Source organism: Brenneria goodwinii (genome assembly GCF_002291445.1).
GTDB classification, from domain to species: Bacteria; Pseudomonadota; Gammaproteobacteria; order Enterobacterales; family Enterobacteriaceae; genus Brenneria; species Brenneria goodwinii.
The window spans coordinates 2530431-2588101 of the sequence record NZ_CP014137.1; the positions used below are offsets into that span (position 1 = coordinate 2530431).

Here is a 57671-nt window from a genome sequence, read left to right on the forward strand (position 1 = left end):
GAAATCCTCACCGGCGGTAATCGGCGGATACACCGCATCAACCCCCTGCTCGCCCACCGTACATACGGCGGCGGCGGCGGCGAGTTCCGTTTGCGGCGCGGCGTTGACCAGGGCGGGATATCCCCGTTCATAGCAGACCTCCGCCGTACATTGGTGAGCGGCCGCCAGATTGAGCGCCAGATCGGAAAGCCGCTGTTCCAACGTATCCCTGACCGATGCCTCATAGGAGCGAGCGGTTCCACGCACCACAATTTCGCTGGGAATGACGTTGGCGGAGCGTGCATGCCCCGCCGAGATATAACCGGCGCTGAGAACCGCCGTCTCCCGGGCGGGCACGTTACGCCCAATAATGGTTTGCAGGCCCAGCAGGAAATGCGCAAGCGGCATGCTGGGATCGGTGGCGCGATGCGGAACCGCGCCATGCCCGCCGGTCCCCTTGAATTTGACGCTCCAGGTATCGACGCTGGCCAGCATCGGTCCGGGCCGGATGCCGAACCGGCCAACCGGCAACCCCGGCTCGTTGTGCAATCCGTAGACGGCATCGCAGGGGAAACGCTCAAACAGCCCATCTTCTATCATCACGCGCCCGCCGCCGCCCTCTTCCTCCGCCGGTTGGAAGATAAAATGCACCGTCCCCGCGAAGTCGGGATGTTCGGCAAGGTAGCGGGCCGCGCCCAGCAGCATCGCCGTATGGCCGTCATGGCCGCAGGCGTGCATTTTCCCCGGACAGACGGAGGAATAAGGCAAGCCGCTCGTTTCCTGCATATTAAGCGCATCCATATCCGCCCGGAGTCCGATACGGCGGCCCCCCGGCCGGTTGCCGACGATGGTGCCGACCAGGCCGGTGCCGGCGAACCCGCGCGTAACCTCAATGCCCCAACTTGCAAGCGTTCCGGCGACAAGCTCGGATGTGCGTTGCTCTTCGAATGCCGCTTCGGGGTGCTGGTGAATATCCTGACGAATGGCGATCAGCTCAGGAAGATAGCCGCTGATTTTTTTTAATATCGTGTCGTTCATTATTACCGTTTCCCTACTCTATTTAATCATTAAGCGCGACATGCCGCGTTTCACGCATCATCATCATGGCCACGACGGCGACGGCATTGGCGATGACCAGATACCAGGCCGGCGTCATCGGATTGCCGGTGACGCCGATCAGCCAGGTGACCACGAACTGCGCCGTTCCGCCGAAGAGGGTGACCGCCACGGCATAGGAAAAAGAGAGACCGATGCTGCGCACGTGGCTCGGGAAGGATTCAGGGATCATGCCCAGCATCACGCCGGCATTGATTGAATGCAGCGTCACCAGCAGCGCGACCATCAAAAGCAGCATAGTGCCGGTTTGATGCTGCGTGATCAGCAGGAAGGCGGGATACGCCGCCAGAACCAACAGCATGCGCGGAACAATCATCACCACCTTGCGGCCAAAGCGGTCAGACAGCCAACCGCCCACCAGGCTCATTACCGCCATGGTAGCGCCGGTGACGAACGTCGCCAGCATTGAAACGCCCATCGGCAGCTTGAGCGTCGTCAGCGCGTAGGTGGTCATATAGCTTGATATATACATGGTGACGGCGCCCCCGGCGATAGCGAGACCGGCGAGCGTCACGGTACGGCCATGACCGGCGAACAAATCGGCAAGAACGGCTTTTGTCGAGCGATGCGCCTGTTCGCGGTTCAGCGTTTCAGGCAGACGATTACGAATATAGATGCCGACGGGGGCAATCAGCACCCCCAGCAGGAACGGCAGCCGCCATCCCCATGATTCCAGGCTCTCTTTCGGCAAGATTTGCGTCATGATAAACCCCATCAGACCGGCGATCAGGAAAGCCAGCCCCTGGCTGGCCGACTGCCAGCTGGTGTAAAACCCGCGCTGGTTGGCGGGCGCGCGTTCCAGCAGGTAGGTGGTGGCCGGCCCCATTTCACCGCCGGCGGAAAAGCCCTGAATAAGACGGGCCAGCACCACCAGGCAAGGCGCAGCGATGCCGATGGCGGCATAAGGCGGAATAACGGCGAGCATCGCCGAACTCAGCGCCATTAGCGAAATGGTCAGGGTCATGGCCGCTTTCCGGCCTTTTCGATCGGCATAGGCGCCGATCAGGATCCCCCCGAGCGGACGCGTCAGAAACCCGACGCCAAAAACCGCAACCGAAAGCAGCAGACTGCCCAGCGGCGTTTCCGCCGGGAAAAACTGTCGGGCTATTACGGCGGCAAAAATGCTGTAAATAGTAAAATCATAAAACTCAAGCGCATTTCCAAGCGTTATCGCCCCGATACTCGCCGTTCTCCCCGGCGCGTTAGCCTGTGTTTCATTCTGCTCGCGGGCGGAAACAGCCGCCGAACTTCTTTCCATACCAGTCCCCCTGATCACATTGGTTTTTGTCTTCTTTGGGTCAGACTAGCGAAAATTCCTAATTTGAAAAAATGCATTAATATTGAGCAATAGGTACATAAAATGTATGCTTTAACCAAACTGTCACTATAAATATTCAGGCGAAAGCGTGTCCTATTCGATCAAACACCTGCGTTATGTTGTCGCGGTAAAGCAGACCGGTTCGCTCGCCAAAGCCTCCGAAGGCATGTCGGTTTCCGTGTCTTCGATCCGTGAAGCGATCCGCCTTATTGAAGCGAGGCTGCATATCAGCCTGTTCCTCAGCGAACCGGCCAAAGGAATGAGACTGACTCGGGACGGAGAACGATTCTGCGCGCTCGCCGAAGAATTTCTCAGCGCCTATCGGGGGTTTGAACAGGCGGCGGCGCATATTCCCCATGATTGGGAACGCGATATTTCCCTGGGCGTGCTTGCCAGCGCAGGCTCGCTGGTCATGCCGACGCTGGTCGCGCAATTTTCCCTGTCTGTTTTGAACGGACACATCCAGCTCTATGAACACAGCGCGAAAGAACTGTCGGAAGCGGTTCGCGCCGACAAACTGGCGGCGGCTTTCACCTTCAACGACGATCTGCACCCTTCACTGGCGTTCGTCGAGCTATTCAAGCCGCCTCTTCATATCGGCCTGCGCCCGGATCATCCGCTTGCCGGAAAAAATGAAATCCATTTATCAGAGCTGGAAGAAGAGACATACATTCTTCTCGATTTCGACGGCGCCCGGCGCTACTACGCCGGCCTTTTCGATCACCATGGCGTCAAGCCGCGGGTCGGCTACACCGTAAGTTCGCGCGAAATGGCATACAGTATGGTCGCCGCCGGTCTCGGTTATTCGGTCTTCAACCTTTGTCCGCTGCCGACCGAAAATAGCCCGATGTCCGAGGCGATCGTACGTATTCCGCTGATATCGGACTACTGGAGTCCGGCCTTCGGCATGATCCATCTGCGCGGCCGCAGCGGCGGCCTGATTGACGGACTGCATCAGGTCTGCCGTTCCATTGCGGGCAACATCGCCCAAGCCGGGAAGGATCAATCCCACACGACATCGACCCGATAAGATCACGCTACTGCGCACTCATCACCCGCGATCCTAAATCCGCATCCTGACGATCGCCATTAACCAGATGGGTTAACTCGCTGCACCGATAGATGCGCTGGTTCCTCAACGTAAAATGCGCAAACACCTGTATCGTACTGCGCACGCCATCCTGCTTTTCAACCTCGACCAGATGATGCGTCAGCACATCGTTCCCCTGCGACGCCGTGGCAAGGATCGTCAGCGACATACGCCGCGTGACCTGCTTCAACAGCGCCATATGATGCAGAAAATCGTTATAGCCGAGCGTCTTGCCGTCCACCCATTGCTCATAGTCCGGGTCGAAGAATTCAGCGATCGACGCCGGGCTATGAACTGGCGAGGCGATCACCTGATGTAAAGCGTTGATAACCTGTTGTTGCGCGGAAAATACCATTTTCGTCTCCCTGATTGAGTGCATGCACAGAGAATAACCCGGCCAATGCGTGTCATAATAACCATACTCTGACATTTAATAATGATTTTCCGCCATAATGAACATCATCCGCAGCGAAAAACTGGAACACGCGAAAAAGTCCCTTACGCCTTGGCACCAACATACCGCCGGTCAGCTTTACTGGTTAAACCGCGGCATGATTGCGCTTGAAACTCAGGATAAACAGTGGGCGCTGACGGCGGGCTGTATTGGCTGGTTTCCGCCGCATGTCGCCCACCGGGCATGCGCTTTCGGCCATATGACGGGATGTAGTCTCTATCTGGCGGCGGAATATTGCCGGGAACTACCCGGCGCGCCGCAGATTTTCAGCGCGAATGCGCTGTTGCAAGCGTTGGTGGAACGCATCGCCAACCTGAACGCCTCCTCATTAACGGAGAAACATCTGCGCCTGATTCAGGTGCTCATCGACGAGCTATCATCAGCCCCGACAATCCCCTCACACCTGCCGCTGCCGCAGGATAGCCGGGCGCTGAAAATCGCGCGCGAAATACTGGAAAATCCGGCCGATCCGCGGACTCAGGCGGAATGGTCGAAATGGAGCGGCCTGAGCGCACGCACGCTGAGCCGGCTTTTCCTCGCCCAGACCGGGATCAATTTTTCTCACTGGCGCCAGCAAGCCCGCCTGCTGCGCTCGATGGAATTCCTGGCGAAAGGCGACGCCGTCGGCAACGTTGCCGCGGCCTGCGGTTATGAGAATGTCAGCGCGTACATTGCCGTTTTTCGTCAACGCTTCGGGGTAACGCCCGGCGGTTATTTTTCTCTCAACCGGAATGACAAGTGACCGCAGCGGCCTCGCGGTAAAGGTTGTATTCGGCCGCCGCCGGATATCGCATTACTGATAATTCAGCGTAAAGGTGGCGTCGCCGTTGGCGGAACCGGCGGTCACGCTATCCTGCGTCGCCACGTACTGGCCGTAAAACACCAACTGCGCGTCGCTGACGCCGGCGGTCAGCGGGTATTGTTCGCTGGCATTGCCAAGCGGAATACGATTGCGATCCTTGTCCAGAATGGCGATAGCGACATGCGTAGCGATGCTGTCGGCATTTAACGCCAGCAGCGTCGCGTCATTGGCATCCGCGGCGCCGGAAAACGTGGCGGAGACCGAAGAGACCGCCGAACCGCAGTTTTCAAGATTGATGGCAAATCGGACCGGGGGCGCCCCCGCTTTCCCCGCGGAAAACGCCTTTGTCGCCAGGGTTCCCATATTGACGGTCTGTTCCTGCGAGGCCACGCTGACCGAGCAACTGTTCGACACCAGCGTCGCGGTAAGCTGCATGTTCGTGGCCCCCAGATCCGCCTGGGCGGGCGGCAGGCTACACCACAGCCAGACCACCAGCGACAGATGTGCGGCCGGCGCGCGAAGGCGCAAAGCATCTGGCAATCTCATGACTATTTTCCCCTTAGTCAAAATCGACACGCAGGTAAGCCAGCGCGGTCACGACGCCTGCCTGTGGCCTATTGCCGGTCACGCTGACCGGATAAGCCGTGATCGTCACGTTGGCGCTGTCGTTATCATCCAGCGTAAAGGGCAGCACGCTGGCAAGATCGTTCGGCGTCAGCGGACTGCTACTGCCGTCGGTAACCACAAAGCCGACATCGCTGTTATCAGAGACAATCGCATTGCCGGATGTCGTATCCGCCTGAACGCGCAGCGAGAGATTGGTCTGAGCGGCAATGCCGTTACAGGCAATGCCGATGGTGCGGGTGGCGGTTTTCACGCCATCGGGCTTGCTGCCCGCCGTGGTAAACGCGCCGGTGGAAATATTGCCGAAGTCGATGGAAACCACCTGTCCGGCGTTCAGCGTACAGCTTTGCGGTACCGTCACCGTGCCGCTCAGGTATCCCACCACCAAAGGCGATCCCGTACCCAGTCCCGTACTGCCCTGATTGCCATAGACGGAAAAAATGGGAATGGAGGGCAACGTCGTCACGCCGACAAATTTCCGTTTAATACGAAAACTGACCTGCACCCGGCTGCCGGTCGTCGCCGTGCCGCCGCATCTCCCATTACAGTTATTGGATAAATCAACAAAAGGCACATTATGATAGGTGCTGCCGCCTGAGGCGTTATACACGTAGATCTGCGAGGCGACCTGCAAATAATCATTGCCGGTGATATCGAACCAGTTAGCAGAGCCGTCGTTGAAAGAGTAGCTAAGGCCGGCTCCCGCCTGAGCGGTGTAGTAGACGGTATCTTTATTATTGCATCCGCCGCTTATCGTGTATGAACCGCTGTCGGTTTTTTGGTTCCAGCCGGTGGTATAGCCGACATAGTTTTGCTGTGAAGCAAACTGGAAATTAAAATCATAGCTCACGGGCGAGCCTGTCGCGGTATTACACTGAATGGCAAAGGCGTGCTGCGGCAAAAGGAACCAGAATGCGGCCAGGGTTAGCCACCCTATTTTTCCCCCGATAAATTTAATCAACTCTATAATTTTTATTTCCATAAATATTCCGCCTTAGCATGGGTTGTCCGCTGGTTTACTCTCTCGCCGATTACTGATAGCTCAGCGTAAATGTGGCATCGGCATTGGCGGACCCCGGCGTTACCGCGGCGCCGGTTCGCACATACCTCCCATAGAACATCAGCGATGCGCTACTGGCGTTGGCGGTCAACGCATAAACTTCGCTCGCCTGACCAAGTGGAATTTGATTGCGATCTTTATCCAAAATTTCCACCGCGAGGTTAGTCGCGGTGCTATCGCTACTCAGCGCCAGCATGGTGCTATCGGTCGCGTCCTGGGTGCCGGAAAAGGTGACCTGTACGCCGGTCGCCGCCGCGGCGCAGTCTTCCAAATTAATCTGGAAAGGCGTCGCCTCCGGACTTTTCTGCGTGCCGATAAACTGTTTGCTGGCCCAACTGCCCAGATCCACGGTTTTGTTGACGCTATCCTGGCTGACGACGCAACTGTTGGCGATCACCGTAACAGTCAATTGCATATTGCTCAGCCCCAAATCCGCCTGTACGGATGGCGCCAGCGCGGCCAGCAACAGCGCGCCGCCAAGTTGCAAACCACGGTGGCCGAAGGCGCGGGCATTAATGCGGGTAGATAAAGGAGCGTTCACCTGATGTTCTCCTGTTAGTAGAAGTCGACGCGCAAATAACCTTTGCCGGTCGCCAGACCGACTTTCGGCGTCTGCCCGGTAACGCTGACCGGATAAGCGCCGATCCTGACATTCGCGCTGGCGGCGTCGTCAAGCACGAACGGGATCACGCTCGATAGGGCGTTGGGCGTCAGCGGGTTGTTGTCGCTGTCGGTGATGATGAATCCGATGTCGGCATTGTCGGACACGATCATATTGTCTTTTACCGTGTCAGCCTGTACGCGCAGCGACAGGCTGGTCTGCGCTTCAATGCCCTTGCACTGAATACCAATGTTGCGGCTGACAGGCGTTACGCCCTCCGCTATCTGACCGGCGGTTTTAAAAGCGCCGGTCGAAACGCTGCCGAAATCGATGGCGATGATTTGCCCGGCGTTCAGTTCACAGCTTTGCGGCACCGTGACCGTACCGCTCAAATAGCCCACCGCGATCGGGGTGCCGGTGCCCTGACCGGCTCCGCCCTGATTGGCGTACAGATAGAAGATCGGAATAGATGAAATAGTGGTGATGCCGACGAACGGACGTTTAATGCGGAAATTGACCCGTACGCGGCTGCCGCTGGCCAGCGTCGAGCCGCAGCGCCCGTTGCAGTAATTATTGACGTCGGTGAAAGGAACATACTGGTACTGAAGTTGTCCCAGGTTGACGTTATTGATACCGATCTGCGAGGCGACTTGCAGGTAATCATTACCGCCGATGTCGTACCATTTGGTATCGCCTTCGGCAACGGCGAAGATCAGCGACGGCCCGACCGTTGAGGTAAAATAGGTATCGGGTCCGCCTGTGCATGCGCCGCCGATCGCCGACGATCCGGATGCGGTTTCATCCCGCCACCCGGTCTCATAACCGGTATAGTTCTGAGTGGAGGCGATGGTATAGGCGAAGTTGTAGGTGGTCGGAGAGCCGCTGACCGTGCTGCACTGCGCTGCCCACCCTACCTGCGGCAGTCCCAGCGCGCCTGCCGCCAGCGTTAACCAAAGCCCATTGCCGCGCACGGCGTTGAGCGTTTTTTTCATAAGCTGTTTCATTTTCATTGGCATCCCGCTTTGGAGTAGGTTATTGGCTGATTTTCACTACCGTTCGGCAACGCATAATCGACCAGACATTGCTGCTGCGCGCCGCCGCCCCATTCAACTTTCAGCGAGCCTTTGTTCGGCAGCCCCGACAGGAATACCTGACCGTTGTCGCCGACGATGCCGGTGTAATCGCTATCGGTGCGCGTAACCTGCGCGCCAAACGGCACCGGTTTTCCATCCCGTTGCAACAGGGTAATCAGGGCGCGGCCCCCCACACGGGCACGGAAGTCCGCCCGCACCAATGCGCCGCGCGTCGGCACCACATTCACCACGGCGTTGTCGATCTCGGTATTGGTTTTCAGCGAATCGATATCCAGGGCAATGCGGTTGGCGCGATACACGCTGGCATAAGGAATTACCGCATAACCACGCCAGTCGGTATGAATACCGGTGGTATTGAGCAGCTTCACATCTTCGGCTCCGGGCGCCTTGATTAACACATTGGTGTCGCCCAGCGGTTGGCTGAGGGTGATGCCGTTGGCATGGGCGACAATGCCGCCGTTCAAACCGTAGTTCACCTGATGGTAATCGCGGTAGTAGTTGTACCCGACGTTGCTATTGCCGTAAGCGCCTTGATAATTAAGGTCAACACCGCCGCTGTAGCCGATGTTTTTATTCCCATAGCCCTGCCGCACGCTGTAATTGAGATTATTATCTTCCAGCAGCGTTCCGCTGACGCCGGCCTGATGAACGGTGCGGTGGCGGTTGTCGGTGGTGGCGTTATACGTCGCGTACATACTGTTGCTGGAATTGCTGAATATGCCTTTGTTTTGTACGGGGCTGAGCCATTGACCAAGCGGCAGCGAGAGGTTGAACGACACCATCCGATCGCTATCGTCAAGCCCCTGGCTTTTGTTGTAGCTGTACGTCAGGTTATAACTAATGTTGTTATAGTTACCGCTGTAGCCCACTTGCCACAGCTCATTGCTGCGGTCGCTTTGCCAATAGGTCTGACGGTTGGCGGAGAAGAATATCGACCCCATCCCCTCGGCCAACTGCTGAGAAATATTGATTTGCATTTGGCTTTTCTTGGCATGACGCAGGTCATAGTAGTCGCGGTAGACGATACGATCGGTCACCGAATCATCTATGGTGTAACCCTGCATATTCTTGTAGCTGGCTTCATCCAGCGTAAAGAAGCCTTTGGTGGAATAGCGGTAGCCGAGAAGCTGGAAGTTGGTGCCGAGGTCATTAAGCGATTTGGCGTACAGGAAACGCGCCGACTGGCCGTCATGCTCGCTGCCGTCCGCCAGTTTGGTATGGGCCTGCGTGACGTCCAAAGAGAGCGCGCCCCAATAACCCAAATTCTGCCCGGCGCCGAATGCCGCGGATTGATAGTCTTCCGACAACTGGCTGCCGCCGTACAGCGTCGTGCCGTGCGGCAACCCCCAGACCAATGTGCCCTGTGCGAATTTCGGTTTATCCTGCTGACTCAGGTTGCTGCGGTATTCCGCCAGCGTAACGGCGTATTTGACGTGGCCTTCTCGTTGCAGCAGCGGCACGGCCGAATAAGGCAGGGTAAAGCTATTGACGCTGTTGTCGCTTTCGGTAACGGTCACTTGCAAGTCACCGCTGGATGACGTGGGGTAAAGATCGTTGATAACGAACGCGCCGGGCGCGACGTACGCCTGATAAATGACGTAGCCGTTTTGCCGGATGGTGACGCGGGCGTTGCTCTTGGCGATTCCGCGAATCGTGGGAGCGAAACCGCGCAGGCTGTCCGGCAGCATGGTGTCGTCAGACGCCAATTGCACACCGCGAAAGCCAAGGCTGTCGAACACTTCGCCAGGCGTGGTGCTGTCGCCGATCGTCACCTGACTGCGCCAGGGCGTGACCGCATGTTGTAAATAAGTGCTGACGTGCTGCCATTCGCTGTTGCTGACGTTGTGCTGCTGGTTATAGTTCCAGGTAGAGAAGTCACGCAGGCGCCAGCCTTTCCAGTTAATTCCGCTGTCTAAATTGAGAAAATAGTTATTGCTGTTAGTGCTGCCGCCGGAGGTGTTGCTACCGGTGAAATGGTAATTGAGCAATGCGGTGGTGATACCGTCATCCCACTGTTCCGGTGGAATATAGCCGCGCCCGCTGTGCGTCAACGCGACTTGCGGCACGCTGAGATAAAGACGTTGCAGCTCGAAATTGAAGATACTGCTGGCATCGGGAATCGCCGCCGCCAGCGGTATGCATTTATCGCTGGGCGCCTGCGCGATGTCGGGAATAGAGCCTACATTGATATTAAGTTGCGACAGCATCGGCCGTGTCAGACAGGCTTCCAGCCCGGTGTCATCTGCTGCCGGCGCGGCGGCGTTTTTCGCGGCGGCAGGTCTGGCGTGAAAAGAGACATCGCGGGAAGTGGCAAACTCGTCGTTGATATAAATATCCACGCGATAAAGACCGGGAGGCTGTCCTTCGCCACGTTCGAAACGCGATAGATCGGCAACGGCTGACGGGTCGTTCGATAGAAACGACGGATTAAAATACTCTTCGGCCGATGCGCCGCCGAATGGCAGCGCGATGCTCAATATAATCGCCTGATATAGCGGATTCAGGCGACAATGTATAGGGATTAGCGACTGCATTCGAAAATCCTCGCTGTTATAACGAAAACGCGCCCGCAAGCGAAAATGGGGTCATTGCGCTTTTATTTACTTTATTTTTGCTGCCAGTGGCGATGCGCTGAAATCACTTCAGTACGCCGATCGCTTTGGGCGTATTGCCACCGTAATCGTTGATGGTCTGATAGGTCAGATCGCCGCTGGTCCCGGCAGGGAGCGCTATCGAAACATTCCCCATGGGCGGCACCATGGTATTGGGCAGCTTTTTCCCGCTTCTATTGATGTTGACTAACGTAATGTAATAAGGCGTGGGGTTATCGATGCGGGCCGTTTCGTTCACTCGGCTGAAATGCAGTTTGTCTGGCGCGTCAATAGATGAAATAGCCAGATTGGCCGGACGCACGAACAACTTGATACGCGACAATACCGCCAGTTGCAGCACATTTTTATTCTGCAGGTCGTTTTTATCCACCGAGGGAATCGCCTTGACGTTCATCCAGAAAATAGACTCTCGGTCAGTCGGCAGCGGTTTGCCGGCATACATGATGCGCAGCGTATTTTCGCCTTTAGGATTGGCGACAAACAGCGGCGGCGTGACGACGAAATCGCCGGTTTTATTGCCGCTGCTGTCTTCCACCCAGGATTGAATCAGAAAACGCGATTTTTCATCGCTGTTGTTGACGGCCAATGATGTCTGGGTCGCGCCGATGGGATAGATAACACGCGTAGCGCCAAGGCCGATCCCCCCCGCCAGTGCGGCGTGAGAAACCGTCAATAAAGAAAAAAACACCATGCCGACGCGAGCTAACTCGCGTAATGACGTCACATATAATGATGGGGAATTAAACACGTTAGACCTCGTTGACGCATAATTGATGTATAAATAGACGCAAAACAGTCGGTTCCCTAACGGCCGCAGGACTGCATCTGTCGGACGACAGGCGAAAATGGGAGCAACAGAACGCCATCGCGCGGTGGCGGTGAATGGGTGTCCTTGCAATGACCTTTTCCAACTGAATCAGCCATCCCTGGCTTCTGTTCACATCCTTATACGTGTTACGACTTATTCATACTGCATGGTGAAGGTGGCATCCGCGTCAGCCTGACCAGGGGTAACGGCTTCCAGAGTTGATTTATAACGTGCGGTAAAATTCAACGTGTTACCGTTACCGTTAACCAGAGTTTGCGCAGCGGAGAAAGTAGAACCGTTTGGCGGCAATACGGTGCCTTTGCTGTCGGAAATTTCAATACCTACGCCGCTTGCCGCGCCGGCGCCACCATTAGTGATGTTGCTGGTGGACAGCACAGTGTTATCGGTAGAATCAGCTGAACCATTGAAAGCAACAGCGGCGGTAGTAGAGACGGTGGTATCACAATCTTCAAGTTTGATAGTGAATGGAACCTTGCTGGTATATGCCCCCACCGCGGTGAAGTTAGCCGTACGGTACTGGCCCAGGTTTACGGTCTGGTCGGCAGAGTTGGTGCTTACCGCACAGGCAGCGTTAACAATTTCGCCTTTAAAATGAACGGTACCGCCAGAAACGGTTGTTGCGGCGGCAGCCAAACCAGATGACAGCACAGATGCACCGATCAGGGCACTGAGTAGTAATTTACGCATAAGTGACGATTCCTTATTACCAATAAAAGGCTATATGAATGACCAATAAAATGAATGTGGCGTAGCGGCCACACGGATATTTCTCGCCTGCCTACTCCATCCTGACGCTGATATAAAGGCACACTGAAATGAATGTCTGTATATAGCGTCATAAGTAGTCATGTTGAGAAAAACACTGCATACACAGCATCCTTTCCGCCCTCTTATTATTTTTAAAAAACATAGAATTGTGGGCAAAGAGGCCAAAAACCGGCGAATACAGACAAAAAGACTCACATAATCGATCTTGGGCCGGCAATCACAGAACAATAACCTAACGATGACTCATCATTTAAAACAACGCCCCATTTTTTTTGGGGTGAAGGTCAACAATAAAAAATTGCAAAAAAAATAAAAAACAGGCATATGAACAAATATGTTTTTTAATTGTTAAATATTATAAAAATACGGCAACCTTATAAATCCCACCCCTATCTTATTATTAATAGGATATTTATATACGGATAAAATATATCGACATAATTCAATATCCATAGATGATTATCAAAATACGCCGGCATGGGGAAAATAACAGGTAGGACTTCTGCGGCAATAAGTAAAGATCGAGGGAAGTATTGCTGAACTGAAAGTAAGGAAAGGCGGAAATCGTACGATTAACCGGATACGTAGGCGACTACGTATCCAGTCTGCAACGTGTTAGAACACTAATTAGACTTTTCATTAAAAAAGATTTGTTTTAACCGGCCATTCTCCAGCTCGATGATATGTTCCTCCTGAAGTTTCTTCAAAATCCTGAATATCGTACTTTTCGACAACGATGTTCTCTCGGCAATAAAGGTTAACGCGCTAAAACGCTGCCTGACCTCAGGTGGAAGATTATTCAGGGAAACCAGCATTTTCTCTACGATAGAGATCGAATCGCCGTCGTTATCGACACAAAAGTTGACCAGATAATGAAACCAGAAATTAGCAATTTTCAGAACGTCATCAAATCGCTGATAGGCGGTAACTACCCTGAAAGCCAGATCAAAGGGTACGCATCTTATTTTTCCGTAATCAATTCTTTCAAGATAAATATCGTCGCAATCTAATAGCGCCTGAGACCAGCCCACAATAGACGGAGATAAAATGACCGAGATAACTTTATTATCTCTGGTGCGCTTCATTAAAAATTCACCCTCATCAAGAAAATAGATAAACTTCTCGCCTCCGGTATGAAGATGATAGCGTCGCTTCCCTTTAACAACTTCGCTGGGTGTAGCTGAATGTGTATGCGGATAAAGCGTTTTTGTCAGACGAGATATGGATTGCTCCAGATCAACCATGCCAATTAACCTTATAAAGAATAGAAACACCAGAACGTTATTAATCAGGAACAGGCCATCCTAAAAACTTTCGATCCGGTCAATTAATGTTATTTTTTGTATTTTTTACATATTTATGGAATATAAAACATCCCTAACACGCTAACAATTATCGCTGTTACGCAGTTAGTTTTACATAGGTTACTATGTATCCATAGATACTTTATCCTACAATAAACTGCTGACGCATTTATTATCTCTTTCTCTATGTCCATATATCAGTAACTATTGAATATATATTTAAAAAAATCATTTAAAAAGAGAAGCAAATACCTCCCTGTGCTTATTTATTGAACATGATGTCAAAATTAATTCTGTTTATAGTGTAGACAAAATTCTTATATTTTCTCGCGTTCGAAATAATATAAAAAAAGAATAAACATCTAAATAATCAATAATATTTCACTAAATATAGAATATTCACCCATAAAATAAGTAACAATTGAAATATAGTTTGGTTGATTGCCAGCCAATCGCCATTCGAAAATTAAATAAAAAAACGTATTTTTCATGGTCAAATGACCATGCATGTTAATTAAATGTCTCGAAATGTATACCCGTTTGATCATACTCCCGGCAGGCTTGTCCATAATGACCAGCCGACCGAAGTTATGATAACGGCCGGTAGGTCTACTTTTTCCGCGTGAATGCGGGTTAACTCAGCTTAAATCAACATGCTTACTGCCGAAGAACCAGGTAAAAATGAAACCCGCGATGTAAGACACCAGCAGCCCGGCGATATACACCAGAATACCGGCATAGATGCCCTGCCCGGAGGTCATCAGCGGAATAGACACCACGCCGGAAGGACCAAAAACGGTATTCAGGCCGATAGGCAATCCCAGATAGGCCACCAGACCGATGAAGAACCCCCCGGCTGCGCCGCCCAGACAGGCGGTGATAAAGGGTTTCAATCTGGGCAACGTGACCCCGTAAATCAGCGGTTCGCCAATACCGAGAATGCCCGGAATAATCGCCCCCTTGATCTGGGTACGCAGCACGGAGCCGGTTTTGGCTCTGACAAACAGCGCTAGCGATGCGCCGACCTGTCCCCCGCCGGCCATGGCCAGAATCGGAAACAGCGAGTTAAATCCCTGAGCATCCATCAGGGCGAAATAGACCGGCACAAACCCCTGATGAATGCCGAACATCACCGCAATGAGGAAGAGCCCGGCCAGAACCGCGCTGCCAAGCGGATTGCCGTTCAGGTGCAGGAACAACCATGACATTCCCTTGAACAGCTCGCCCCCGATCGGCATGATCACCACGAACGTTACCGCGCCCATAATCAGCAGGGTAACCAGCGAAGTCAGGATCATATCCAGATTATCGGGCATAAATTTCCGTACCCTGCGCTCGACCCAGGCGCCCATAATCGTGGCGATCAGCACGCCAATGATACTGCCTCTGGGATCGATAGGCAGACCAAAGAAATTATCGATTCCCGCGTAGTAACCGACTTTGGCGTCCGGCACATAACCCAGCACAAAAAGCGAGGCGATAATGGCGCCGTTCACGCCGGTACCGCCGAAGGCCTTTTGCGCATTATGGCCGATCAGAATACTCAGAAAGGCGAAGAGCCCCTTACTGAAGACCTTCATATAACCAATGGCGCTAATCAGCCAAGGGTTAGGAGACTCAACACCCAGCACCAGACTTTGTTCCAGCAGGGTGGCGATCCCCAGCAGCAGCCCGGCGGCAATGAAGCCTGGGATCAGCGGCGTAAAGATAGTGGCGAATTTGCTGAAAAAGTGATGAATGGCGCTGCTCTGTTTCGCTTTGATCTGCTTTTTATTCTCTGATGCGATCGCCTTGAGATCCCTGCCCGCCTCTGCGTTTTCCGACGCGGCGCGGCTCAGCAGCGCATTCATCATCTCGGCGGCGGTTTGCGCCTTACCGGGGCCAAGCACAATTTGTAGCTGGTTGTCTCCTTCAATTACCCCCATCACGCCGGCAATGCGTTTCAGCGCATCCTGTTCGACCAACTCCCGGTCTTCCAGCGTTAAACGCAGCCTCGTCATACAGTTGCCGCAAAGCGTGATATTGCCGCCGCCGCCCACATGCACGAGAATTTGTTCGATCATTGCTTCATTTATTTTCGCCATCGCTATGATGTCCTGTGTGGTGTAATGCCGATCGAATAAAGCCGTTGTTTCGCGTCAACATCGCGCTCGCGTCTGCGGCGGAAAGATGAGCCAGTACCATAACAATCGCCGTTTTACAGTGGTTACCGCACTGGCTCAGCGCGTCGCTGGCGCGCTGGTGGTCACATCCCGTCGCCTGCATAACGATGTTGATCTGACGCTGAACCAATTTGGCGTTGGTGGCTTCAACGTCCACCATCAGGTTGCCGTACACCTTTCCACTGCGGATCATCGATCCGGTGGTCAGCATATTGAGCACCAGTTTCTGGGCCGTCGCCGCCTTCATCCGCGACGAGCCGGTGACGACCTCCGGCCCCACTACCGGTTCAATGGCAATATCAGCCAAGCGGCTCATTTCGCTATCTGGGTTACAGGTCAGGGCCGCCACCGTCGCGCCCAGAGATCGGGCATAGCTCATCGCCCCCAGGACATAGGGCGTGCGTCCGCTGGCGGCAATGCCCACCAGCACATCGCAAGAATTGAAATTCAGATCGCGCAGATCCTGCGCGCCTTGCGCCACGTTATCCTCGGCATTCTCCACCGCCTGTAAAATCGCCGGATGTCCTCCGGCAATCAGGCCGACCACCTGCCCGCGGGGCGTACCATAGGTCGGAGGACATTCGCTGGCGTCCAGGATCCCCAGCCGCCCGGAAGTACCGGCTCCGCTGTAAATCAGGCGGCCGCCGCGCGCAAAAGCGGCGCTTATCGCATCCACGGCCTGCGCCACCTGCGGCAACACCCGTTCGACGGCCAGGGCAACCTTTTGATCTTCTTTATTAATGACTTTGAGCATCTCCAGCGTCGGCAGCGTATCAATGTTCTCGCTGACCTGATTACGGCTCTCGGTGATCAGGGCGGATAAATCTATTTTCATAAGAGGATTGCATCATATTTGTACAGTGAAGGAATAATTTATACTTAATTATGGACTAATTAAATAATATTTTATTCATATCGCGAATAAACCTTCAGGCTCTAACCCCACCCCGGCCCTCCCCTTCCCTGGGGAGGGAGAAAGCCCAGTATTTTTAATGCGCCGACGCCTCTCCGTGACAAGCTGTCGCTTAGTCACATTTTTATGCAGACTCAGAGACAGTTTCGTGCGCCACAATACCGCCATTTCTATGCCATGTCATAGCACGCGCCCGACACAGGGGGCCCAAACGCCAGCCCCCTGTGAACCCCGGCTTGCGGCTAAATTATGTCGCTGCGCGATGCCTTCGTCGGTATCAGGCTTAACGGACCGCTTGCGACACGTTCCATACGTGGCGCAAGCTTTCGCCGCGTCCGTGCGGCTCATCCTAAGCCTGCTATCTCCTCAGCATAATTTCTTACGCCGGAAAACGGCAAACCCCCTCATAGCCCCTACATTTGTAACTAAGAGATAGTCCTAGGGGAGGGAGAAAGCCGAGCATTTTTAATGCGTTGGCTCCTCCCCCTGACAAGGGGAAGAAACAAATCCAGTATTTTTAATGCGTTGGCTCCTCCCCCTGACAAGGGGGAGGCCGGGAGGGGGTTGCTAACGGCAACGTTTTGATTTTGGCGACATGCAACGTAAGATGACTCGGGCCTGGTTATCCGTTCTGTCGACTATGTGAGTTTCCACAATGAGATACACGCAAAAAATTATTCATAACAAAGCGATATTGACTCCCGGCGAGCGCAAGATCGCGGATTACGTGCTGGAAAATCCCGATAAGTTAAAGCGGCTTTCTTCACAGGGGCTGGCGGCGGTTCTGGGCATCAGCCAATCCAGCATTATCAAATTTGCGCAGAAGCTGGGGCTGAAGGGCTTTACCGACTTCAAGATGGCGTTAATCGAAGAGTGGGGGCAACAGGTATCGAAACAGAAACAGCAGAGTTCGCATATTCATAACGCCATCAACAGCAATGACAGCCTGACGGATATCGCCGAAAAGCTATGCGCGGAGAAGCAAAAGGCGCTACGGGATACCACCGATAGCCTTGATTTTACTCAACTACAGCAGGCAGTTTCACATATCCAGTCCGCCAAACGCATTCAGATCACCGGCGTGGGCGGTTCGTCGCTGGTCGCCAAAGATCTAGCCTATAAGCTGATGAAGATCGGCTACCCGGTAATGAATGAATTGGATAGCCATGTACAAATCACCGTCGCGCAATCTCTTAGCGCCGCCGATGTACAAATTATCATTTCATTTTCCGGCAAACGCCGGGAGCTATTGATTGCCGCCGACGCCGCCAAAAAAAACGGTGCGACGCTGATCGCCATTACCTCTCTGCAACATAACCCGCTGCGCGAGTTGGCGGACTACACGCTGGATACCATCGCGGATGAAACCCGCTGGCGCAGCTCCTCCATTTCCGCCAGAACGGCGCAAAACGCCATTATCGACCTGTTGTTTGTCTGCCTGTTACAAAAAAATAGCGAAGATAGCCGCCACTTTATTGAGCAAAGCCAAATGCTGGTCGATCGGTTGAGCGAGCCGAATACCAGGTAGAGTCTGCCGGGCCGGCGAATAAGCGCCTTTCCCATCCCTTTATCGATATTCCGCCGTTTGTAACTGTTTGCGGCATCTGTTAGCCATAGAAACGGAACCGGAATAATAATCCTGATAAAGCAGGAAAAACAGATAGTTTTAAAGCCGGTCTTTTGATGCGCGTTCTCAGCGTCAGATTGTTACGAACAATATGCCGAGTGAATATGGCATACCACAACCAGCGCCTCCCGGATTGTCGCCGACGATAAATTACGCCGCTCATCAAATTCGAAAATAAGAGAAATCACTTTTACTTGACTCACATCAAACAAATAGATCATTGACGAATTACATCAACATTAAACAATCACCGTCGCTAAGTTTATTTAGCAATCACACATAAATCATTACTTATTTGCAACAACCTAATAGTTTCAATTCCCTATATTCAGCACGATCGATCGTTTTAATCAATCAAAATAACGCTCCTGAAACCGTAAGGATTCAGCAATTGATAGTCGTTTATCGATCGTTTAAATCGAATGGTTAATATTGAGGCTCGTTCAATATTTAAGCCCGTTTCGGTTCTTATTTCTTTGGTACCGAAATATTTATATCCGTTCTATTTTTAGGCGTTTTTATGAATAAAAAGATAACCATGGACAACGCCGTGATCGGCAAAACAGTCGCCGGTTTGCTGCTGGTAGGCGGATTAATGGCGGCGCCATCGGCCATGGCCGATGTATGTTACAGCGATTCCAGCGAGGTTAGCGCCCTTACCGCTTTTTCCTGGGGAGGAACCACCGTTCTTGATTTTGGTTCCGTTTCAGTGAGTCCAACGGTTCAGGTGGGCGATGTCATCGCGACTATTGATTATGGTTATGTAGGGGGTGCAGACCCTACTGGTTTTATAACCTTCTGTGACTACAGGCCAAGCGACCTGCTCATTTTTTCGATAAATGGTAAAAATAATGCCAGTGGTTTTTTGGATACTGGAATAGATGGTCTGGGGATAAGAATGACAAATACCAGCGCCTCTGGACCTACATGGATTCTTGATGGCGCCTCAACAACATACAACTCGGCATATGACATAACGGCGGCAGCGACCTTAAGCATAGATGGTGTAGCTACTTCAGGGTATGGACTTTCTGTTGATATGCTCGGTTACTGGCGATTCGAGTTAGTAAAAACTGCCGACACCGTCTCTTCAGGAGCAAGCGACACCAGTACATTTACACTCTGGACCGATGGTATTGAATTTAATTTGCCGTCACTGACTATATGGACATGGTCATTTTCCCCTTTTACGGTCACAGCAGAAGCCTGCTCGATTAACGGCTACGACACCAGTGTGGACCTGGGAACCGCTACTACGCCAAGTTTCACCGCTGTCGGCGCCACCGCCAACAGCACTGACTTCACCATCAACATGATCTGTTCGTCCACCGGCATCTCACCCACGCTGACTTTCTCAGGTACAGTCGACGATGACGTCAGCGCCGTTTTTGCCAATGACAGCGGCACGGCGACGGGCGTAGGCGTTCAGTTGCTGTACGGTAACACCGCCATCACGCCGGATACCGCAGTTTCGTTGGGTATGGCGCCCAGCACCTCAGCAACAGACTATGCGTTTAAAGCCCGCCTTTACCAGACTGCCGGCGCAGTGACGGCAGGGAGCGTGGATACCTCAGTCATCTTTACCATGGGGTATGAATAATTACGCCACCACCGACAATAGCTGAAAATAAAGATCATAGCTCAAATACATGGCGGTGATTTTTTCAACAAAAACACCGTTCGTTTTTCGTGTATCACAAATAGACGCCTTACAGGCGTTTAATATGAATTCATCAGCCGGGCGCTTAATTCGCACCGGGTTAAGACTGGCGTTTTAACATGCGCAAATAAAGCGCACCATTCGTATTGTTCCCTGACGGGCCGCGTTTCCCGTTCGAATGCGTGATGCCAGGCCACATACTCTGATGGAATATCCGCGGCGGCGACCAGGCAAGACGGTTGGTCAGCGGCGGCAAGAAAAACTTCCGCCGAGTATGGATCGTCAATGGCAAAGGAGAACGGCGTCAAATCGTTGTGGCAAGCGGTTCCCTGACGTGCGAGAAGCGCGATACTTTCCATCTGTTCGGGAAAATCGCTGGTCAGGCATTCCCGCACCGACTTTAGCCTTAGTGACGGAATTTCCCGGCTGCCGCATCGCTTTACATGCATATTGTGCATCATTACCAATAATGGCGCATCGGCGTAATGGCCGGCGATTTGCCGCACCAGATGCGCCATACAGCGGTCGCGCCGGACAAAATATCCGTTGCTGCCGCGTATCTTGTGAAAAAACGCCATCTGCCGAGTTCGCCGCGCCAACCATGCGGCGGGAAACGACGCCAATGGACGCCGTGGAATAGGATCCGCGCCCAGACAAGGAATGCCGACATCAATCCCCCACGTGAGCAAACCAAGCATTTCTTTCGTTCGCATCACCGCGGGGAAATTAATCAGACGCGCGCTTGCCGGTTCCTGATTCGCATGCGACAACGCCATGCCCAGATGGTCGGCTTCAAATACCCAAACCCAGTTTTTGCCGCAATAGCGCCGGGCGAAATCCAGTTTGCATGTCGTAAACGCCCCCACTCCGTGGATAGCCTCGCCGATAAACGTAATGCGCCTCTCCGGTTGGTACGCGCGCCAGATGATTCTCTCCACGTTATCCGCTGGCGGTAACAGTGTCATGGCTGATTCAAGCGACCGGGTCTGGTTTCAGCCCGCCGTCGTCCGCAGCCCGCAACCGTCTTACATAAATTTTACCCCATGCAATCCCCAGGATAGCCGCCGTCAATGAGCCTAATAAAACGCCGAGTTTGGCGGCGCCTAGCTGGTTTTCGTCCGAAAACGCCAGCATGGCGATGAAAATGGACATGGTGAAGCCAATTCCCCCCAATAGCCCGATCAGGGCGATACCGCCCCAGGACACGCCGGGAGGACGTTTGCATAACCCCACGCGAACCATTAGCCAACTGACGGCGATAATGCCCAACGGCTTGCCTGCAACCAGCCCCGCCATCACGCCGATCATCACCCAATGCGCGCCTTCCGCGGAGAGATTTACGCCGTCAACGCTCACCCCGGCATTGGCCAGCGCAAACAACGGCATGATGAAAAACGCCACCCACGGATGAAGCGCCATTTGCACTCTCATTACCGGAGGAAGAAGTTCGCGCCTGGCCAAACGCAATTGTTTGAATGGCTGGGATAACTGACCCGCATCGTTATTCTGAGCGGAATAACGGTCTGCCAATTCGTTACTGATGCGCAGAATTTTGTCCAATGCGGATTCATGCATTCGCGCCGGTAATACCGGGGTAATAAGACCAAGCACCACTCCCGCTATCGTCGGGTGTATGCCCATGATTAAAAAACCGCTCCAGATAACGACGCCGGGAATAACGTAGGCCAGCGCCGCGCCGATGCCGATTAACTGAAAACCGAAGACAAGCAATATCCCGGCTCCGGCGATCGCCAAACCGCTATAGTCAAGCCCGGCGGAATAAAAGAGGGCGATCATTACAATGGCGATGATATCGTCGATAATCGCCAGCGTGAGCAGAAACACCCGCACATTGCCAGGGATGGAACGCCCCAGCAGCGCAAGAACGCCCACCGCAAAGGCGATATCGGTCGCGGTCGGCACCGCCCATCCGTGGTGCCGGGCCGGATCGCTGTTAAACAGCGTGTAGATAAGCGCAGGAACCGCGACGCCGCCGAAAGCGGCCACGATCGGCAACGTAGCCTGTTTGATATTACTCAGCGCGCCGGCGTGAATTTCATATCTGATTTCCATGCCGACCACTAAAAAGAAGATCGCCATTAGCCCGTCATTGATCCAAAAATGGAGCGGATGGGAAAATGAAAAGGATCCGATGGCGATAGAAATCGGCGTATGCCATAAATGATGGTAACTGGCGGCGAAGGGGGAATTCGCCCAAATCAGCGCGATGGCCGCGGCGACAAGCAACACGATGCCGCTAACCGATTCAATATGGGCAAAACGTTCTAAAGTGGCGAAAGTGCGTTCAGCTAAAAGACGGACACGGGGTATTTTACGCTGAGAAAGGTCGCGCTTCATCAAATGAAAACTCCGCGTGGCGGCCCGACCAACGCATGATAATAACCTGCCTAACTGCCCTATACAGCCGACACCCAGGCGAAAATTTATCATGTCCTTGCGTATGGGGGCAAGATCGGCGGCGTGGCGACACCGCCCACCATTTTGCGCCAAGAATTACAACGGGGTCACCGTGTTGGAAAGGATTTAGCAGATTAGCACAGCATGGTTCAATAAATCAGGCTTTGACCACACCGCCCGGCCTCATGGCGGATGGCGGCCAAAGCCCTGCCGTATGATTAGCGATAGATTTTCCCGGTCAGGAAATCGGGCCAGTTTTTCTCGAAAAAGATAGCATCGAGATCGCCGAGAGCGCGTAAAGGCTTCGGCGTCACGCTAAAACCCGATGGCCGATAGCGAACGAACAGCTGTTGCTGTTTATGCTCCGGTTTTTCCGTCAAAAACCGGTACTGCTCCAGCGCGCCGGCGCGTGTCGTTGGGGTTTCCTCCCCCCGCGGCGAGCAAATGGCTCTGGCGCCGCGGCTGCCGCCTCCCTGACTGATATAAAAATCGAGCGCGCTGAGAACCGCTTCCGATGCCAATGCCATATGACGCCATTGAAAACTGACCGCCACTTTGTTGACGAACGGAATGGCGACGCCCCGCTCGCGTATTTGTTCATTAAGCCGTCTGGCCGCCAGTAACGCTTCTTTGACGTCATCGGCATGGCAGATGAATCCGGCCTTATCGCTCATCCGTTGCTGAATTTCCCGCTTGATATCGCTAATCGCCAGGCCGTTTTCATTATGCATTCCCACCGTGATCTCTTGCGCGCAGTCTGTAATTTGACGGAGCAGACCGGCTAGCGGCACCGGCGCGATTGTCTCCTGACTGGCGATTTGCCGGGCGCAGCGCATGCCGAACACCTGTCCGGCGTTCAGCGCCGCGCCGCCCGGCCGGGTCACGCCGTGGGTGCCGGCGGCTTCCCCGACGGCAAAACAGCCGGCCAGCGAGGTTTGCCCCCACCTATCCACCGCCAGCCCGCCATTCATATGCTGATGGTTGACGTTAAACGGCAGCGGCGTGGTGCTGATATCATGGCCGTGATGTTTGTAGAGCTCGATAGCCAGCGGATTCATGCGCCGTAAGCGATCGATCGGCATAGTCAGCAACGCTTCATTGTTGGTCAAATACTGTGCGACATCGTCATCCAGTTCGTTCAGACTGAATGGCCGGTCGCCGGGCACCGGCTGCGGATTGCGGTTGAAATCCATATAGATAGTGCGACCCAGTTGGGACTCGGAAAAAATCGCCAGATCGACCAGGCTGGAACCGAAATTCAGCATTCGCGTGGCGTGGATCGGCCATTGATACCCTTTTCTGAAGATATTCGACGCCAGTTCCTGCGTGCTGCGATAGTAATCAGCCAGGAAATTATGCTCTTCCCCCTGTTCGTCCAGCGAAAAAATGTAGGGCATACACTGAACATAGGTTCCGGACAGATTCCACGGAAACTCATCGCGCCGGGTGCCGATGCCGAACTGATTTTCGGTCAGGTTTACCGCCTGGATCCCGGCTTCCAATCCCAACCCCAGCGATCCGAAACAGCGGTTGGGATAGACGCTGTCGCGAAACAGTTCCCCCGGACCGCCCGCGGCCAGCACCAGCGACGGACAGAGATATAGCGCCAGGCCGGCGGGGTTATGCTCGCCGCGTGCGCCGGTATTGATCGCCAGCGCTCCGGCAATCCACCGTTCATCATAACGGTCATCGATTAACAGACGGATAACCGTAGAGTGATCGACGAAAGGCACCGCCAGCCGGTTCGCCTCTTCGGCCAGCACCTTGACCATCAGGCGGGAGGTGCGCGGGCCGCAACTGGTGGCGCGCCCCGCTTCGTCATGGTCGGTCTGGTAGCGCAACGTGGCGCCGTAACGATCCTCCGGCAAAGGCAGGCCGATATATTTCAGACCGGCAAAGGCTTCAATAGAGCCGACGGCTTCAACATAGGCCGTATCGCCATCCATCGCGCCACCGGCGCTCAACGCATTGGCCAGTTGAATGAAGTTATCCCCCCGGTTACTGGTGGCGGCGGTATGCAGCGTCTGCTTATCCGAACCGGAGCAGGCGGACGTTCCCCAAAACAGCGTCTGCGTGGCGACGAGCACATCCACCTGCCGGCGCTTAAGCTCTACCGCGGCGCGTAATCCGGCCGCGCCGCTGCCCACCACCAGAGTCTCGCAACGGTAAACGGGAATGGTCGCCCCGCTTCCCAGCGCCAGCGTCTCATCCGGCTGGCGGGCGGCGGTATGTTTGGGCATCTCGACATCGGTTAATTGGTCCAGCGTGTTCTGCGAAATAATCAGTGCCATATTCAGTCCACTCATTGAAATCTGTTAGGTAAGGATGCGGTCATTATCAGGCGAGAGGTTAGCTATCGGAGAGCACGCCAGCGCCCGGCGTCTTATGCTTGACGGCGCCATCCGACCCGACTTCAATTTTATTGACTCTCAGCAGCAGCAGACTGCTTAATGCCATCAGGCAGGCGGCGAAAAACCACACCACCGGCATGTCGTAGCGATCGGACAGGTAGCCAGCCAGAACCGGAGAGATACCGCCGGCAATCATGCCAATATTCATGACAAAACCAATGGCCGCGCCGCGAATGGAAACCGGCACCAGTTCAGAGGTGAAGGAGATCACCAGCGGAGTAATGGGATAACCAATAAATCCGAGCAACATGACCAGCACCACCACCACATAGATCGGCAGTTGGACGATCAGAGACGCCATCAGCAATCCGCTGGCGACGGTGATCCCGATCAGAACCCATCTTTTGCGGGAAAAATTGCCTTTGTCGCAGTAACGCCCCAGCAGGAAACCGCCCAGCGCGCCGGTCAGGCCAAGCAGGCTGGCGATCGTCCCGGCCATACTCATGGGCATTTGTTTGGCGTTCATCAGGAAAGTCGGCGCCCACAGCAGCACGATCCACCAGCCGCACAACAGCAGAAAGTAGTAAAGCGCCATCATCAACACGGACGGGGTGCTGAACAGCAGAGTCAAGGGAACCTTTTCTTTGGCGACGCTAGACTTGACGCGCGCGGCGGCGGATTTAGGCTCGCTTTTAACCAGGATGGCATAAAGGAGCGCCACCAGAATCCCCAGCCCGCCGGCGACATAAAAGACCATGCGCCAGCCGTAGACCGGCCCCAGCACCGCCCCCAGCCAGGTGCCGAAGAAACCGCCGATAGGGTAGCCCATCCAGTACAGCGACATCACGGTGGTGCGCTGTTTTTCAGAGGTCACGTTAGCCACTTCCAACGAGGCGGCGGGCCAGAAGATGCCCTCCCCGATCCCGGTCATCACGCGGTAAAAAATTAATGCGGTCAGGCTGCCGGCTAATCCGGTAAATATGGTGGCCAATGAAAATAACATCAGTCCAAGAATTAATACCGGTTTGCCGCTGAGTTTGTCGGAAATAATCCCCGAGACGAATAAAAACAGAATAAAACCATAAAAGAAGGAGCTGAGTAATATACCTGAGCTGCCTTTGCCTAAGCCAAAATCATGTGAAATCAAGCCAATGGCTGAGGATACGGTCATTCGATCCACTGAATACATCATATAACCGAGACCGCAGAGGACGGACACCAATATCATTTTTTTTGTATCTGTATTCATAATTTCCCCGGCTGATAATAGTCACAATTAAAATTGAACGTCACCTCGCCGGCCAAATAAATGACCGCAGAGGTTCCGCTCTATGTCAGAGATACAGCGACAACTTCTGGAAATCGTATTTTTCTGATGTCCTAGCAACACGCCAGATGACGTTGTTTACACGTCTCCAGCACCTCATCGGGATCCCGCAGCCACCAGTTCTTGGCTGAGAAAATCTCTACTTCGTGAAAACCGCGGTATCCCTGTTCCTCCACCGTCCGTCGCGCTCCGCGGATATCGATAACGCCATCGCCCATCATGCCGCGATCGAGCAGCAGATCTTGCGTCGATGCCAGCCAGTCGCAGATATGAAAAGCGAGCAGCCGCGATTTTCCCGCACGCTCAACCTGTTGCGCGAATTTGGCATCCCACCAGGTATGGTAGAGATCGACGGCGATGCCCAGCCCGTCATCGCCCAGCTCGTCGCACAGATCGTTGGCCTGTTCGAGCGTATTGACGCAGGCGCGGTCGGCGGCATACATCGGGTGCAGCGGTTCGATAGCCAGCGGCATGGACACCGAACGCGAGTATTCCAGCATCGTCGCCAGCCCGTCCCGCACCTGCCCGCGCGCCTGCCTGAGATCCTTGCTGCCTTCCGGCAGGCCGCCGACCACCAGCACCAGGCATTGCGCGTTCAGCTCAAGCGCTTCATCCACCGCGCGGCGATTATCGTCGTCGTTATGACGGCGCTGCTGAGCGGTTGCGCCGGGAAACATGCCGCCGCGGCAATAGCCGGTAACCGTCAGTTGATGGGCGCGGATGCGGCGGGCGGCCTCCTTCACCCCCAGGGCGTGGGTTTGGTCGCGCCATGGGGAAATACCGCGGATGTCATGGCGAGCGCAGCCGTCGATAATTTTATCGAGCGTCCATTGTTGGCGAACCGTGGCCGTATTCAGTGAAAGCAGATTGGCGTCGGGTTGTTGATTGTGATGTTCAGACATCAGTATGACTCCTTATTCAGCGCCATCATTAACGGTTCAACGCGGGAACGTCTAGCCAGCGGCGCTCGCGCCAGCTTTGCAGCGCAAGCTCGACCAGCTGTACGCCTTTCGCCCCTTCCAGCAGATTCCATTTGAAGTCGCCCTCTCCCCATACGTGCCGCAGGAACAGTTCCCATTGCACTTTGAAGGCGTTGTCATAAAGCTGGTTTTCAGGCATCGGCGCCCAGTCCTGATAGAAGTCGTGAGTCTGACGGACATCCGGATTCCATACCGGTTTAGGCGTATTGACGCTGGACTGGGTGCGGCAATCGGTCAGGCCGGCCACGGCGGAACCGTTGACGCCATCGACCTGGAAAGTCACCAGATCGTCCCGCCGTACGCGTACGCACCATGAGCTATTAATTTGCACCAGCACGCCATTGTGCAGTTCAAAGGTGGCATAGGCGGCATCGTCGGCCGTTGCGGCATAGGGGCGACCATTTTCATCCCAGCGTTGCGGAATATGCGTCGCGCCAAAGCAGCTCAGACTTTTTATTTCGCCGAAAAGATTGTCGATGACGTAGCGCCAGTGGCAAATCATATCCAGAATGATGCCGCCGCCGTCCTGCTGGCGATAATTCCAGGAAGGGCGTTGGGCCGGTTGCAGATCGCCTTCGAAAACCCAGTAGCCGAACTCGCCGCGCACGGAAAGCACTTTGCCGAAAAAACCGGACTGGTTCAGCATCTGGAGTTTCTGCAATCCGGGCAGCCACAGCTTGTCCTGGACGACGCCGTGTTTCACCCCGCGTTCTTCGGCGAAACGATAGAGATCGAGCGCTTCCTCCAGACTGACCGCGACGGGCTTTTCGCTGTAAATATGTTTTCCGGCGGCGATCGCCCGCTTTAATAACGCCGGACGCGCCTGCGTCGTGGCGGCGTCAAAGAAGATGATGTCCTGTGGATTGCCGAGCGCCAGTTCCAGATCGGTCGTCCAGCGATCTATCCGGTACTTGCGGGCAAGCGCGGCGACTTTGTCTTCGTTGCGTCCCACCAAAATCGGATCGGGCATTAATCGATCGCCATTCGCCAGCGCGACGCCGCCCTGCTGGCGAATCGCGACGATGGAACGAATCAGATGCTGATTTTTCCCCATGCGGCCCGTCACGCCATGCATAATGATGCCAATAGAATGTGTTGCCATAGATGATTCCCCCGGTGACCTGATGCGTTGCTTTCGCACTAGCTAGTTGTTGTTTTTATTAAAAATGAGGAACATTCAGCCCGCCATCGACATTGATAATTTGCCCAACGGTAAACGGCAGCCTGCCCGCCGCCAGGGTTTGCACCACCTGAGCGACATCCTGCGTTTCTCCCCAGCGCTTCATCGGCACCAGCCCATCGGCAATTTGTCGATCGTATTTCGGCTTCACCACGCGGGTCATATCCGTATTGATAATGCCGGGGCGCACCTCGTAAACGCCGATCCCCTCTTCGGCCAGACGTAAGGCGAAAAGCTGAGTGACCATGCTGGCCGCCGCTTTGGAGACACAGTATTCGGCGCGGTTGATGGACAGGATCGATGCGCTGCACGAGGTGATATTGATAATGCTGCGGTGATAACCGTTAAGTTCGCCCTGTTGCAGCATGATGCGCGCGGCGCGTTGGCTGAGGAAAAACATCGCCTGCGCGTTGATATCCAGGCAGTACTGATAGTTTTCGGCGCTGACGTCCAACAGATCGCCGCGCTGTTTCGCCGCGGTGCCGGCATTATTGACCAGACAGTCCAAGCGTCCCCAGCGTTCGAGAATACGCTCCAGCATCGGTTGGTGTTGTTCGAGCTGTGCCACGTTGCCGGAGCACGCTATCGCCTCTGCGCCGTACTCGCCAAGCAGATCGACCAACGCCTGCTGGCGCAACAGGCCGTCTGGCGTATCCCGACCGTTAATCGCCACATTGAATCCCTGTTTAGCCAGTTCAATGGCGCACTGTCTGCCAATGCCCCGCGTTGAGCCGGTGATCAGCGCCACTGGGCGAGTTGTTGTCGTCATATGATCTCCATTACTTTATTATTCAGCAAATTACAATCAACCAACCGTTTGGTTATTTAATGATTCTAGAGCGGGTACGGGGTAAAAAAAATGATCCAACTCGCATAATCAACCAATTGGTTGATACATTTTCGAGCAGGATCACAATGTCGATCGTTGTGCGGATCGTTGGATTTCACACCGACGACGGCGCCACGCGTCGCGGGTTTGCCTCTTCTACCCGGCTGCCCCGTCCTCTAGCGCGCGCAGCGCGCCACCGCTAATGCGCTGAGCAATAGCCCGTGTATCTCGTGATGGATTTGTCGTCACAGCCATTGTTATTGCGCCCGCGCGCTATGGTAGGATTAGGCGCGTTATCAATGGTTTTTCGCGGGCAAAAAATACATTCGATCAATACTTTGAGGTGGTGGCGTGGCAGAAGAAATAAAGTCTAAACGTAAACGTGACCCGGCACTTACCCAGGCGAGGATCCTGGCCGCTGCAAGCAAAGAGTTTGCAGAGAAAGGATTTGACGGCGCCCGCGTTGAGCAGATCGCCAGTCTGGCTGACATCAATAAACAACTTATTTATCATTATTTTAATAATAAGGACGAGCTTTTCACCCGCGTGCTGGAAGACGCCTATCGGGGGATTCGCAAGGAAGAGGCGGCGCTACAACTGGATCATCTGCCCGCCGATGAGGCGATTTTACAACTGGTGGATTTTACCTGGCGCTACTACCTGGAGCATCCCGAATTTATCCGGCTGCTAAGTAGCGAGAACCAGCAAAAGGCGCGTCACCTGAAAGCCTCGCGCAATATTGACGATATCAATCTAAGCTGGCAAGGGATCTCGCAGTCGCTACTCAGCCGCGGCGAACGGGAAGGCACCGTAAAAGCAGGGTTGGACGCCATGCAGTTGAACATTTCGATTTCCGCTCTCGGATTTTTCTATCTAATAAACTGCTCCACCCTTTCCATCGTCTACCAGCAGGATCTCACCGCGCCGGAAGCGTTGGATAAACGATTGGCCGCCATGCGCGACGCCATCGCCTGCTGGATACGGCCAACGCCATCACCCGCTGACTGAATTGCCAGCCACAGCGGCACTAGCGGGATTTAATTCCCGCAGGCGCCGCCGATATGTGACAAAACACTTTTGCTCGCAATTTCATTGCCTTGTATCCCAGCCCTAGCCGAATGCTTCCCATCACGATAACCAACGCCTCGGCCAGGTATCATAATCTGCCGATAGCTATACGCGTTCCCCCTTGTCATCAGCTAAGCTGCGCCGGTCAAAGGGATAGTTGAAGTCTGAAAGCGCTATGCATTATGCTATTGTTAGCTTGCTAGCATAATTCCCATGTTCGTTGGCCACGCCGTCATTCTGCTAAAGAAGGTTCCCATGCTCAAAGGAATGTCCATTTCACGAAAAACGCTCCATAGCGAGATTGCGGATCTTATTCGTGAAATGATCGTCAGCGGCGAACTGGAGCCGGGCAGCCGGATACCCGAAAAAGCGCTGTGCGAACAGTTTGAGATATCGCGAACGCCGCTGCGCGAAGCGCTTAAAGTTCTTGCCACCGAAGGGATGATTGTTCTGCTGCCTCAGCGCGGCGCCCGCGTCGCCACGCTGACGGACGACGAGCTGTTTGAAATATTCCCCATTATTGCCAGTCTGGAAGGACTGGCCGGCGAAATAGCCTGCCAGCACATTACCGGCGACGAGTTGACCCATATCGAGCAACTGCATAACGCCATGCTGCAGGCTTACCAGCAGCTCGACAGACTGGAGTATTCCAGGCTGAATCGGGAAATTCATTTAGCCATATTTGCCGCAACGCATAACCAGTCGTTGATCGCGCTGTACCATAATCTTGAACTGCGCATTAGAAATATTCGCCATACCATACGGCAACTTCCCCAGGACTGGCGGTTAGCGGTGCAGGAACATGAAGAGATCCTGCAGTGCCTGCGGGAAAAAAATGCGGAGCAACTGGCGGCCACGCTGCGCAAGCATGTGATGAGCACCGCAAACGCCGTACGTAACGCCGTCAATACATCCACCACCAGCCATCACTAGCAGTCATAACTTTTATTTATATTTCCCGCCATTAACCATATTACGCATATCTCGCGTTAATTAACTGAATTATAAGGCTAACCGTCCGTTAAAGCCGGCAATATTCGCCGTCTTTTCGGCGTTTCTGCAAAATGAATTAATTATACATTATTATTTTTTATTGACCGTCTCCGCGAAACTGATCGATTATCGACCAATCGAACTCCCGCTGCGCTTTGTTTACCGGATTGAATAACCTCGGCGAAACGCGAGTCGGCCATCAGTATGAAAGAGCAATTAACTCTATTTACGCGGAGCAACCATGAAACGACAGATATTGGCTACATCCCTGTGCACGCTCATTCTGACTACGGCATCGGCCGGCGCCGAGGAGTTGCAGGGAACATTAAAAAAAATCGCCGATAGCGGCCAGATAACCGTGGGACACCGCGACGGCGCGGTTCCCTTTTCCTACTACGACGACGATCAGAAACCGATCGGCTACGCGATGGATATCTGCGCCGCGGTGGTCGACGCGGTAAAAACCAAGCTGAACAAGTCCGACCTGGCGGTCAGCACCATGCCGGTCACCGGCACGACGCGCATTCCGCTGCTGACCAACGGCACCATTGATATGGAATGCGGCACCACCACCAACAACGCGGAGCGTCAAAAGCAGGTGACCTTCTCCACCACCTATTTCGTCGCCGCCGTGCGGATTCTTGCCAAGAAATCCGCGCCGGTGGCGTCAATGGCGGATCTAAAGGGCAAAACCGTCGTCACGCTGGCGGGCACCACCAGCGTCAGGATTATCAATGACGCGAATAACGCCGAGAAATTGGGCATGACCATTCTTTCCGCCAAAGATCTGGCCGAAGGCATGCTAACGCTGGAAACCGGCCGGGCCGCCGCCTTAATTTTCGATGACGTTTCCCTGGCCGGCGCCCGGGCAACGGCCAAGAATCCCGACGACTACCAGATTTCGACAGAACCGCTCTCGGTAGAACCCTATGGCATCATGCTGCGCCGTAACGACGAGCAGTTTAAGGCGCTGGTCAATACCACCATTGAAGGGTTGTACAGCAGCGGCGCCATTACCGCGCTCTACGATAAATGGTTTACTCAGCCGATCCCGCCGAAAAACGTCAATATGAACTTCCCGATGTCGACGCAGTTGCAGAAAGCGATCGCTCATCCAACCGACGATCCGGATCCTGAGCTTTACCGCTAAGAAACAGACCCATATTACTTTGCTATCGACGCATGCGATTTAGCGCCATATCCAGGGAATCACGTCGGCGGCACATAGGCCGACAAACGCTGTAAATAATAAGAATGGCTAGTTTGAGAAACGATGAATTACAACTGGAACTGGAACATATTTTTCGATATGTCGCTTGATGGGACCAACAGTTACTGGCAAACGCTGGTGATGGGTCTTGGCTGGACGGCCGTTACGGCCGTCTGCGCCTTTAGCATCGCGCTATTGCTGGGTTCGCTGGCGGGCATCGCCCGCAATACGCCGTTTGCCATCCTGAATCGCTGCGGCAGCGCATTCGTCGAGCTATTCCGTAATATTCCGTTGTTAATGCAAATGTTTCTCTGGTACTTCGTCTTGCCGGAAGCGCTGCCTGAATCGGCGGGCAACTGGCTAAAACAGTTGCCTAACGCGCAGTTTTATACCGCAACGCTCTGTCTGGGCTGCTATCACGGCGCGCGCATGGCGGAAGTGGTGCGCGCCGGGCTGGAAAGCCTGTCCAAAGGACAACGCATGGCCGGGCAGGCATTGGGATTAACGCTGCCGCAAACTTATCGCTTCGTGTTACTGCCGGTGGCGTTTCGTATCGTGATGCCGGCCATCACCTCGGAATTTCTCAGCTGTACTAAAAACACCTCGGTTGCGCTGGCTATCGGCCTGGTGGAACTCACCGGCAGCGCCCGCGCCATGCAGGAAAACAGTTTTCAGGTGTTTGAAGCCTTTACCGCCGCCACCGTGCTTTACCTGCTGCTTAACCTGATCATCGTCTTTGTCATGCGCAGTATGGAAAAAAGAGCGGCGCTGCCGGGATTCGGTATGGATCAGAACCGGAAGAAGGGGTGACATCATGCTGACGGGATTTGATTTTCAGACCATCGGCAACGCCCTGCCCTATCTGTTTCTGACCGGCATGAGCTTTACGCTGAAGTTAACCTTCTTCGCCACGGCGCTGGGCATTGTCTTCGGCACGCTGCTGGCGATAATGCGCCTGTCCCGATTCAAGGCGCTGGCCATGCTGGCCGCGGGTTATGTCAACCTATTGCGCTCGCTGCCGCTGGTGCTGGTGATCTTCTGGTTCTATTTTCTGGTGCCCTATATTCTGCAATGGATTACCGGCGCCGCTTTTCCGGTCAGGGTCGATCCCTTCTGGTCATCGGTCATCACCTTTACGCTGTTCGAAGCCTGCTATTTTTGCGAAATCGTCCGTTCCGGCATTCAGTCGCTGCCCGGCGGCCAGTCTCAGGCGTCGCTGGCGCTGGGATTGACCGGGAGGCAAACCATGCTGTACATCATTCTGCCCCAGGCCATGCGCAACATGCTGCCGCTGTTCCTGACCCAGACCATCATCCTGTTTCAGGACACCTCGCTGGTGTATGTCCTGTCGATTACCGATTTTCTTGGCGCGGCCGCCAAGGTCGCCCAGCGCGACGGGCGTTTGCTGGAAATGTATCTGTTCGCCGCCGCCGTTTATTTCGTCATTTCCTATCTGGCGTCTCAAGCGGTGCGACAACTGCAAAAACGCACCGCCATTATCCGTTGAACCATGATGAAATCCGGGGATCAGAACATGCAATGCCTTACCGCGCGAGATTTCCGGCGGCGATCCTCCGCCTACGACCAGCAAGATGCAGGGGATCGCTCTTTTTCAAACAGATTGGTGAATTAAATGCCCATAACACAACATAACGACCAGACCGGCGATGCCGAGGTCACCGAAGAAAACGGCGCGCTGTTGCGCCTTTGCGCCGCGCGTCTTAACACCTTGCGGAACGATCGCATCGTGCTTTACGCCGGGGCCAATTTACCCAGTGAAGCGGCGATCGCCGCCTATTCGCCGGCGCTGAGCGCCTATCCGGCCATGGGCCCACGTTTTGCCAAGGAACAGCCGGACACCGATCTGGTATCCAAACTGGAAATCGCCGTGGAAAACGAAATCAATGCGCTGTTCGGTTCGCAATGGGCGGAAACGCGCCTGGCGAACTGCACGATGGCGAATCTGGCGGTGTTCCATGCGTTTTCTCAACCCGGCGATCTGCTGCTGGCCCCGGCCGCGGCCCATGGCGGCCACTTAAGCCAGCGGCGCGGAGGAACCCCTGAACTGGCGGGGCTGAAGGTGACGGATCTTCCGTACGACGCGGAAAACGACGGCCTGGATGCCGCGGCCGCCGCCGAGATGATCCTCGCCGAAAAACCCAAACTGGTGATGCTGGGCCGTTCCGTGATGATCAAGGCCGACGATATCGCGCCCGTGGTCGCCAGCGCGCACCGGGTCGGCGGTAAAGTCATTTTCGATGCGTCCCATGTGTTAGGGCTTATTGCGGGCGGGATGTTTCCCAATCCGCTGGCGCTGGGTGTCGATATCATGACCAGTTCGACCTATAAAACATTCCCAGGGCGTCCGCACAGCATAATCGCCGGCCATGATGCGCAAGATCGCCAGCTTCTGTCGCAGTTAATCGAAAGCCGGATGATCGCCAATGGCGATGCCGGTTGTCTTCCGTCGTTATTGGTTACCCTGATGGAAACCCGCCGGAACGGCGCCGACTATGCGCGGCAAATTTGCCGCAACACGGCCGCGATGGCCGACGCGCTGCGAGCCGCGGGCGTAGCGGTGATTGCCGCGCGACCGCCGCAAACCGCCACCCATCAGCTATTAATCCCGATGGATTCATCGCTGTCGCCGAAAGCAACCATTACCGCCCTTGAACAGCACGGCATTTTGGTCGGCACCTGCGCCGATCCGCGGGCGCTGAATGAATTCGCGCTGCGCGTCGGCACGCAATTTATGACGCGGCAAGGGAAAAACGAAACGGACTTTGCGGCCATCGCCCAAATGCTGGCGGCGCTGCTGGAGAAAACGGCGCAAGGCCGTATGCGCTATCGGGGATAACCGTCTAATCTGGTAAGAGGCTGTTCAACCAATAAAACCGATCATTATTGATCTCAAGGCAATTATCTTTCGCAATTACGCCACTATATCTGAGACATCAGGCTGCCATAATAATGATCTCGATGGCAGCAAGCCTCACGTAGCCATATGTAATCGTTGAGAAATTAAATTTTGCTATTTTTCAGGAGGTAAGAATATGACTATTCCTGCGTTTGGAGTGGGAACCTTCCGGTTGACCGGTCAGGTGGTTATTGATTCCGTACGTAATGCGCTGGATGTGGGATACCGCGCGATTGATACCGCTCAGATTTACAATAATGAAGCGGAAGTGGGCCAGGCTATCGCCGAATCCGGCATCGATCGCGATGCATTATTTATTACCACTAAAATCTGGGTGGATAATTACGCCAAAGACAAGCTGATCCCCAGCCTGCAAGAAAGTCTGAAAAAATTACGCACTAATTATGTGGATCTGACGTTAATCCACTGGCCCGCTCCCGGCAACGGCGTCGGCGTGGATGAATTCATGACCGCGCTGGCCGAAGCCAAAGCGCAGGGGTTAAGCCGTCAGATCGGCATCTCCAATTTTCCCATCGCGGAAACGCAGGCGGCGATGGCGGCGGTAGGGAAAGATCAGATCGCCACCAATCAAATTGAATTAAGCCCCTATCTGCAAAGCCCCAAGCTGGTTTCCTTCCTGAAACAGCAGAATATCGCCATTACTTCATACATGACATTGGCGTATGGCAAAATCCTGAAAGACAAGGTCATTAACGCCATCGCCCAGCGTCATCAGGCAACGCCGGCCCAGGTGGCGCTGGCCTGGGCGCTACAGTCCGGATTTTCGGTCATCCCGTCATCGACCAAGCGGGAAAACCTGGCCAGCAATCTACTGGCGCAACAGCTCACGCTGACGCAGGCCGATATGGCGGAAATCGCCGGCCTGGATCGCGGCGGCCGCGAAGTCAGTCCTGATGGTCTGGCTGCCCGCTGGGACGATTAACCGCTCGCAAACCAAGAACAGACAGTCGCTTTTCCCTACCCCTATTATCAGGGGCGGGGACGCGGCTGTCTGTTCTCATTTATTTTTCCCGTGACTTCCGGCGATAACGCGTTCCGGAATAAAACCGGAACGGTTACGGCATTTTTCTATCAGGATCTGCTGTTGATGAAACTCAATTTTCCACTGGTGGCCTTAGCCACAGGCGCATTCGCTATTGGTACCACAGAATTTTCCCCGATGGGATTATTACCGGTTATTGCACGCGGCGTCGATGTCTCCATCCCCGCCGCAGGTATGTTAATCAGTGCCTATGCGATCGGCGTAATGGTTGGCGCGCCGATTATGACGTTATTACTGGCGCGTTATTCTCATCGCAGCGCGCTGATTTTTCTGATGAGCATTTTCACGCTGGGAAATCTGCTATCGGCACTCTCGCCCAATTATACGGTGCTGTTGCTTTCACGATTGATTACCAGTTTGAATCACGGCGCCTTTTTTGGTCTTGGTTCGGTGGTGGCGGCAAGCGTCGTCACCCGAGATAAGCAGGCCAGCGCCGTCGCCACTATGTTTATGGGCCTGACCATTGCAAACATCGGCGGCGTTCCGGCGGCGACCTGGTTAGGAGAAATGATCGGCTGGCGTATGTCTTTTGCCGCCACATCGGCGCTGGGGCTGGTGGCGATGCTGAGTCTGCTGCTGTCATTGCCGTCGGGCAGTAAAGGGAAGCGCCCCCAGGTCCGGCAGGAGTTGGCCGTACTGACGCGCCCGGTCGTGGTGGTGTCGTTGCTGACCACCGTTCTGGGCGCCGGGGCCATGTTCACCCTGTATACCTACATTTCACCGGTGCTGGCGACCCTCACGCATGCGTCGCCGGGTTTTATCACCGTGATGTTGGTTTTAATCGGGGTTGGCTTTTCACTGGGCAACTATTTGGGCGGGCGTCTGGCCGACCGTTCGCTTAACGGTACGCTGAAAGGGTTTTTCCTGCTGCTAATCGTGACGATGCTGGCGATCCCCTGGCTGGCCAGAAGTGAAGTCGGCGCGGCATTCAGCATGATCGTATGGGGGATGGCGACGTTCGGCGTCGTGCCGCCGCTGCAGATGAATGTCATGCGGGTGGCGCATGAAGCGCCGGGCTTGGCCTCATCGATCAATATCGGGGCATTTAACCTGGGCAATGCGTTAGGCGCCGCCGCCGGCGGCGCGGTGATCGCAGGAGGATTGGGCTATGTTTATATCCCGGTAACCGGCGCGTTGATTGCCGGCGTCGGGCTGCTGCTGGTGCTGTATTACTCCCGCGGCGCGAAAACGGCGGAGACAAAAACGGTATAAGCCAGTTCGGCCCTGATGCGCGCGTCTCGCATCAGGGCCGAATCGCCAAGTCACCGTTCTCCGCGGCAGGCCGTCAACCAGGTTATTCGCACACCGCCTGCGCCGTGGCATCCGCCCAGGCCCGCAGTTCACGCCAGCGCTCATCGCGCGCAACGGCCAATGCGCCCAGCAGGTCGGGATCCAGCGATTTAAATCTGCCCTGCCCCGAAAAATAACTTTCCAACGGCGCAAACCGATTAGGATTCCGATTGATAGTCAGCACCCCCTGTTGGTATTCCAGCAACGGCCAAAGCCCGGTATCCACCACGCTTTTCCCCAGCGCGATAGTGCTGTCGCTGGCGCAACCCCAGCCGGTGGGGCAAGGCGCAAACACATGCAGAAAGGCCGGGCCATCGACGGACGCGGCCTTCTCCAGCTTTTTCAATAGATCGGAGGGCTGCCCCACGCTGGCGGTGGCGGCATAGGGCACATGATGGGCCGCCGCGATTTGCAACAGGTCTTTCTTGACGTTGAGGCGGTAAGGCTTGAAACCGGTCGGCGATGTGGTGGTCTTTGCCCCCCAGGGCGTGGCGCCGCTCTTCTGAATGCCGGTGTTCATGTAGGCTTCATTGTCGTAGCAAATATAGATAATGCGCTCCTGACGATCGAACGCGCCGGACAAGGATTGCAGGCCGATATCCGCCGTGGCGCCGTCGCCGGCGAACCCGACCACCGGAATATCGGTGATGCCTTTGGCGCGCAGTGCCGCCGCCAGCCCTGAGAGCACCGCGCCGGTCGCCGCGAACGGCGCGATCATGGCATTCACGCCCACCGCCATTTGCGGATAGATAAAACCGACCGCCGACATGCAGCCCGCCGGGATCACCACATGGCTTTTGGGGCCGAACACTTTCAGCGCCAGACGCACCACCAGACTGCCGCCGCAGCCCGCACAGGCTTTATGACCGATAAAGTACTCTTCCGGCGGCAGGGCTTTAATCGATATGGACATGGTTATCCTCCCGCTCAGCGGCCGCGTTAAGCGGCGACAGGCCGGGTGATGGCCGATTAACGCCGAGAAAACGCAGATCCGGCGCCTCAGCGCAGCGGGCAGGCGGCCGTGTTAATTCACCATATAGCCGAACCACATCCTCCAACCCGATCTCCTGCCCCCCCAGCCCGGCGATCTGGTTGATTACATAGGGCAGGCGCTTGCCGGTTACGCTGGCATAATCAAACAACGCGGCTTTGACCTCCACCGCCACCGCCCCCTGCTGCCCGAAGGAGATATCTTTTTCCAGCACGGCGATCGCCAGCACCGTCCGGGTTCGATGATGACCAAACAGCGCGTTGAGCAACGCCGCCTGCGGGAAAGGACGCAAGTAGCGTAAACGCAGCAGCCCGACCGCTTCTCCCCGCTCACGCAGCGTATCGACGGCGGCGCGCACCGTACCGGCCACGCTGCCGAGCGTGATGACGATCCGCTCGGCATCATCAAGGCGGTAACTTTCGATGACGCCGTCCGTCAGCCCCTCTTCGCCACGGCCGAAATGGGATTGGAAACGCCGGCTGAGCACGGCGATTTCGCCTAACGCGCCGCACATCGCCTGATGTTGCAGATATTTAAACTCGGTATATTCCCCCGGCCCGGCGGTAATCGCCAGGCTTTGCGGGTCGGCAAGGCTAAAGGTTCCCGGCGTGCCCTCGGCAAAAAAACGATCGGGGAGAAATGCATCCACCAGCGCCTGAGCGGGCAATTGCACCGGCTCATAGGTATGCGTCAGAACAAAACCATCCAGATTAATCAGTACCGGCGTACGAACGGCAGGATGTTCGGCCAGCGCGTAGGCCTGGATGATCAGGTCCAGACTCTCCTGCGCCGTTTCGGCGTAAACCTGGATCCAGCCGCTGGCAAGCTGGGAAAGGGAATCGCTTTGATCGCCGTAGATATTCCACGGCAGCGCCAGCGCCCGGTTGGCATTCATCATCACCAGGGGAAAACGTCCTCCGGCGCTGTAAGGCAGACATTCGGCCATATACAGCAATCCCTGGGAGGAGGTGGCGGTAAAGGTGCGCACCCCCATCGCTGCGCTGCCCATCACCAGCGAAAGCGCCGAATGTTCCGATTCCACATGAACAAATTCGGCGTCGAGCGCTTCCTCTTCCACCATTTCCGCCAGGCGTTCCACCACCACCGTTTGCGGCGTAATGGGATAAGCGGCAATCACCGCGGGCCGACACAGGCGCACGCCATGCGCGACGGCCTCATCCCCCGACAGAAACAGGCGCTCCCCGCTTTCGAGACGCTCATGCGAATGCGCGCCGCCCGTTACAGGTTTACTCATCTCGGCTCTCCCGTGGCGGCATGTCTGCTCCGTTAGTCATGGCGTTGCGCCTCCGCTGATAAGGGTTCGAACTCGCTCGCCATACTGATGGCGTCTTTAGGGCACTCGCGCGCGCAAATACCGCAGCCTTTGCACCATTCAGCCAGCAAACGAGGATAGTTGTCCCGGGTATTCGCCAGCGCGCCGTCCGGGCAAAGCAACACACACAGGTTGCAGCAAATACAGGCGCTGTCTTCAATTTTTGGCCGCGAGGTGCGCCAGCCGCTGTTTTCCGCCGCCAGATAACCAGAGGTTAACTGGGGCGAAGCGGGCCATTGCAGTAAATCAGGCTTTTGATGGGCTCGCCGCCGGCAGGGGCCCGGCAACGTCACCGGCAGCGGATCCCGGCTGCACTCGCCTTTGCGGGCGCGGCGAGGACGCGCGAAAACGGCGTCATCCGGCGATATTGCCCCGCCGTCGGCGCTTTTAGCCCCCTGATGCCCGCTCGAATCATGCATGTGTCGCCTCCTGAAGATCCACGGCCTGACGATGGACAGCCAGCCACGCGGCCAGCGGGCCGGCGAGGTCTTTCTCCGCTCGGCCCAACCGGCCGGCGGCGTCAAACGCCGCCAGATTGCGACGAACCCGTTCCGGCAAGGGCGCCGGGGGCCGCCATTGAGGGGCGAACTCGGAAATAATGGCATGCTCCAGCGCGGCGGGCGCAAGCAGAGACAGCAGCCCATTGAGTACGCCGAGAAGAACGGTATTGGTATGCCGGCTTCCCAGATGATGCTCCGCCAGCTGACACGCCGGGACGCGCCACTCCAGCCCGTAAGATCGTGGCTGAAAACGTTGTTCATGCTTGCCGTCAATCAGAATTAATGCCCCGGCGGAAAGCTGATCGGCGCGCAACTGCGGCAACAGGGCGTCATCCATCACCACCGCCACCAGAGCCTGACGCACCGGACTGCGATCGCGGATAGGCGAGCGGGATAGCCGGGTATAGGCATAAACCGGCGCGCCCCGCCGTTCGGGGCCGAAAGAGGGAAAGGCCATCGCTTCCAGATCGGCAAAGCGAACCGCGCCCAGCCCCAACAACCGGGCCGCGGTAACGGCGCCCTGGCCTCCCCGCCCCAGCCAAAGAATATCAAGCATACTTACACCTACGCCTTTTATGGTGTTTCATCAGTGGAATCTAGAGCGCGCAGGCACTGCGCGTATCGATAACGCGTTTCGCTTTATGGGTGTGACGAGGCAGGGTTTCCGGCGCCAGCAGCAGCACCCGTTTGGGGCGAACCCCCAGCCGGGCTTTAATCTCCTGATGCAAACGCGCTGCCAGCCGGCTATCGTCTTCGTCCGCCTTGCCGTTACGCTCGACCTCAAGGTCAAAACGCGTCAGGTGATCTTCTTCATACAGCGTGATGCGGTATTCGCCATTCAGCTCCGGCGTCGCACGCACGATCGCCTCCAGATCGCCAGGGAAGACATTCACGCCGGAGACAATAAACATATCGTCTTTGCGTCCGGTGACCGTGATGCGCACATGGGTTCGGCCGCAGGCGCAGGGCGAATGGTTGGCGATGATAATATCCCCGGTGCGAAAGCGGATCATCGGACGCGCCTGTTTGGTCAGCGTGGTCAGCACCATTTCGCCCGGTTGACCGTCCGCCACCGGCTGGTCGGTAAGCGGATCCAGCACTTCCAGCAGAATATCGTCTTCCGCCAGATGCAAACCCTCCCGCGCTTCACAGGAGCCGGCGCAAGCGCCGTAAATATCAGAGATGCCATAAAAATCATACACCTGAACGCCCCAGCGCGCTTCAATGGCTTGCCGGGTTTCCGGGATAGAGCCGCCGGGTTCGCCGCATACGATAATGCGCTTCAGCGCCAGATCCCGATGCAGATCGATCCCCTGGGCAATCGCCGTTTCACCCAAATGCCAGGCATAGGATGGCGTCGTCCAGGTTATGGTGGGCTGGAAGGTTTTCATGATATACAGCAGGCGATCGGACGGGATGGTGCCGGCCCAAAAACAGAGCGCCCCCAGCTTCTGGGCGCCGATAACATCCGGCCCGCCGACAAACAGCGTAAAATTGAGCGCATGCACATAGCGATCGTTCGGGCGCATGCCGACGGCCCAGAAAAGCCGGGCCTGAATATCCTGATAGCGCTCAAAATCATCCGCGCTGAACGGACTCAGCGTCGGCACGCCGGTGCTGCCGGACGACGCGGAGACAAAGACCACCCGATCTTCAGGAATCGCCAAAATATCTCCCAGCAGGGGCGCGACACCCTGCCTCTCCCGTTCAATCTGCTTATCGATAAAGGGGTAACGACGCAGATCGTCCAGAGTCCGTAAATCCTCCGGATGTACGCCCGCCCGCTCAAACGCTTCCCTGTAGTATGGGGAGTGCTGGTAAGCATGGTTAAGCGTGGTTTTTAACCGTTGCAATTGCAGCGCTTCAAGATCCTGGCGGGGCAGTATTTCCACCTCATCCCAATAACGCCGGTAAGCCGTTGTGTTAGTCATGAGACGCCCTTACTCCTGTCCTAATTTCTTTTGCAGCCAAAGCGGTTTCTGGAAGTCGCGAAATATGTATTGCGGATCCTGTATCACCGCGGCAAATTCCGGCGATTCGATAGTCGTTTTAATATCGGCGACAAACGGCTTATTCAAATCGTCGGTACGAACCGCCACCACGTTCTTGATCTCTTCATCAAGCGTTTCCAGCGCGATGGCGTCCGACAGCTTGAGGCCAGAGGCAATGGCGAAGTTGCCGTTCACCAGCGAAGCGGCGGAGCTATCCAGCGTTCTTGGCAGTTGCGCCGCCTCTAGCGGTTTGAATACCAGCCCCCGCGGATTGCCGCCGATATCCCTTTCGGTGGCTTTCGTCGCATCGATATCCCCTTTCAGGGTGACGAGTCCCAGACTGGCCAGAAAACGAATGCCGCGCGCCAGATTGGTCGGATCGTTCGACAGCGTCACGACATCGCCTTGCTTAAGTTCATCCAGACTTTTAACTTCCTTGGAATAAAGCCCCAGTCCGGCGGTGGGAACATTAATTAACGGCGACAGTTTCAATCCCTTGTCGGCGGAAAATTTTTTCAGATAAGGAAGATGCTGAAATAAATTGACGTCAATGCTGCCATTTGCCAGCGCCAGATTTGGCTGGACGTAATCGCTGAATTCCATGATCTTGACTTGATAATTTTTCCGCTCTAGTCCTGGCTTGATGGCGAATTTAATCATGTCGCTGTATGGGCCGGGCGCCACGCCGAATACTATCGTCTGCGCCTGCGCCGAATGAGAGTGCATGGAAATGGCGCCCGCCAATAAAGACAGGATTAAATATAAATATCTGGTGTACTTTCCTGAAATCATCTGATTACTTCCCACATAAATTAAACTCACACCCAATTACTGAGTGAAAACATGAAATAAATCGTCAATAAAAACGCTATCAACAAAGGCCGGTAAAAATAAATCAAATAATCGACTATCATTATATGAAAAGCAGGATTGAATATCTTCGTTACTCTCTTGTTAAAAAATATCATATTTTTCCGCCAAGCGGGTTAACGCTATTTCCTCATCTGGATTACCTGGCTTATCTAAAATAAAAAAACATAAAATATAAAGGGTTATTCCGCATTATCACTGCCCGGCGGCTGGCGGCGCTTGAGAAATAAATTTTCTGATCTCTGATATAAATTGATCAATATCATATTTTTAATTGCGATTAACGCGACTTAATTTTATTTAAATTAATTATCCCGCAGCAGCCATTACTGACTGGCGGGAATAATCAGCAATAAAAATACTAACCCGTTGCTGTGTTACTCTATTTTTCATGGCGCAACATCATTGTGAAATAACGCCGTTCAGATTCTGAATAATTTTTTCAGTTAGTAATCGACGCTAAAACGCGGTTTTTCAGGGCGGGTTCTGACATCGACTCCCGGCACTTCCGCGGGCGCATAGTGGGTTTCCAAATCCCGAATCAGCGCCAGATAATTATCCGCCGCTTTGCTTAATATCTTGCGCCCTTTTTCCGCGCTGGCGGTCAGGATATCTTCGGTTTTTCCCAGCCCGCCGAGGCTTTTATGACCGGCGGCGGGAATGGGAATCCATGTGGCGATGTCCATCACGCCAAACGTCTCTGTTTCATCATGGGTGACGGAGCGTTTTAGCAGATTGCGATCGAGAAGCGGTTTTAGTTCATGACCGCTGACGGTATCCAGTTTTACCAGCTCGGGCCTGACAAAAAGAATATTACTCGTTTCTTCTTCACCCGCATGATAGAAAGGCGTATTCAGCTCGTCACGCAGCGTTTGCGCCGCCAGTTCCCAATAGGTGGCGCCGCCGATGAAGATCGGCTTGCCTTCCCTGCGCAGTTCGGTTGCGACTTCATGGGCAATGACCTGAAAATTCGGTTCCTGTCCATGTCCTTGAATGATAATCACTTTACGAAACCCGGTGGCCCACAACCCGCGAACGATATCCTTAATCAGCGCATGCATGGTGGCATGGCCGATGGCCAGCGTCCCTGGGATTGGATCGCCATTGACATCGTAATGGAATGTCGGCGAGGCGCCGGCTCTTATCGGCGTCGGCAGCAACGCGGGCAGACCCGTTTTACGGCTTAATTCCGCCGCAATCCATTCGGCGGTAAACGTATCCGTTCCCAGCGGCAAATGGGTGCCGTGCGCCTCAGTTGTCGCCACCGGCAAAATAATGATTCCGCGCGTTTCGGCGCTTTCAATCGCTTGATCCAATGAAAGTTCATCAAAATGAATAGCATCCGCCATAAAATTACCCCTCGGTTATATTTATTAAATCGCCTCCGGCGACTCCGCCAAATTTATTATTCGAGCGTCCGGAAAAACGTAATGACCATACAGAAGCATCAGCCAAAACATAAATAACAATCCCTCATGACGTAATGAGGAAAGTAATTATTGATTTTAAAATAAGGGGAAAAACTTTAGATAACAACGAGTCACTTATAATATCTGGCGGTGATGATATTTTCTGATGCTAACTCATAGTGATAATAAATTGATCAACATCATATTTTGGCAGGGTTCTATTTTTATCCGCACATGACGCGATCTTCCTGCGAATATAAAAACAAATAGGGGTAGGCAATATATATTCCCATCACCTCAAGCATAATAAATCCCCCTTAGTCATTTTATTATAAGAAAAAAGCATGGGTGTCATAGCCGGCGAAGGCGGAGTATCGGCGATTGAACGTCCGGCCACGATCGCGAGCATGCTAAAAACCAGACATAAACATTTATATTTACATAACATAAAGTTTATAGGGAAAGCCGACGATAACCATGTGTCGTACGCTTCATATGGTTATTTTTTAAGGAAAAGAAATGTTTAATCGTATAAAAGTAGTTACTGGATTGATTGCGGTACTGTCGCTATTCTACTTATCGCAATTAGTTTCAGGTGGGTTGTTTTTCAACGCCTTAACCAACAGTAAAGAATCATTTACCGCCTCGCAGAGGGTCAATCTGCAAAAATCGGAATTGGATGCCGCCTGGTCGTTGCTGCTGCAAACCCGCATTACCTTGAACCGGGCGGGCACGCGCGCGGTGCTGGAAGTCAACGGTTTGGGAGCCAAGGCAGACTCCAGTGGTCTGCTCGCCTCGGCCAAAGCCACGCTGAATGACGCCAACGAACATTTTCTCCGCTATGAAAAAACGGCCAGCGGCATTAGCCAAAACTCCGCGCAAGTCAGTGAGGTAAAAAAACATTATCTTGCCTATCACGACGCCCTCATCGAACTGATTCAATTTCTCTCTACCAACGAAATCCAAAAGTTTCTCGATCAGCCGACTCAGGGCTTCCAGAACAATCTGGAAAAAGCCTACCAGGCTTACCAGAACGACATCACACAGACCTATCAACAGATAGACGCCCAAAACAACCGTAACTACCAACTCTCGCTGTGGACGCTGGGGGTAACGATCGCCCTCATCACGCTGCTGTCGCTGCTGGCGTGGTTCGGCAGCAAGCGTTTGCTGATGCGCCCGTTGACCAACATTATTGACTATATCCGTCACATCGCCACAGGCGATCTGGCCTATACGCTGAACGTACACGGCAGGAATGAAATGGGCGTTCTGGCGGAGAATCTGCGCCATATGCAGAATGAACTGGTCAGATTGGTGAGCGAGGTGCGCAACAGCTCGGAAGCCATCCTGACCGGCGCCACGGAAATCAGCGCGGGCAACAACGATCTCTCTTCCCGCACCGAGCAACAGGCATCGGCGCTGGAAGAGACGGCGGCCAGTATGGAGCAGTTGACCGCCACGGTGAAACAGAACGCGGAAAACGCCCGCCAGGCCAGCCAGTTGGCGCTGAGCGCGTCGGAAAGCGCGCAGAAAGGCGGCGACGTGGTGAATAACGTCGTGGCGACCATGCGTAACATCTCCGGCAGTTCACAGAAAATTGCCGATATTATCAGTGTGATAGACGGTATCGCGTTTCAGACCAATATTCTGGCGCTGAACGCGGCGGTGGAGGCCGCGCGGGCTGGGGAACAAGGCCGCGGGTTCGCCGTGGTGGCGGGCGAAGTGCGCAATCTGGCGCAACGTAGCGCACAGGCGGCCAAAGAGATCGCCGTCCTGATTGACGACTCCGTCAGCCGCGTAAACGAAGGTTCCTCACTGGTGGAAAATGCCGGAGCGACCATGGAGGAGATCGTCTCTGGCGTAAGGCGCGTGACCGATATTATGGGTGAAATTGCCTCCGCTTCCGACGAACAAAGCAAGGGCATCGCCCAGGTGGGCGTGGCAGTGAGCGAAATGGACAGCGTAACCCAGCAAAACGCCGCGCTGGTGGAAGAATCGGCTACCGCCGCCATCGCGCTGGAAGAGCAGGTGCGCATACTGAATCGGGTCGTAGCCGCTTTTCGTCTGTCCGCTACGCAACAGGCCGACTCTCGTCCGGTCAGTAAAGGACGTAAAACGGAAAACACGGCGCTACTGACGAATAAAGCAAACGCCAATCTTGCCCCGGCGAAATCCTCCGGCGACGAAAACAACTGGGAAACTTTTTAAACTCCCGCTTAATCGCCCTCGCCCCGCCGCTAAGGCGGGGTTTTACCCTGCCCGCCGGCATCGCTGTCAATTTGACGCATCCAATTTCCCCGGCCGCTCTCGCCAGTCAGGCGAAAAGAGTAAACGGCGCGCAGGCGGCCAACATAGATACAATTTGCCGAATGACGAGTATCTTAGCGTCAGGTTTTATTGATGCCCCTTTCACGATAATATTTTCTGAAAGATGCCTCGTTCATTGGTTTGCCAAAATACCAGCCTTGGCCGACGGCATGAGGACAATGTTCGCCGGCATAAACGGCCTGTTCATAAGTTTCGATCCCTTCAACCACCACCTTGGTATTAAACATTGCCATCATTTTAAACAGATACTCCACCATTTTGGCATTAACGGAGTCGGTGCCAATGGCGTCGGTAAACATTTTATCTATTTTAATGACATCAAAGGGCATAACCGTAAGATAGGATAAATTGGAATAACCAGTGCCGAAATCATCCAGCGCGATTTTATAACCGGCATCATGAAATACCGAGAGCCTTTCAGACATCACGTTATGATTTGCCGTCGAGCGCTCGGTGATTTCCAACATAATTTGTTCTCTGGCAATACCAAGCCGTTCAACCAGCTCATCAAGATAGGACTGAAATTCAGAATTCAATATATCGTTAATATCAAGATTGATACTCAGGTAAAATTTTCTATTCATAACCAGAATATCCTTTAGCTCTTCCAGCGCCATATGCGTTACCTGGCGGGTAATTTCTCCGATAATGCCCAGTTGCTCCGCTACCGGTATAAAAACATCGGGTGGAATATTCTCGCCTTTATTATTTGTCCAGCGCACCAGAACTTCGGCGCCGACCATCTTATGATTATGCAGGCAAACCAGCGGTTGATAATTAACGTGCAGCTGTTTGCCGCATACGGCGCTATAAACCTGTTTGCTAAACGATCTATTGCGCTCAATAAGTAAGAAAATCGCCAGAGATAAAGAGCCGCTCAATATTCCCCCCAGCAGCGCAAGAATTACGCTGACATACGGTGACAGAGCAAAGATACCTGACGAATTCAAGCGAACATAGATGCAGATATTATAAAGTTTACTGCACTGATACCCCAGCCGGTACTGGCTGTACCATGCGCTCTTCTGCCGTGAATATTTTTCGTTTTCAGCGCCGAACGACTGATAAATATGGCTTTCGTCTTTTGTGGTCATTAACGCGCTATAACCGGGCGCAGGCAGGGAAAAATCGAGGAAGGCATAAGGCGAGGTGAAAACGGCGATATCACCTTGATTGGAGATATCCATTTCTATTCTGGGATCGACCAATCCTTTTACCGCGCGCCACAGTCTGGTGTTATTTTCCACAATATCCGGCTTCGGCAAAGCCACCGGGGGAGAGATAACCCCCCGCTCGGCGGAACAAATCAGTTTGCCGTCGCGCAGGCGGGCGATATCCAGCGCATAACGGTATTTATAGACTAGGAAACGCAGTTGAAACAGATCGTCATCAGAACAGGGCGGCGGCGAAAAATGTCCGGCGTCATGCATCGCCTGCTCTGACTGCATCGCCACATCATTGGCTCGGCGAATGAGAATGTCGCCATAATCATTCAGCTTGTCCTGATCCATCCTGGCAATCACGACCTGGCCGATAAGCAGCAGGCACAAGGCTCCGATCGCTATATTAAAAGCTATGATGACTTTTGCTGTTCTGCTAATCGATCTCATCGCTTCAAATTCTCTGACCATGATAAAAACTGCTCCCTGGTGCTCAAATAATCGGCATAGACGCTAATAAGTTTATTTATTTGAACGTAATATGAGCGATGAATTCCAATCTACATCACACTATCCCAACGGGCATAGCGCCTCCGTCGCACCGTTTCCTCACCGCTATCGCATTCGCGCGCTTTACCCACTCGCGCCAAAACAGGATGTAAATATAAATATAAAAAGTTTGTTGGAATAAAAAACTAAATATTCTGTTTTTTCATAATTAAATTGTGGTCGACGACGTCAGTGATGTTTCATATGCCTCAACGAAACACATCGGGTTTAACGGTGGTTTCATCAATCCTCAGACTAAAAAGGTAAATGAAAATGCGTACGACAGTAAAAAATATCACCACGGTTATCGGTTTCTCTCTGGCGGCCATGATGAGTATCCCGGCGGCGCAGGCAATAGAAGGCGGCGTTGATGTCGGTAAGAACTTTACCGATGTCAACGTCGGCCTGGGACAGCACACTTCCGGCATGTATATCAATGGCGGTTGGGTTAAGAACAATGAAAACGGCCGTGAAGTGGCCGGCGCTGAAACCGGCATCAATATGCCCGTCGGCCCTGCGCTGATTAACCTGGGGGTTCAGGCCAATTACATTAAAGGTTCCACCGGCAGCAGCGAAGGCGTGGTTTTCCCGGTTGGCGCCGGTCTGCAATTACCGGTTAATGACGCGGTCGGGTTTTATGCCAGCGCTTATACCGCTCCCCGCCAATTAAGCAACAGCGCAAAAAATTATCTGGATGTGGATTCCGGTCTGAGCTGGACGCCGCTGCAACCGCTGACGCTGAAAGCCGGTTATCGCTATATCGGCATGGACGGTAAAAACGAGCGCCCCAACCAACGTCTGGTTGAAGGCCCGTACGTTGGCGGCCAGGTAAGTTTCTAACGTCGCGGCGTAATTAACGCTATCCGAGGATGACGGGGAGATATTCTGGGGTAACGAGGAGATATTCGGGAATGACGGAAATAACGCTCCCCTCCGTCATTCCCGCGTAGGCGGGGATCAGTCAATGGCTATTCACGGTTTCAGTGGGAGATCCCCGCCTACTGCCGCGGGGGATGACGGGGAGATATTCGGGAATGACGAAAAGATATTCGCAAGGATAACAGCCAAAGTATTCGCGGAAATAGCGGTGGGAATATCCGCAATAATGGGCATAAGACTATTTTTAATAATCCGATGCGCTCGGCTGAGCGCATTCCTTTAAATCAGGACGTACCAATGAGCCGTAGTAAATGTTTTTTCTGGCTATTTATCGCGGTAATTACCGAGATATTCGCCACGACCATGCTTATTTTATCTGATGGCATTAGTCTGGCGATCCCCGCGGTATTGGCGACAATCGGTTATGCCGCTTCTTATTATACCTTAACGCTGGCGTTACAAAAAATTCCCATGGGACTGGCTTATGCTATCTGGTCCGGCATTGGCATTCTGGCAACAAACTTTATCGGCAAGTTTTTATTTAATCAAACGCTACAAACCGGATCAATTATCGGTATGTGGTTAATTATTATCGGCGTGCTGATTATTAATTTACTGTCCAATACAGAAACACAGGCGGAAAGAATATGACAACTTTTCTTATGTCCACGTTCTGGCTATTTATAGCGGTACTGCTGGAAGTCACCGGCACCAGCCTGTTATTAAAAACCCGGAATTTTAGCAAAACGATTCCGTCATTGCTCGCGGTGGGATCTTATCTGCTGTGTTTCTACGCGCTGGCCCAGGCCATGTCGCTTATTTCTCCCGGATTGGCTTACGCGTTGTGGTGCGGTCTGGGCATCATATTTATTGCCTTTTCCGGGTTTATTTTCTATCAGCAAAAACCGGACAACTTTGGCGTAATCGGACTGGGTTTTATTGTCGCCGGTTGCGTAACAATGGGAGTATTCCAATGATGAACAATAATAAAGAAAATTTATCCGTAAGAATTGATTCGCTGCGTCATCGCTATTTACAGGCCAAACCCTTTATCTCTATTTCACGCGCCAGAGCCGTCACGGAAATTTATCAGCGCTATCCCGGAATGGCGGCCATTCAACTGCGCGCGCTGGCCTTTCGCCGCGCCTGTCAGCTTGCGCCGCTGGTGATAGAAGACGGCGAGTTGATTATCAGCCACCCCGCCGGCCGGGCGCGCGGCGGTGAGATTTCACCGGAAATCGCCTGGCGTTGGGTGGCGAACGAATTGGACACTATGGCCACGCGCGCTCAGGACCCCTACTTTATCAGCGAGGCCGATAAACGTGAGCTACGTGAGCATATCCTGCCGTTCTGGCAAGGCCGTTCCCTGGATGAGATGGCGGAAACGCAGTTGCGTCAGGCCGGGCTGTGGGCCTGGAGCCATGACGAAAACATCTGCGATTTAACCATTAAAACCCAGAACGGCGGCGGCGATACCTGCCCCGGCTATGACAATATCCTGCTCGTTCAGGGCATGGGCGGCGTGCGGGAACAGGCGCGCCGGTCACTCCTCGCCCTGACCGGCATTTCCGATGAGGAAATGGAGAAACGGAGCTTCTATCAGGCGGCGATCGACACCTGCGACGGCGTGATTGAATACGCGCACCGTTACGCCGCCTATGCGCAACAGCTTGCCGAACGGCAGACGGACCTGACGCGCAAAGAGGAACTGGAACGACTGGCGGCAATCTGTCTGCGCGTGCCGGAGAAACCGCCGCGTAACTTTCATGAAGCGCTGCAATCCATATGGTTCGTTCAATCCCTGTTTATTCTGGAAGAAAACCAGACCGGCATCTCGCTCGGACGGGCCGATCAATATCTCTGGCCTTATCTGGCAGCCGATCTGTCGAATGGCGTCCTGACGGAAGCACAGGCCGAAGAGCTGATCTGCTGCTGGATGATCAAAATGTCGGAATGCATGTGGGTGTGCAGCGCCGATACCGCCATGTATTTTGCCGGCTATCAGCCTTTTATCAATCTGGTGGTCGGCGGTCAGAAACGCGAAGGCGGCGATGCCACCAACCCGCTCTCTCTGCTGTTTATGGAATGTTCGCGCAAACTGAAACTGTATCAACCGGGGTTGGCGGTACGGATCCATAACCGCACGCCGCAGCATTTCATGCGCAAAGTGGTCGAGGTGATCCGCGCCGGAATGGGTTTTCCCGCCTGTCACTTCGACGACGCCCATATCAAGATGATGCTGCGTAAGGGCTTTGATTATGAAGATGCCCGCGATTACTGCCTGATGGGCTGCGTGGAACCGCAAAAATCGGGCAAAATCTATCAGTGGACCTCCGTCGGTTACACCACGTTTACCGCCGCCATTGAGCTGGCGATGAATAACGGCAAGAGCGCCAACGGCGTGCAGGTCGGCCCCGCCACCGGCGAGATTAATACACTGACGGACTATGACGGGTTCGAGCTGGCGGTCAAAAACCAGTTGCGCCACATTATCCGTCAGGCGGCGCACGCCTCGCTGATGGTGCAGAAACTGCATCGGACCTACGCGCCGAAACCGCTGATCTCCTGCCTGATTGAGGGCTGCGTCTCTTCCGGGCGCGATGTGATGCACGGCGGCGCCGAGATCAATAACGGGCCGGGACTGATCTGGACCGGGATGGCGGATTTCGCCAATTCGATGATGGTGATGCGCGAACTGGTCTATCGTCAGGGCACAGTCACGGCGGCGGAAATGGCGCAGGCGCTGCGTCATAACTTCCGCGGCCACGCGGAATTGCGCGACCAGTGCCTGAACATTGCCAAATTCGGCAACGATATTGAGGAGGTCGACCTGATCGCCCGCGATCTGATCCGCTTCACCGAATATGAACACCGCCAGTATCGCATGCTGTATGGCCCTTTCACCCACGGCACGCTATCCATCTCCAACAATACGCCGTTCGGACTGATAACCGGCGCATTGCCCAGCGGTCGGCTGGCCGGACAGCCGTTGGCCGACGGCATCAGCCCGTGCCAGCAGTCGGATACCGCCGGGCCGACGGCGATCGTTAATTCCATCGCCCGCATCAATGTCGAAGAGATGGAAATCGGCATGGTGCATAACTTCAAACTGATGTACGGCATGCTGGATACGCCGGAGGGCGAACAAGGGATCATTAACCTGCTGCGATCCGCCAGCCTGTTGGGGAATGCGCAGATGCAGTTCAGCTATGTGGATAACGATACCCTGCTGAAAGCCCAACAAGACCCGGACGCCTACCGCAACCTGATGATCCGCGTCGCCGGTTATAGCGCCTTTTTCGTCGAACTCAGCCGGGAGGTACAGGATGAAATTATCAGCCGCACCCTGCTGCGCCACTTCTGATCCGCGGCAATGCCGCGGCCGGGTATTCAATATCCAGCGCTTTTCACTGCACGACGGGCCAGGCATCCGCACGGTGGTGTTTTTGCAAGGCTGCCCGATGCAATGCGCCTGGTGCGCCAACCCGGAGGGGATTTTCCCCCATAGCGAGTTCCTGTTTGCCGGCGCCTCGACGCCGCGCCGGGTCGGCGAGATTTACACCGTCGAACAGGTGCGCCAAAAAGTCATGACCGACGAAGTCCACTATCGGGTTTCCGGCGGCGGGGTCACGCTCAGTGGCGGGGAAATGGCGCTTCAGCCGGCATTCGCCCGCGCCATGCTGCTCGCGTTTAGGGAAGAAGGCGTTCATACCGCGGTGGAAACCTCCGGCTTTGCCCCGTGGTCATCGCTGGCGCGAGCTTGTGAACACAGTAAACTGATCATGTATGATCTGAAACTGGCGGATGACAGCCTGCATCAACGTTATACCGGCGTCAGCAACCGGCCTATTTTGCGTAATCTGCAACGGCTGCTGGCCGGGGATATTCCTGTGCGGATCCGTATACCGGTCATCCCGCAGGTCAATAACGGACAGCAACAGGCGGAACGAATGATGGCGCTCATTCATTCACTCTGCCGCAACAGCCGCTGTTTTACCGGCATTGATTTATTGCCTTATCACCGCTTCGGCGTGAATAAATATGCGCTGTTAGGCAAACCCTATCGCTATGGCGAAATGCATCCCAACCCCGGCCCCGCCGATACCCAGGCGTTGCAGGCGGCGGCGAAACGCCATGGTTTGACCACCACCACGCTATCTCACTGTATTGCCTGAGCCCCAGGCAAGCGCCGGCGGTTATCTCCGCCGCCGGTCTCCTATTTCGACCAGGTTGCACATAATGAAAGAGACGGCGTTGTGTCGCTCATGCTGGCAAGCGGCGCCAGTGCGTTGAGCCGCCAGGTCATCGGCGTCACGCTCTTCGCCGGCAGACTGGCCGCCGCCGGCGTCGGCATACTGTTTATCCCGGCGTTATACTTGCACATTCAACGTCTGCGGAAGCGTTACCGGCAACGGCCGGCTGCCCGCCATTAAAAGGAAATCGGCATGAACATCACTGAACATACGCGCGACACCGTGTTAAAAGGCCTGTTGTTGCTGGCTTGCCTGGTGATTGTGGTAATCGGTATTTATCTGGCTGCGCCGGTTATCGTGCTGTTGTTGTTGGCGTTATTTCTGGTCATCGTCCTTGAGCCGCTTATCGTGATGATGTCACGGCTGGGCGTACCGCGCCTCGCGGCCATTGCGCTGCTGAGCGGCGGTCTATTGATGGCCCTGCTGCTCACATTGGCGAAAATCATGAACACGCTGCCAGAGCTCGCGATGATGATTACCCAGATGCGGGGGGTACTGGCGAATCATCTCATCGCCGGGCTGGAGCCGCTGGCGCGGGTGGGGCTGACGCTCACCCCCGAGCAAATCATGACGTTACTCGACCCCAGCCAAATTTTGGGCATGATTACCCGGGCCGTCAGCCGGATATCAGAGATCCTGTCGGCCATACTGGTGGTATTCCTGATGGTAATATTTATGTTGTTGGAGATGCCCTCGTTGATCGCCAAAAGCCGGAGCCTGTTACGGGATTCGCCAACCGGCATGGAGGCTATCCGTCAGGGCATCACCTGCGTCACCCAGTATCTGGGCCTGAAGACGCTGATTAGCCTGCTGAGCGGTCTGGCGGTGTGGGCCGCCCTGCTGCTGCTGAACGTAAAGTTTGCCTTCATCTGGGGCGTACTGGCGTTTCTGCTGAATTTTATTCCGATTATTGGTTCGGTGATTGCCGCTATTCCGCCGGTGATCCAAGCGTTTGTGTTTAACGGCATCGGCGCCGGTTCACTGGTGTTGCTGGCGTATCTGCTCATTAACCTGATTGTGGGATGCCTGCTCGATCCCTATCTAATCGGGCGCAAACTCAATTTGTCCACCAGCGCGGTGATCGTATCGTTGCTGGTATGGCAAGGATTGCTGGGAATGACGGGCGTTTTATTGGCGGTGCCGCTCACCCTATCCGTCAAACTGGCGCTGGCGCAGATTAATGGCGGCGGCAAACTGAACGCCGACTCAATATCGGAGGAGAGACGCAGATAAAATCCCTGCGGCGATCCCAACGGGGCGAGGCCGGGAAACAGCGGCTCCGCACAGGCGACTTGAAGCCGCACGGGGATAAACTAGGCACTCAATCAATCTCCCGATATAATCATCGTTACGTGGCGAATCGTCTCTTTTAACAGGTAACTTGATGATTTATATCATAGCGGAGGAGATCAGATTCAACCCTGATGATGGTACCCTGGGAAGCCATCAACATGATGATTTCATTAAACTCAGCATCCCCGCCTGCCGTTTGCTTGAACAACTGCTGACTTCCGGCGGGGAAACGCTGGGCCGCGAATATTTGCTGACCGAGGTATGGGATAAATACGGTCTGCGCGGCACCAACAGCAATCTTAACCAATATATCAGCATATTACGGCGCGCCTTGGCCGGCTATGGCTGCGACAATCTGATTATTACCATTCCGAAAATCGGCTTTCGTCTCAACACCGATATTTCGCTACGGCGCGATGATCCCCCGTCATCCCAACCCGTACCCCAAGCGTTGCCCGCCGAGCCGTCGCCGTTCGCAGAGGAAGCCGCGCCGCTGCCCGCAGTACGGCCCCACACAGCAGCGGCGCGCAAAGCCGGTAACACCCCAAAGAAAACCTGGTTTCTGATTTTGCTTATCGCTTTCAGCATGCTGATACTGGGATTGTTGCTGCTTCAGTTCGGCGATACCCTGCAAGAGCGGGAGATTGAACCGGTTAACAGTACGTTTCAGGAGAACTGTAATGTCACTTATCTCAAAAATGCGGACAGCAAAGATCGGGAAGCCATTAACCAACAGATCATAAGAATTCTGCGTGACAACAAATTACAGTGCGACAAAAACCGAAGAATTATTTTCGATAATTATACGTCTTACTCCACGCAAAGTTATGGACGCACCCTGTTGTCGTTCTGCCAACTGGGGATAAAACAAGAAATTATCTCCTGCGATAATTTTTACTATTACGACTGGAAATAACGTTGAAAAGATTCAGAGTCCATATCGCCATCGCCATGGGGCTGCTGTTGCTGCTGACTATCCTGTTTATCGTGATTTCGTCTCATCGGCAAATCGCCTGGCCGTTTAAATGTTCGGCGTTTACCCGCTACGATTTGAATCGGGACGGGCATAATCTGGAGTTTTATCTGGCGCAAGACCTGCGTTTTCAGAACAATGACTCGGGCTATTTTTTACTGAACGGCCGCGCGGTCGATCAGGGGAAAGCTACGGTTCTCAATCGCACTATCTATCTAACGCAGGGTGGAAGAATAGATAGCGATACCTTCCGCTATCATATTAGCAGGATCGTCGCCTCGCCTACCGATAATACCCCGGACACGGTGTTCAATCAGTTACTTGCGGAGTTTACCTCCGACAGTACGCGGTTACAGCTGGACACAATACACATTCAGGACAAGGCTTACCTGATTGGCGGCCCCATTTCCTACCTTTTCACCTGCGCGGCCTACTGAATCGGAAAATCAGCATGTCTATCAAGATTATCCCGCCACAGTACGCACAGCAGTTGGGTTGCTCGAAAACGACGTGCGGTTGAGCAGAAAAAGCGCCGGATCAAATAGTGACGAACAACAAACGGATCGCGAAACCAATTAATATCACCCCCATAAACCGCTCAAACCAGTACCCCTGCCTTACAAACCGCTGACGAACCGACGGACTGGAAAAAAGCACGCTGACCAAGACAAACCATGCCGCATTGACCGAACACATCCATAGGCCATACAGTATTTGTATCGACACCGGCGTGGCGCTGCTCACCACCGTGGTAAAGACCGCCAGGAAAAACAGCGTCGCCTTCGGATTAGTCGCATTGGTCATGAATCCCATCAGGAAGGCTTTTCGTCTGCCCTGCGGCTGCGGCGCAATATCTCCCGAATCCAGGACGTTCATATTGGTCGGCTTGCTCTTTACGAAATGGATGCCCAGATAGATGATGTACGCCCCGCCGACAAACTTGGCGATGGACATCAGCCAGGGCGTGGCATGCATCAGCGCGCTGATGCCGACCAGCGTATAAATGATATGGACCGACATCCCGACCCCGATCCCGATAGCCGTGTAAATGCCGGCCCGGCGGCCAAATCTTACACTCTGCCGAATCGTCACCGCGAAGTCCGGACCCGGCGCGACAACGGCCAGAAAGTGAATCAACGCCAGTCCCAAAAACTCACTCCAGTAGCTATGCAACATACCGGCTCCCTTGCGCTAAGCATTGAATAACTCCAGCGTCGCCGGCCAGGCTACGGCCGGAAAGAGATAAACGTTCCACCATCTTTCATTTCCCCTTATCGCGTTTTTTTTCATTGTATGGGATGCAACTTGCCGCGATAATCCATCACAAAACCAAATAACTTTTTCCTCATGAGCACAAATAAAACACTGACCCTGATGGGTGAAATGGCGGTTTTTGTGAAGGTGGTGGAAACCGGCAGTTTTTCGGAAGCGGCGCGCCAGCTGGCGGCGACGCCTTCAGCCATCAGCCGTTCCGTTTCAAGGCTGGAAAAAGCGCTGGGT

51 protein-coding genes and 2 pseudogenes (2 of these 53 cut by a window edge) are annotated in these 57671 nt (G+C 54.3%); 23 read left to right on the forward strand and 30 right to left on the reverse strand.

The genetic code is table 11. From position 1 onward, the window contains the following. A protein-coding gene (locus ACN28R_RS11275) for a M20 aminoacylase family protein (protein WP_095834445.1) crosses the window boundary here: on the reverse strand, positions 1 to 1017 show its 5' portion. 174 nt of this gene lie to the left of the window's left edge; only the first 1017 of its 1191 coding nucleotides appear in the window; its start codon is at positions 1015 to 1017; its stop codon lies off the left edge, out of view. 22 nt (positions 1018 to 1039) lie between these two features. Beyond that, positions 1040 to 2353 carry an MFS transporter gene (locus ACN28R_RS11280; protein WP_095834446.1) on the reverse strand — a complete coding sequence of 438 codons (1314 nt, stop codon included), beginning with the start codon at positions 2351 to 2353 and terminating at the stop codon, positions 1040 to 1042. A 148-nt stretch (positions 2354 to 2501) separates the two neighbouring features. Here ACN28R_RS11280 and ACN28R_RS11285 point away from each other — a divergent pair, with 148 nt between their 5' ends. Then, a complete protein-coding gene (locus ACN28R_RS11285) occupies positions 2502 to 3443 on the forward strand; it encodes a LysR family transcriptional regulator (RefSeq protein ID WP_095834447.1) in 942 nt (313 codons plus the stop codon). A 7-nt stretch (positions 3444 to 3450) separates the two neighbouring features. Here the strand turns inward: ACN28R_RS11285 and ACN28R_RS11290 are convergent, their stop codons facing one another. Continuing rightward, a complete protein-coding gene (locus ACN28R_RS11290; protein ID WP_095834448.1) occupies positions 3451 to 3858 on the reverse strand; it encodes a nuclear transport factor 2 family protein in 408 nt (135 codons plus the stop codon). 97 nt (positions 3859 to 3955) lie between these two features. Between ACN28R_RS11290 and ACN28R_RS11295 the strand changes: the two genes are divergently transcribed. Beyond that, positions 3956 to 4699: a helix-turn-helix domain-containing protein gene (locus tag ACN28R_RS11295; RefSeq protein WP_048639535.1), complete on the forward strand. Its 744-nt coding sequence runs from the start codon at positions 3956 to 3958 to the stop codon at positions 4697 to 4699. A 51-nt stretch (positions 4700 to 4750) separates the two neighbouring features. On the opposite strand, the gene ACN28R_RS11300 is transcribed toward ACN28R_RS11295, so the two are convergent. From ACN28R_RS11300 to murQ, 10 genes are all read right to left on the reverse strand, one after another. Continuing rightward, positions 4751 to 5305, reverse strand: coding sequence for a fimbrial protein (locus ACN28R_RS11300; RefSeq protein WP_095834449.1), 555 nt, complete (start codon positions 5303 to 5305; stop codon positions 4751 to 4753). Between the two features lie 13 nt (positions 5306 to 5318). Beyond that, on the reverse strand, positions 5319 to 6365 hold the full coding sequence (locus tag ACN28R_RS11305) for a fimbrial protein (RefSeq protein WP_053085560.1): 1047 nt from the start codon (positions 6363 to 6365) through the stop codon (positions 5319 to 5321). Between the two features lie 49 nt (positions 6366 to 6414). Continuing rightward, the gene (locus tag ACN28R_RS11310; RefSeq protein WP_095834450.1) at positions 6415 to 6984 is read right to left on the reverse strand and encodes a fimbrial protein; all 570 of its coding nucleotides are present in this window, start codon (positions 6982 to 6984) and stop codon (positions 6415 to 6417) included. 14 nt (positions 6985 to 6998) lie between these two features. After that, positions 6999 to 8036 (reverse strand): fimbrial protein, encoded by a 1038-nt coding sequence (locus tag ACN28R_RS11315; RefSeq protein WP_236840216.1) that lies wholly within the window; start codon positions 8034 to 8036, stop codon positions 6999 to 7001. A gap of 14 nt (positions 8037 to 8050) precedes the next feature. Further along, the gene (locus ACN28R_RS11320; protein WP_095834451.1) at positions 8051 to 10672 is read right to left on the reverse strand and encodes a fimbrial biogenesis usher protein; all 2622 of its coding nucleotides are present in this window, start codon (positions 10670 to 10672) and stop codon (positions 8051 to 8053) included. Between the two features lie 103 nt (positions 10673 to 10775). Continuing rightward, the gene (locus ACN28R_RS11325) at positions 10776 to 11441 is read right to left on the reverse strand and encodes a fimbria/pilus periplasmic chaperone (RefSeq protein WP_095834452.1); all 666 of its coding nucleotides are present in this window, start codon (positions 11439 to 11441) and stop codon (positions 10776 to 10778) included. 270 nt (positions 11442 to 11711) lie between these two features. Next, positions 11712 to 12266, reverse strand: coding sequence for a type 1 fimbrial major subunit FimA (fimA, locus tag ACN28R_RS11330; protein ID WP_048639538.1), 555 nt, complete (start codon positions 12264 to 12266; stop codon positions 11712 to 11714). A gap of 704 nt (positions 12267 to 12970) precedes the next feature. Next, entirely contained in the window at positions 12971 to 13591 is a 621-nt protein-coding gene (locus ACN28R_RS11335; protein ID WP_095834453.1) for a helix-turn-helix domain-containing protein, read from the reverse strand. A 698-nt stretch (positions 13592 to 14289) separates the two neighbouring features. Next, a complete protein-coding gene (murP, locus tag ACN28R_RS11340) occupies positions 14290 to 15735 on the reverse strand; it encodes a PTS N-acetylmuramic acid transporter subunit IIBC (protein ID WP_095834455.1) in 1446 nt (481 codons plus the stop codon). Then, the gene (gene murQ / locus ACN28R_RS11345) at positions 15719 to 16648 is read right to left on the reverse strand and encodes an N-acetylmuramic acid 6-phosphate etherase (protein WP_095834456.1); all 930 of its coding nucleotides are present in this window, start codon (positions 16646 to 16648) and stop codon (positions 15719 to 15721) included. Before murQ ends, murP begins: the two co-directional genes overlap by 17 nt. A gap of 733 nt (positions 16649 to 17381) precedes the next feature. Between murQ and ACN28R_RS11350 the strand changes: the two genes are divergently transcribed. Continuing rightward, the gene (locus ACN28R_RS11350) at positions 17382 to 18254 is read left to right on the forward strand and encodes an SIS domain-containing protein (RefSeq protein ID WP_095834457.1); all 873 of its coding nucleotides are present in this window, start codon (positions 17382 to 17384) and stop codon (positions 18252 to 18254) included. A 122-nt stretch (positions 18255 to 18376) separates the two neighbouring features. Here ACN28R_RS11350 and ACN28R_RS11355 read toward each other — a convergent pair. Further along, a pseudogene (locus tag ACN28R_RS11355) lies at positions 18377 to 18465 on the reverse strand (IS1 family transposase); the annotation flags it as partial. 408 nt (positions 18466 to 18873) lie between these two features. On the opposite strand from ACN28R_RS11355, the gene ACN28R_RS11360 reads away from it, so the two are divergent. After that, a complete protein-coding gene (locus ACN28R_RS11360) occupies positions 18874 to 19953 on the forward strand; it encodes a fimbrial protein (RefSeq protein ID WP_095834458.1) in 1080 nt (359 codons plus the stop codon). Between the two features lie 119 nt (positions 19954 to 20072). Here ACN28R_RS11360 and ACN28R_RS11365 read toward each other — a convergent pair whose 3' ends face one another. The 7 genes from ACN28R_RS11365 to ACN28R_RS11395 all read right to left on the reverse strand — a co-directional run bounded on the left by ACN28R_RS11365 (position 20073) and on the right by ACN28R_RS11395 (position 29038). Then, on the reverse strand, positions 20073 to 20978 hold the full coding sequence (locus tag ACN28R_RS11365; protein ID WP_095834459.1) for a TraB/GumN family protein: 906 nt from the start codon (positions 20976 to 20978) through the stop codon (positions 20073 to 20075). Positions 20979 to 20985: 7 nt separating this feature from the next. Continuing rightward, positions 20986 to 22371: a Na+/H+ antiporter NhaA gene (nhaA, locus tag ACN28R_RS11370; RefSeq protein WP_095834460.1), complete on the reverse strand. Its 1386-nt coding sequence runs from the start codon at positions 22369 to 22371 to the stop codon at positions 20986 to 20988. Positions 22372 to 22649: 278 nt separating this feature from the next. Next, a complete protein-coding gene (locus ACN28R_RS11375; protein WP_095834461.1) occupies positions 22650 to 24722 on the reverse strand; it encodes an FAD-dependent oxidoreductase in 2073 nt (690 codons plus the stop codon). 58 nt (positions 24723 to 24780) lie between these two features. Further along, positions 24781 to 26031 carry an MFS transporter gene (locus ACN28R_RS11380; protein WP_095834462.1) on the reverse strand — a complete coding sequence of 417 codons (1251 nt, stop codon included), beginning with the start codon at positions 26029 to 26031 and terminating at the stop codon, positions 24781 to 24783. A gap of 131 nt (positions 26032 to 26162) precedes the next feature. Further along, positions 26163 to 27011, reverse strand: a complete 849-nt coding sequence (locus ACN28R_RS11385) for a sugar phosphate isomerase/epimerase family protein (protein ID WP_048639547.1) — start codon at positions 27009 to 27011, stop codon at positions 26163 to 26165. A 28-nt stretch (positions 27012 to 27039) separates the two neighbouring features. Further along, positions 27040 to 28191, reverse strand: a complete 1152-nt coding sequence (locus ACN28R_RS11390; RefSeq protein WP_095834463.1) for a Gfo/Idh/MocA family protein — start codon at positions 28189 to 28191, stop codon at positions 27040 to 27042. Between the two features lie 58 nt (positions 28192 to 28249). Next, the gene (locus ACN28R_RS11395; protein ID WP_048639549.1) at positions 28250 to 29038 is read right to left on the reverse strand and encodes a 3-ketoacyl-ACP reductase; all 789 of its coding nucleotides are present in this window, start codon (positions 29036 to 29038) and stop codon (positions 28250 to 28252) included. A gap of 411 nt (positions 29039 to 29449) precedes the next feature. Here ACN28R_RS11395 and ACN28R_RS11400 point away from each other — a divergent pair, with 411 nt between their 5' ends. From ACN28R_RS11400 to ACN28R_RS11435, 8 genes are all read left to right on the forward strand, one after another. Next, a complete protein-coding gene (locus ACN28R_RS11400) occupies positions 29450 to 30106 on the forward strand; it encodes a TetR/AcrR family transcriptional regulator (protein ID WP_095834464.1) in 657 nt (218 codons plus the stop codon). Between the two features lie 273 nt (positions 30107 to 30379). Beyond that, on the forward strand, positions 30380 to 31099 hold the full coding sequence (locus ACN28R_RS11405; RefSeq protein ID WP_236840217.1) for a GntR family transcriptional regulator: 720 nt from the start codon (positions 30380 to 30382) through the stop codon (positions 31097 to 31099). Positions 31100 to 31400: 301 nt separating this feature from the next. Continuing rightward, on the forward strand, positions 31401 to 32309 hold the full coding sequence (locus ACN28R_RS11410) for a transporter substrate-binding domain-containing protein (RefSeq protein WP_095834465.1): 909 nt from the start codon (positions 31401 to 31403) through the stop codon (positions 32307 to 32309). A 123-nt stretch (positions 32310 to 32432) separates the two neighbouring features. After that, complete coding sequence (locus ACN28R_RS11415) at positions 32433 to 33179, forward strand: amino acid ABC transporter permease (RefSeq protein WP_095834466.1); 747 nt, start codon at positions 32433 to 32435, stop codon at positions 33177 to 33179. 4 nt (positions 33180 to 33183) lie between these two features. After that, positions 33184 to 33876 carry an amino acid ABC transporter permease gene (locus ACN28R_RS11420; RefSeq protein WP_095834467.1) on the forward strand — a complete coding sequence of 231 codons (693 nt, stop codon included), beginning with the start codon at positions 33184 to 33186 and terminating at the stop codon, positions 33874 to 33876. Between the two features lie 126 nt (positions 33877 to 34002). Next, positions 34003 to 35226 (forward strand): beta-eliminating lyase-related protein, encoded by a 1224-nt coding sequence (locus ACN28R_RS11425; RefSeq protein ID WP_095834468.1) that lies wholly within the window; start codon positions 34003 to 34005, stop codon positions 35224 to 35226. Positions 35227 to 35422: 196 nt separating this feature from the next. After that, positions 35423 to 36229, forward strand: a complete 807-nt coding sequence (gene dkgB / locus ACN28R_RS11430) for a 2,5-didehydrogluconate reductase DkgB (protein WP_095834469.1) — start codon at positions 35423 to 35425, stop codon at positions 36227 to 36229. A gap of 165 nt (positions 36230 to 36394) precedes the next feature. Next, positions 36395 to 37561 carry an MFS transporter gene (locus ACN28R_RS11435; RefSeq protein ID WP_095835789.1) on the forward strand — a complete coding sequence of 389 codons (1167 nt, stop codon included), beginning with the start codon at positions 36395 to 36397 and terminating at the stop codon, positions 37559 to 37561. 82 nt (positions 37562 to 37643) lie between these two features. Here ACN28R_RS11435 and ACN28R_RS11440 read toward each other — a convergent pair whose 3' ends face one another. The 7 genes from ACN28R_RS11440 to ACN28R_RS11470 form a co-directional block, all read right to left on the reverse strand. After that, positions 37644 to 38552: a thiamine pyrophosphate-dependent enzyme gene (locus ACN28R_RS11440; protein ID WP_095834470.1), complete on the reverse strand. Its 909-nt coding sequence runs from the start codon at positions 38550 to 38552 to the stop codon at positions 37644 to 37646. Further along, entirely contained in the window at positions 38536 to 39885 is a 1350-nt protein-coding gene (gene porA / locus ACN28R_RS11445) for a pyruvate ferredoxin oxidoreductase (RefSeq protein WP_095834471.1), read from the reverse strand. The genes ACN28R_RS11440 and porA overlap by 17 nt, the downstream gene beginning before the upstream one ends. 32 nt (positions 39886 to 39917) lie before the next feature. Next, positions 39918 to 40382: a 4Fe-4S dicluster-binding protein gene (locus ACN28R_RS11450; protein ID WP_095834472.1), complete on the reverse strand. Its 465-nt coding sequence runs from the start codon at positions 40380 to 40382 to the stop codon at positions 39918 to 39920. Next, positions 40375 to 41019, reverse strand: coding sequence for a 2-oxoacid:acceptor oxidoreductase family protein (locus ACN28R_RS11455; RefSeq protein ID WP_095834473.1), 645 nt, complete (start codon positions 41017 to 41019; stop codon positions 40375 to 40377). The genes ACN28R_RS11450 and ACN28R_RS11455 overlap by 8 nt, the downstream gene beginning before the upstream one ends. A gap of 40 nt (positions 41020 to 41059) precedes the next feature. Further along, entirely contained in the window at positions 41060 to 42394 is a 1335-nt protein-coding gene (locus ACN28R_RS11460; RefSeq protein WP_095834474.1) for a phenylacetate--CoA ligase family protein, read from the reverse strand. Positions 42395 to 42403: 9 nt separating this feature from the next. Further along, the gene (locus ACN28R_RS11465) at positions 42404 to 43246 is read right to left on the reverse strand and encodes a MetQ/NlpA family ABC transporter substrate-binding protein (protein ID WP_095834475.1); all 843 of its coding nucleotides are present in this window, start codon (positions 43244 to 43246) and stop codon (positions 42404 to 42406) included. A gap of 524 nt (positions 43247 to 43770) precedes the next feature. Further along, entirely contained in the window at positions 43771 to 44673 is a 903-nt protein-coding gene (locus ACN28R_RS11470) for a creatininase family protein (protein ID WP_095834476.1), read from the reverse strand. Between the two features lie 579 nt (positions 44674 to 45252). Between ACN28R_RS11470 and ACN28R_RS11475 the strand changes: the two genes are divergently transcribed. After that, complete coding sequence (locus ACN28R_RS11475; protein WP_095834477.1) at positions 45253 to 46944, forward strand: methyl-accepting chemotaxis protein; 1692 nt, start codon at positions 45253 to 45255, stop codon at positions 46942 to 46944. A 179-nt stretch (positions 46945 to 47123) separates the two neighbouring features. On the opposite strand, the gene ACN28R_RS11480 is transcribed toward ACN28R_RS11475, so the two are convergent. After that, a complete protein-coding gene (locus ACN28R_RS11480) occupies positions 47124 to 48695 on the reverse strand; it encodes an EAL domain-containing protein (RefSeq protein WP_095834478.1) in 1572 nt (523 codons plus the stop codon). 351 nt (positions 48696 to 49046) lie between these two features. Between ACN28R_RS11480 and ACN28R_RS11485 the strand changes: the two genes are divergently transcribed. The 9 genes and pseudogenes from ACN28R_RS11485 to ACN28R_RS11525 all read left to right on the forward strand — a co-directional run bounded on the left by ACN28R_RS11485 (position 49047) and on the right by ACN28R_RS11525 (position 56608). After that, on the forward strand, positions 49047 to 49613 hold the full coding sequence (locus ACN28R_RS11485) for a YfaZ family outer membrane protein (RefSeq protein ID WP_183096773.1): 567 nt from the start codon (positions 49047 to 49049) through the stop codon (positions 49611 to 49613). Positions 49614 to 49949: 336 nt separating this feature from the next. Continuing rightward, positions 49950 to 50303 carry a DMT family transporter gene (locus ACN28R_RS11490; protein ID WP_048639564.1) on the forward strand — a complete coding sequence of 118 codons (354 nt, stop codon included), beginning with the start codon at positions 49950 to 49952 and terminating at the stop codon, positions 50301 to 50303. Then, complete coding sequence (locus ACN28R_RS11495) at positions 50300 to 50629, forward strand: DMT family transporter (RefSeq protein ID WP_082153107.1); 330 nt, start codon at positions 50300 to 50302, stop codon at positions 50627 to 50629. The genes ACN28R_RS11490 and ACN28R_RS11495 overlap by 4 nt, the downstream gene beginning before the upstream one ends. Further along, positions 50626 to 53016: a choline trimethylamine-lyase gene (gene cutC, locus ACN28R_RS11500; protein WP_236840218.1), complete on the forward strand. Its 2391-nt coding sequence runs from the start codon at positions 50626 to 50628 to the stop codon at positions 53014 to 53016. Before ACN28R_RS11495 ends, cutC begins: the two co-directional genes overlap by 4 nt. Next, entirely contained in the window at positions 52979 to 53827 is an 849-nt protein-coding gene (locus ACN28R_RS11505; RefSeq protein WP_048639565.1) for a glycyl-radical enzyme activating protein, read from the forward strand. The genes cutC and ACN28R_RS11505 overlap by 38 nt, the downstream gene beginning before the upstream one ends. 75 nt (positions 53828 to 53902) lie before the next feature. Continuing rightward, positions 53903 to 54085: pseudogene (locus ACN28R_RS11510) on the forward strand (hypothetical protein); the annotation flags it as partial. Positions 54086 to 54097: 12 nt separating this feature from the next. Then, on the forward strand, positions 54098 to 55138 hold the full coding sequence (locus tag ACN28R_RS11515; protein ID WP_095834481.1) for an AI-2E family transporter: 1041 nt from the start codon (positions 54098 to 54100) through the stop codon (positions 55136 to 55138). 151 nt (positions 55139 to 55289) lie between these two features. Then, positions 55290 to 56114 (forward strand): winged helix-turn-helix domain-containing protein, encoded by an 825-nt coding sequence (locus ACN28R_RS11520; RefSeq protein WP_095834482.1) that lies wholly within the window; start codon positions 55290 to 55292, stop codon positions 56112 to 56114. Positions 56115 to 56116: 2 nt separating this feature from the next. Further along, entirely contained in the window at positions 56117 to 56608 is a 492-nt protein-coding gene (locus ACN28R_RS11525) for a FidL-like protein (protein WP_236840219.1), read from the forward strand. Between the two features lie 100 nt (positions 56609 to 56708). On the opposite strand, the gene ACN28R_RS11530 is transcribed toward ACN28R_RS11525, so the two are convergent. Further along, positions 56709 to 57347, reverse strand: coding sequence for a LysE family translocator (locus ACN28R_RS11530; protein WP_095834483.1), 639 nt, complete (start codon positions 57345 to 57347; stop codon positions 56709 to 56711). A gap of 171 nt (positions 57348 to 57518) precedes the next feature. Between ACN28R_RS11530 and ACN28R_RS11535 the strand changes: the two genes are divergently transcribed. Then, positions 57519 to 57671 carry the 5' portion of a LysR family transcriptional regulator gene (locus tag ACN28R_RS11535; RefSeq protein ID WP_048639570.1) on the forward strand. 843 nt of this gene lie beyond the right edge of the window, so 153 of the gene's 996 nt are visible here — the first part of the coding sequence; it begins with the start codon at positions 57519 to 57521; its stop codon lies beyond the right edge, outside the window.

What these genes read in the sequence shown, in the direction of transcription:
- ACN28R_RS11280 (WP_095834446.1), bottom strand. Translation starts at nt 2,353, where the DNA reads ATGGAAAGAAGTTCGGCGGCTGTTTCCGCCCGCGAGCAGAATGAAACA.
- ACN28R_RS11290 (WP_095834448.1), bottom strand. Translation starts at nt 3,858, where the DNA reads ATGGTATTTTCCGCGCAACAACAGGTTATCAACGCTTTACATCAGGTG.
- ACN28R_RS11295 (WP_048639535.1), top strand. Translation starts at nt 3,956, where the DNA reads ATGAACATCATCCGCAGCGAAAAACTGGAACACGCGAAAAAGTCCCTT.
- ACN28R_RS11300 (WP_095834449.1), bottom strand. Translation starts at nt 5,305, where the DNA reads ATGAGATTGCCAGATGCTTTGCGCCTTCGCGCGCCGGCCGCACATCTG.
- ACN28R_RS11305 (WP_053085560.1), bottom strand. Translation starts at nt 6,365, where the DNA reads ATGGAAATAAAAATTATAGAGTTGATTAAATTTATCGGGGGAAAAATA.
- ACN28R_RS11315 (WP_236840216.1), bottom strand. Translation starts at nt 8,036, where the DNA reads ATGAAAAAAACGCTCAACGCCGTGCGCGGCAATGGGCTTTGGTTAACG.
- ACN28R_RS11320 (WP_095834451.1), bottom strand. Translation starts at nt 10,672, where the DNA reads ATGCAGTCGCTAATCCCTATACATTGTCGCCTGAATCCGCTATATCAG.
- ACN28R_RS11325 (WP_095834452.1), bottom strand. Translation starts at nt 11,441, where the DNA reads ATGGTGTTTTTTTCTTTATTGACGGTTTCTCACGCCGCACTGGCGGGG.
- fimA (WP_048639538.1), bottom strand. Translation starts at nt 12,266, where the DNA reads ATGCGTAAATTACTACTCAGTGCCCTGATCGGTGCATCTGTGCTGTCA.
- ACN28R_RS11335 (WP_095834453.1), bottom strand. Translation starts at nt 13,591, where the DNA reads ATGGTTGATCTGGAGCAATCCATATCTCGTCTGACAAAAACGCTTTAT.
- murP (WP_095834455.1), bottom strand. Translation starts at nt 15,735, where the DNA reads ATGGCGAAAATAAATGAAGCAATGATCGAACAAATTCTCGTGCATGTG.
- murQ (WP_095834456.1), bottom strand. Translation starts at nt 16,648, where the DNA reads ATGAAAATAGATTTATCCGCCCTGATCACCGAGAGCCGTAATCAGGTC.
- ACN28R_RS11350 (WP_095834457.1), top strand. Translation starts at nt 17,382, where the DNA reads ATGAGATACACGCAAAAAATTATTCATAACAAAGCGATATTGACTCCC.
- ACN28R_RS11360 (WP_095834458.1), top strand. Translation starts at nt 18,874, where the DNA reads ATGAATAAAAAGATAACCATGGACAACGCCGTGATCGGCAAAACAGTC.
- ACN28R_RS11365 (WP_095834459.1), bottom strand. Translation starts at nt 20,978, where the DNA reads ATGACACTGTTACCGCCAGCGGATAACGTGGAGAGAATCATCTGGCGC.
- nhaA (WP_095834460.1), bottom strand. Translation starts at nt 22,371, where the DNA reads ATGAAGCGCGACCTTTCTCAGCGTAAAATACCCCGTGTCCGTCTTTTA.
- ACN28R_RS11375 (WP_095834461.1), bottom strand. Translation starts at nt 24,722, where the DNA reads ATGGCACTGATTATTTCGCAGAACACGCTGGACCAATTAACCGATGTC.
- ACN28R_RS11380 (WP_095834462.1), bottom strand. Translation starts at nt 26,031, where the DNA reads ATGAATACAGATACAAAAAAAATGATATTGGTGTCCGTCCTCTGCGGT.
- ACN28R_RS11385 (WP_048639547.1), bottom strand. Translation starts at nt 27,011, where the DNA reads ATGTCTGAACATCACAATCAACAACCCGACGCCAATCTGCTTTCACTG.
- ACN28R_RS11390 (WP_095834463.1), bottom strand. Translation starts at nt 28,191, where the DNA reads ATGGCAACACATTCTATTGGCATCATTATGCATGGCGTGACGGGCCGC.
- ACN28R_RS11395 (WP_048639549.1), bottom strand. Translation starts at nt 29,038, where the DNA reads ATGACGACAACAACTCGCCCAGTGGCGCTGATCACCGGCTCAACGCGG.
- ACN28R_RS11405 (WP_236840217.1), top strand. Translation starts at nt 30,380, where the DNA reads ATGTTCGTTGGCCACGCCGTCATTCTGCTAAAGAAGGTTCCCATGCTC.
- ACN28R_RS11410 (WP_095834465.1), top strand. Translation starts at nt 31,401, where the DNA reads ATGAAACGACAGATATTGGCTACATCCCTGTGCACGCTCATTCTGACT.
- ACN28R_RS11415 (WP_095834466.1), top strand. Translation starts at nt 32,433, where the DNA reads ATGAATTACAACTGGAACTGGAACATATTTTTCGATATGTCGCTTGAT.
- ACN28R_RS11420 (WP_095834467.1), top strand. Translation starts at nt 33,184, where the DNA reads ATGCTGACGGGATTTGATTTTCAGACCATCGGCAACGCCCTGCCCTAT.
- ACN28R_RS11425 (WP_095834468.1), top strand. Translation starts at nt 34,003, where the DNA reads ATGCCCATAACACAACATAACGACCAGACCGGCGATGCCGAGGTCACC.
- dkgB (WP_095834469.1), top strand. Translation starts at nt 35,423, where the DNA reads ATGACTATTCCTGCGTTTGGAGTGGGAACCTTCCGGTTGACCGGTCAG.
- ACN28R_RS11435 (WP_095835789.1), top strand. Translation starts at nt 36,395, where the DNA reads ATGAAACTCAATTTTCCACTGGTGGCCTTAGCCACAGGCGCATTCGCT.
- ACN28R_RS11440 (WP_095834470.1), bottom strand. Translation starts at nt 38,552, where the DNA reads ATGTCCATATCGATTAAAGCCCTGCCGCCGGAAGAGTACTTTATCGGT.
- porA (WP_095834471.1), bottom strand. Translation starts at nt 39,885, where the DNA reads ATGAGTAAACCTGTAACGGGCGGCGCGCATTCGCATGAGCGTCTCGAA.
- ACN28R_RS11450 (WP_095834472.1), bottom strand. Translation starts at nt 40,382, where the DNA reads ATGCATGATTCGAGCGGGCATCAGGGGGCTAAAAGCGCCGACGGCGGG.
- ACN28R_RS11455 (WP_095834473.1), bottom strand. Translation starts at nt 41,019, where the DNA reads ATGCTTGATATTCTTTGGCTGGGGCGGGGAGGCCAGGGCGCCGTTACC.
- ACN28R_RS11460 (WP_095834474.1), bottom strand. Translation starts at nt 42,394, where the DNA reads ATGACTAACACAACGGCTTACCGGCGTTATTGGGATGAGGTGGAAATA.
- ACN28R_RS11465 (WP_095834475.1), bottom strand. Translation starts at nt 43,246, where the DNA reads ATGATTTCAGGAAAGTACACCAGATATTTATATTTAATCCTGTCTTTA.
- ACN28R_RS11470 (WP_095834476.1), bottom strand. Translation starts at nt 44,673, where the DNA reads ATGGCGGATGCTATTCATTTTGATGAACTTTCATTGGATCAAGCGATT.
- ACN28R_RS11475 (WP_095834477.1), top strand. Translation starts at nt 45,253, where the DNA reads ATGTTTAATCGTATAAAAGTAGTTACTGGATTGATTGCGGTACTGTCG.
- ACN28R_RS11480 (WP_095834478.1), bottom strand. Translation starts at nt 48,695, where the DNA reads ATGGTCAGAGAATTTGAAGCGATGAGATCGATTAGCAGAACAGCAAAA.
- ACN28R_RS11485 (WP_183096773.1), top strand. Translation starts at nt 49,047, where the DNA reads ATGCGTACGACAGTAAAAAATATCACCACGGTTATCGGTTTCTCTCTG.
- ACN28R_RS11490 (WP_048639564.1), top strand. Translation starts at nt 49,950, where the DNA reads ATGAGCCGTAGTAAATGTTTTTTCTGGCTATTTATCGCGGTAATTACC.
- ACN28R_RS11495 (WP_082153107.1), top strand. Translation starts at nt 50,300, where the DNA reads ATGACAACTTTTCTTATGTCCACGTTCTGGCTATTTATAGCGGTACTG.
- cutC (WP_236840218.1), top strand. Translation starts at nt 50,626, where the DNA reads ATGATGAACAATAATAAAGAAAATTTATCCGTAAGAATTGATTCGCTG.
- ACN28R_RS11505 (WP_048639565.1), top strand. Translation starts at nt 52,979, where the DNA reads ATGAAATTATCAGCCGCACCCTGCTGCGCCACTTCTGATCCGCGGCAA.
- ACN28R_RS11515 (WP_095834481.1), top strand. Translation starts at nt 54,098, where the DNA reads ATGAACATCACTGAACATACGCGCGACACCGTGTTAAAAGGCCTGTTG.
- ACN28R_RS11520 (WP_095834482.1), top strand. Translation starts at nt 55,290, where the DNA reads ATGATTTATATCATAGCGGAGGAGATCAGATTCAACCCTGATGATGGT.
- ACN28R_RS11530 (WP_095834483.1), bottom strand. Translation starts at nt 57,347, where the DNA reads ATGTTGCATAGCTACTGGAGTGAGTTTTTGGGACTGGCGTTGATTCAC.